This is a genomic window from Streptomyces sp. NPDC048462 (assembly GCF_043200175.1).
Taxonomy (GTDB): Bacteria; Actinomycetota; Actinomycetes; order Streptomycetales; family Streptomycetaceae; genus Streptomyces.
Window position 1 is genome coordinate 57,202 of sequence record NZ_JBICXG010000001.1, and the last position, 57,238, is coordinate 114,439.

The window sequence follows — 57,238 nt, forward strand, 5'->3', positions numbered from 1 at the left end:
GCGCACCACGGAGGTGGGCCGGCCGGTGCGGCGGGTCAGGTCCTCCTCGAACATCTTGACGTCACCGAGGGTGGCGGACATCAGGACGAACTGGGCCTGCGGCAGCTCCAGGATCGGGATCTGCCAGGCCCAGCCGCGGTCCTGCTCCGCGTAGAAGTGGAACTCGTCCATCACGACCTGGCCGATGTCCGCGTACTTCCCGTCACGCAGCGCGATGGAGGCCAGTACCTCCGCCGTGCAGCAGATCACCGGGGCGTCGGCGTTGACCGAGGCGTCGCCGGTGAGCATGCCGACGTTCTCCGTGCCGAACAGCTTGCACAGGTCGAAGAACTTCTCCGAGACCAGCGCCTTGATCGGCGCGGTGTAGAACGTGACCTTGTCCTGGGCCAGGGCCGTGAAGTGCGCACCGGCCGCGACGAGGCTCTTGCCGGAGCCGGTGGGGGTGGAGAGGATCACATTGGCCCCGGAGACCACCTCGATCAGCGCCTCCTCCTGAGCCGGATAGAGGGTGATGCCCTGCCTCTCGGTCCATGACGAGAATGCCTCGAAGAGGGCGTCGGGGTCGTCGGTCGGGGGCAGCTGATCGATTAGGGTCACGCCCCCATCTTGCCTGCCTTCCGCCCGGATGAGGGAACCGGACGACAGCACGAAGATCACGGACGATAGGCTTCCCCCTCAACTCGACGACAGCGCAACGACGGTGGCCCGAGCACTGACCGGGTGACATCTGCCGGGGCGTTTGCCGATCACCGGGCGATACCCGGATCAGTACCTGGATCAATACCTACGGGGGCGGAAACAGCCATGATGGGACCGGCACACTCTCTGTCAGGGGCGGCGGCCTGGCTGGGGGTGGGCGCGGCTGCGGCAGCCGCGGGACACACCATGCCGTGGCCCGTCCTGGTCGTCGGAGCGCTGATCACCGCCGGCGCCGCACTGGCACCGGATCTCGACCACAAGTCCGCGACCATCTCGCGCGCCTTCGGGCCGGTCTCCAAAGGCCTGTGCGAAATAGTCGACACGCTCTCGCACGCCGTCTACAAGGCGACCAAGATGCGGGGCGACTCCAACCGCAACGGCGGCCACCGGACCCTGACCCACACCTGGCTCTGGGCGGTCCTGATCGGCGCCGGAGCCTCCGCCGCGGCGATCACCGGCGGCCGGTGGGCGGTACTGGCGATCCTCTTCGTCCACCTGGTGCTCGCCGTCGAGGGGCTGCTCTGGCGGGCTGCCCGGGTGTCCAGCGACGTGCTCGTCTGGCTGCTCGGCGCGACCAGCGCGTGGATCCTCGCCGGCGTCCTGGACAAGCCGGGCAACGGCTCGGACTGGCTCTTCAACGCCCCCGGCCAGGAGTACCTCTGGCTCGGCCTGCCGATCGTGCTGGGCGCTCTGGTCCACGACATCGGGGACGCGCTGACCGTCTCCGGCTGCCCGATCCTCTGGCCGATCCCGGTGGGCCGCAAGCGCTGGTACCCGATAGGCCCGCCGAAGGCCATGCGGTTCCGGGCCGGCAGCTGGGTGGAACTGAAGATCCTGATGCCGGTGTTCATGGTGCTCGGGGGAGTGGGCGCAGCGGCCGCGATGAACATCATCTGACGCCCGGCCACGGCCGGGCTTTTGGCCCTACCCGGGTACGGGACGCACCAGGCGGCCGTGTGCGATCAGGGACGCGGCCTGCTTGAGGCGGCGGACCCGGATGCTGACCCCGTAGGCGTCGACCCCCGGCACGGTCGCGAGGCGCGTGGTCAGGTAGCGGTAGAAGTCCTCCGCGTCCCGGCAGGTGACGATGGCCATCACGTTGTGGTCGCCGCTGGTGGCCCCGGCGAACGCGACCTCCTCGTGCCGGGCGATCTCGTGGCCGGTGCGTTCCAGGAAGGCGGGCGCGACGCGCAGCCAGAGAGTCGCGTTGAGGTGGTAGCCGAGGCGCTCGGGCAGCAGATCGATGTCGTAGGAGAGCGCGCCGGACGACTCCAGTGACTCCAGGCGGCGCGCGACGCGCCCCTTGGACCAGCCGGTGACCTCGGCCAGTCGCGTGTGCGAGGTCCGGCCGTCCTCCGCGAGCGCGTCGAGGAGCGGGGCGTCCTTGTCGTCCGGGGGTACGTGCGGGCCGGCCGGGGCGGGGGAGGGGCCGCCGGCCAGCCGCCGCTCCTGCTCGGGCGTGAGATGTCCGCCGTAGCCGGTCCACCCGGACGTGCCCCGGTCCTCGAAGGGGTGGATGAGCAGATCGATGCTCATGTCGAGCACGGCGGCCGACCTGGGCAGCTGCTGGAGCAGCATGTCCTCGCGCCGGGCGTCCAGCGGCGAATGGATGACGCAGATGATCTCCGAGCCGCCCGAGGCGATGCTCGCGTAGGCGATGTCGGGGCGCCGGGTGAGGGAGTCGGCGAGCGGACCGACCCGGTCGGGGCGGCAACGGATGCGCGCGACCCACCGCGCCTCCCCGTACACCGCGGGATCGATCAGGCCCACCACGCGCATCACCCCGCTGCGGCGCAGGGCGTGATAGCGGCGGGCCGCGGTCTGCTCCGACACCCCGTTCACCTCACCGATGAGCCGGAACGGAGCGCGCGGCGCGAACTGGAGCGAACGGAGGATCTGCATGTCCACGGCGTCGATCACGGTGGAAGTGTGCCACGTGCCGCAAAGAAGGTGGAGGTTTCTGCCCGGTTCGGGCAGCTGCTTCGTTGATTCCGGCTGACGTCACCGATGCTGGCGACCGGGGCCGACGGGCCCTCGCTGGACATCGACCGCGGCGCCCCGCGCCGCAAAGGAGTGCATCCGTGAACGTCACACCCTCGGCGAGCGGGCCGGCCGAACGGCGGGCGGCCACGCTCGCCATGGCCTGCCTGGGCGTATTCGTCGCCTACTTGCCGGTGACCACCGTCTCCGTGAGCCTGCCCGCCATCCAGGCGGCCCTGGGGGCGTCGACGGCCCAGCTGGCCTGGGTCCAGGACGCCTTCGTCCTGCCCATGGCGGCGTTCATCCTCACCGCCGGAGTGTTCGGAGAGGTCCACGGGCGCAAGAAGGTGTTCCAGGCAGGCCTGCTGTTCTCCGCTGCCGGTGCCGCCATCGCCCTGACCGCCCAGTCGATCCAGGTGCTGTGGGCCGGCCAGGCACTCGCCGGACTCGGTGCGGCCGCGCTGCTGCCCACGACGCTGGCCCTGATCAGCCACGTGGTGCCCGACCACCGGGAGCGCGGCAAGTTCATCGGCCTCTGGGCCACCTCACTGCTGCTGGCGCTGGCCGTCGGCCCGCTGATCGCCGGAGTCGTCCTGGAACACGCCGCCTGGCGGTGGATCTACCTCCTTGTCATACCCGTCTCGCTCATCGCGATGGCGGTCGCCGCGCGGCTGCTGACCGATTCACGTGCCCCGCACGGCCGGCGCCTGGACTGGCCGGGCCAGCTCACCGCCGCGACCGCGATCACCGCCCTGGTGTATGGCGTGATCGAGGGCGGCGCCGGATCGTTCACCGACACCCGGGTCCTGGTGGCGCTGCTCGTCGCGGTGGCCGGTGCCGTCGCCTTCGTCCTGGCCGAGCGGCGCAGCGACAGCCCGATGCTGGACCTGGCGCTGTTCCGCAGCCCCGCGTTCACCGCCACCACACTCGTCGCGATGATCACCTTCCTGGCGCTGATCGGCTTCTTCTTCCTCCTGAGCCTCTACTTCGGCCTGGTGCAGCAGCTCGACACCCTCCAGGCGGGCTGGCGGCTCCTCATGGTGACCGGTGCCGCCATCGTCGCCGGCGCTCCCGTCGGACGTCTGATGCACCGGGTGCCGGCCCGCGTCCTGATCACCGCCGGACTGCTCGTCGTCACCGGATCGCTGCTCTCGCTGACCACCGTCGGCGCGGACACCTCGTTCGCCTCCATCGCGTGGCGGCTGGCGCTGCTGGGCCTGGGCATGGGCGGTGTCCTGACCCCGATGACGGCCACCGCGGTCGCCTCCGTGCCCGGCCACCTGGCGGGCATGGCCGCAGCAGGCAACAACGCCTTCCGGCAGGTCGGCGGAGCACTCGGGCCGGCGGTCCTGGGCGCCCTGCTCACCGCCCGCGCCCTCGACACCTTCCCCGCCCACCTCGCCGACGCCGGGATCACCGGAGCGGCCGGGCAGAGCATCGCCGGAACCGCCCGCGCGGGCGGCCTCGGCGCGGTCGCCGCGATGCACCTGGGCGCCCGCACAGGACCGGCCCTGAACGCCGTGGGGGAGGCGTTCCTCGACGGCATGCGCCTCTGCCTGATCGTCGCCGCCGCCCTCACCCTGCTCGCCGCCCTGGTCTCCGCGATCCTGCTGCGCCGCCCCCGCACGGCGTCCACCGTCGCGGCCTCCGCCAGCGGCGCGCCCGCCCCCGAGCGGGCCCACACGGGCTGAGGACGGGACCCCGAGGCTGCCGCGGCAGCTCCCTCGCACCGCCCGACGGCCGGTGCGAGGGAGCTGCCGCGTCGTGTGCCCGCCGCTACCGGCAGACTGTGGCCAAGGGAGAACCGCACCCACAAGGAGCACGATGGATTCCCTCTCCACCGCCGCCGCCCCGGCCCTCGCCACGCTGCTCGACGACTTCTCCCTGGAGATGACGGGCAAGGACGTGCCCGCGCTCGAAGAGGCCCGCGACCGGATACCCGCCGGCACCCGGATCAACATCACCTTCCTCGGCAGCGAGGACCCGGACACCCGACTTGCCGCGGCCCGCACCGTCCGGCGGCTCGGCTGCACCCCGGTCCCGCACATATCGGCCCGCCGGCTGCGCTCCCGGCCGGAACTGGAGGAGTTCCTCGCGGCCCTGCGCTCCGACGGCACGGCCGGCAACGTCCTGGTCGTCGGCGGCGACCCGGCCACACCCCACGGCCCCTACGACGACTCCCTCGCGGTCATCAGGTCCGGACTGCTCCAGTCCTACGGCGTACGGCACGTCGGTATCAGCGGATACCCCGAGGGGCACCCGGACATCACCGTCCCGGCGCTCTGGTCCGCGATCGAGGACAAGACCACCGCCCTCGCCCGGCACGGCCTGTCCGGTGACGTCATCACCCAGTTCGGCTTCGACGCCGAACCGGTCCTCGCCTGGGTCGAGGCCGTACGGAGACGCGGCATCGACGCACCCGTGCGCGTCGGAGTCCCCGGGCCCGCCGGAATCAAGCGGCTGATGACGTACGCCACGCGCTTCGGCGTCGGTACGAGCACGTCCATCGCGAAGAAGTACGGATTCTCGCTCACCAACCTGATGGGCACGGCCGGCCCGGACCGCTTCATCCACGCCTTGGCCGAGGGCTACGACCCCCACCGCCACGGCGTACTCAAGCTGCACTTCTACACCTTCGGCGGGATCGGGGCCACGTCGCGGTGGGTCACCGAATTCCGGGCCGGCGCGGACGGCTGACCTCAGGCTCTGTCCGGATTCTCAGCGTGGGAGAAGGAGCGGGGCGGCGGCTCGCCGTGCCACGAGCGCCAGAGCACGGCGTACGTGCCACCGGCCGCCACGAGCTCGTCGTGGGTGCCGAGTTCGGTGATCCGGCCGTCCTCCATCACGGCCACCCGGTCGGCGTCGTGCGCCGACTGCAGCCGGTGCGCGATCGCCACGACCGTCCGGCCCTCCAGGACGGCGGCGAGCGCGCGCTCGGTGTGCCGGGCCGTCCTCGGGTCGAGGAGCGCGGTGGCCTCGTCGAGTATCAGCGTGTGCGGGTCGGCCAGCACCACCCGGGCCAGGGCGAGCTGCTGGGCGCGGGCCCCGTCCGGCCGGTGCCCGCCATGACCCAGATCGGTGTCCAGGCCGTCCGGCAGCTCGTCGGCCCACCCGGCGCCGACGGCGGCCAGCGCCGCGCGCAGTTCCGCGTCGGTGGCGCCTGCCGCGGCGATCCCCAGGTTCTCCCGGACCGTGCCCAGGAACACGTGATGCTCCTGGGTGACCAGCACGACGTGCCTGCGCAGCCGGTCGGGGTCCAGGCCGGCCACCGGCACCCCGCCCACCGTCACCGAGCCGGTGCGCGGTGTGTCCATGCCCGCCAGGAGCCGGCCCAGGGTGGTCTTGCCCGCGCCCGAGGTACCGACGATCACCAGCCGCTCCCCGGGCCGGACCGTCAGGTCGACGCCGTGCAGGACGTCGCCCCCGCCGTCGTAGGCGTAGCGCACCCTGGCCACCTCGATCCGGTCGTCGGCCGGTGCGGGAGAGGCGGCAGGCGCCGGCCGTGCCGCCGTGCCGATTCCCTCCACCCTCGCGAACGAGGCACGGCTGCTCTGGAGCTGTTCCATCTGCTGGAGGATGACGTCCAGGGGCTGGGACAGCTGCCGCAGGTACAGCGCGGAGGCGACGACGGCGCCGAGGCTCATCGCACCGTGGTCGTGCAGCACCCCGCCGATCAGCAGGACACCGGCCACCGGGATGACGTAGGAGACGTCCACGGCCGGGAAGAGCACACTGCGCAGGAACAGCGTCCGGGTCCGGGTGCGCCGGCACGTGTCGATGCTCTCCCGGCACGCCGCGAGGCGGCGCCGCTGCAGCCCCAGTGCCTCGACGGTACGGGCGCCCGCGGCGGTGGCGGCGAGCTGCTCCGCGAGCTCCGAGTTGGCGGCTCCCTCGGCGAGGTACGCGTCCAGGGCCCGGCGCAGGTACCAGCGGGCGGCCAACCAGATGCCGAGCAGACCCAGCACTCCGCAGGCACCGAGCAGCGGGTCGAGCACGAAGACCGCTCCGAGGATGAACAGCGCCTGGACCCCCGCGACGAGGACCTCGGGCCCGGAATCCCGCAGCGTCGCGCCGACCGAGGCGACATCGGCGGTCCCGCGCGTCATCAGGTCGCCCGTGCCGGCCCGCTCGACGGTCGCGGCGGGCAGCGCGAGCGCCCGGTCGGCGAACTGCTCCCGGACCCGGGCCAGGGTCCGCTCACCGAAGCGGTGCGCGACGAGGCCTGCGTAGCGGACCAGCAGCAGCTGCACCACGGCGAAGACGAGGATGGTGAGCGCGAGGCGGTCCACCTCGGCCACCCCGCCGCCCGCCCGCACCGCGTCGACGATGCGGCCGAGCAGCCAGGGCCCGGCCAGCCCGGCAGCGGCGGCGAGCGCGTTGAGCCCGGTCATCGCGGCGAAGGCGCGGCCGTCCAGCCGGATCAGCCGGAGCGCGGCCCGGCGGACCAGGAACGGTTCGGCGACGGGCAGGGCCCGGTCCACCGCCTCGGAGCCGGCGGTCATCGCACGGCCCTCCGGGACGCCGGGACGGATTTGCCGACGGCGTCGTCCTCCGTGCCCCGGGACACCAGCGCGCGGTATCCGGTCTGCCCGTCCAGGAGTTCGCGGTGGCTGCCGACGGCCGCGACGGAGCCGTCGACCAGGTAGTAGACGGTGTCCGCCCGGTCCAGCAGGAGCGGCGACGTGCTGGTGACGACCGTGGTGCGGCCGGTCCGTGCCGCGTGCAGCCGGGCCGCGACGGCCGCCTCGGTGTGCGCGTCCAGCGCCGAGGTGGGCTCGACCGCCAGGAGCACCTCGGGATCGGCCAGCAGCGCCCGGACCAGCCGGACGCGCTGGCGCTGTCCGCCGGAGAGGTTGCGGCCCTGCGCGTCGACCGGCGAGTCGAGCCCGTCCGGCAGACCGCGCACGATGTCCTGCGCCACGGCCGCGCGGACGCCCAGGCCGATGGCCTCCTCGTCCCGGTCCCGCGCCCCCGAGATCACCTCGCGCAGCGGTCCGGCGAACAGGTCGGCCTCGTTGTCCGCGACCAGGATGCTGCGGCGGACCCGCGTCAGGTCGATCTCGTCGAGGCGTATCCCGCCCCAGGTCGCGGCCGACTCCGCGAACCGGCCGAGGCGGTCGACCACCGCCGCGGAGTCCGACGGCCGGGCGCCGACGAGAGCGGTCAGCTCGCCGGGCGCCACCTCGACGCCGGACTCCGGATCACGGAGCGCGCAGGGCGCCCCGGGCCCGTCCGAAGTCGCCGCACCGGCCGCCGAAGCGGGCTCCAGGGCCAGGAACCGGATGACTCTGCGGGCGGCGACCAGCCCTCGGCCCAGGTCGTAGCCGCCCTCGATGAAGAACGAGACCGGCACCACCAGCACCGCCGTGTACCCGTACACCGCGACCAGCTCGCCCACCGTGATGGTCCCCTGGGCGGCCATCCGGGCCGCCAGCCAGGTCACGACGCCGAGGAACAGGGTGGGCAGCCCGACACCGAGTGCCTGGATCCAGCTGGTCACCGTACCGACCCGGTACCCCTGCGCCCGCAGCTCCCGCGAACCCTGCCGGTAGCGCTCGCCGTACACGTCCTTGCCGCCGATGCCGTTGAGGACGCGCAGGCCCCCGACGATGTCCTCGAAACGGGCGGCGAGCCCGCCCTCCCGCTCCCGGTACGCCGCCTCGACCCCCTGCAAGCGCCACAGCAGCGGGCCGACCAGCACCGCGAGCAGCGGCACCCCGAGCAGCACCACCGCGGCGAGCAGCGGCGAGACGGTCAGCAGCAGCACGGCCACGACGACATAGGCGAGGACCGCGCCGACCCCGGGGCCGGTGATGGTCAGGGTGCCGGCGATCACGGCGACATCGCGGAACCCGATCGTGACGACCTCCCCGCCCGTGACCCGGCGCGGCAGCTCCGCGCCCAGCACCGTCGCCTGCCTGACCACGACCGCCACGGACCGGAACGCGGCGTCCATCCGCACCCTGGTCATCGTGCGGTGCCGCATGATCGCCAGCCACGCGTTGAGCACCCCGACACCCAGCAACGCCGCGACCCAGCCCGCCGGCGCGGGCCACCGACCCGGTTCGAGTCCGTCGTCGATGGCCCGCGACAGCAGGTACGGCGGCAGCGTGAGACAGACCATCCAGGCACTGCCGAGCACTGCGCCTGCGGCGATCCGGCGGCGCTGGCTGGTGATGAGCCACCACAGGTACCGCAGCGGGCCGCGACAGTCGGGCGTCCCCGGATCCACGAAGGAAACTGTCATGCGCAGACCCTAACGATCCCCGGCGCGGCCGGTGGAGCAGGGGACCGCCCAGCTCAGCCGTGCCAGGACCGCCACAGCGCCGCGTACGCCCCGTCCGCCGCCACCAGCTCGTCATGGCTGCCCAGTTCGCTGATCCGCCCCTCCTCGACGACCGCGATCACGTCCGCGTCGTGCGCCGTGTGCAGCCGGTGCGCGATGGCCACGACCGTACGGCCGTCCAGCACCCGGGCCAGCGAGCGCTCCAGATGGCGGGCGGCGCGCGGGTCCAGCAGCGACGTCGCCTCGTCCAGCACCAGCGTGTGCGGATCGGCCAGCACCAGCCGGGCCAGCGCAATCTGCTGCGCCTGCGCCGGGGTGAGGACCAGACCGCCCGAGCCGACCTCGCGGTCCAGCCCCTCGTCCAGTGCCCTGGCCCAGCCGTCCGCGTCGACCGCGGCCAGCGAAGCCCACAGCTCCGCGTCCTCGGCACCGGCACGGGCCAGCAGCAGGTTGTCCCGCAGCGTCCCCACGAACACATGGTGCTCCTGGTTGACCAGCGCCACATGCGTACGCACGTGCTCGGCCGTCATCCGCGACAACTGCGCACCGCCCAGGGAGACCTCACCGGTGCGCGGCGCGTAGATGCCCGCCAGCAGCCTGCCCAGCGTCGACTTGCCCGCACCGGACGGGCCGACGAGCGCGAGCCGGGTGCCCGGAGCGACGTCCAGCGACACCTGGTGCAGGACGTCGAGCCCGTCCCGGTAGCCGAAGCGCACCTCGTCGGCGCGCACGTCCCGGCCGTCCGGGGCCACCGCCGCGTCGCCCGCGTCCGGCTCGATCTCACGGACCCCCACCAGACGCGCCAGCGACACCTGGGCGACCTGCAGCTCGTCGTACCAGCGCAGGATCAGGCCGATCGGGTCGACCATCATCTGAGCCAGCAGCGCGCCCGTGGTCAGCTGCCCGACGGTGAGCCAGCCCTCGATCACGAACCAGCCCCCGAGCATCAGGACCGTGCCCAGGATCGTCACGTACGTGGCGTTGATGACGGGGAAGAGCACGGACCGCAGGAACAGCGTGTACCGCTCCCAGGCCGTCCACTCCTTGACCCGTTGGTCCGACAGCGCGACCCGGCGCGCACCCAGCCGGTGCGCCTCCACGGTCCGCCCGGCGTCCACCGTCTCCGCGAGCACGGCCGCGACCGCCGCGTAACCGGCGGCCTCCGAGCGGTACGCGGAGGGCGCCCGGCGGAAGTACCAGCGGCAGCCGATGATCAGTACCGGCAGCGCGACGAGCACCGAGAGCGCCAGCGGCGGAGCGGTGACCGCGAGCGCCGCCAGCAGCAGACCCGCCCACACCACGCCGATGGCCAGCTGCGGCACCGCCTCGCGCATGGCGTTGGCGAGCCGGTCGATGTCCGTGGTGATCCGGGACAGCAGATCACCCGTTCCGGCCCGTTCCAGCACACCCGGCGGCAGCCGGACCGAACGCACGAGGAAGTCCTCGCGCAGATCGGCCAGCATCTCCTCACCGAGCATCGCGCTGCGCAGCCGCATCATCCGGGTGACCACGGTCTGGATGACCAGCGCGACGGCGAACACCGCGGCGGTGCGCTCCAGATGGAGGTCGGTGACCCCGTCGGACAGGTCCTCGACCAGCCCGCCCAGCAGGTAGGGCCCGGCGATCGAGGAGACCACCGCGACCGTGTTGAGCAGGGTGACCACGATGAACGGCCGCCGGTGGCGCCGCATCAGCTCCCCGACGTAACTCCGTACGGTCGTGGGGGTGCCGACCGGCAGGGTGGTGGCCGACTCGGGCGCTGCCGGGTCGTAGGCCGGTGGTGCGACGCCGGTCATGCCCGCTCCTCGATTTCCTCGTGGGTGTCGATCGGGTGGATCGCTTCGTCCTCGCCCGGCCGGGCCGGGACCTCGTCGTCGGTCTCGCGGGTGACGACCGCCCGGTAGCGCGGTTCGCCCGACAGCAGTTCACGGTGGGTGCCGACGGCCACCACCGTGCCCCGGTGGACCAGCGCCACCCGGTCCGCCAGGTCGAGCAGCAGCGGCGACGAGGCGAAGGCCACCGTCGTGCGGTCCCTGCGCAGCGCCTTGATGCCCGCGGCGACCCGGGCCTCCGTGTGCGAGTCGACCGCGGAGGTCGGCTCGTCGAGCACCAGCGCCTCCGGGTCCGTCACCAGTGACCGGGCCAGGGCGAGCCGTTGGCGCTGGCCACCGGAGAGCGACCGCCCGCGTTCGGTGATCCGGGTGTTCATCGGATCGCCGCCGGAGTCGGCCGACGCGTGCGCCAGAGCGCTCAGGACGTCGTCGCACTGGGCGGCCGACAGTGCCGCGTCCGCGCTCACCCGGCCGGACGACGGCACGTCCAGCAGCTCGCGCAGGGTGCCCGAGAGCAGCACCGGGTCCTTGTCCTGGACCAGAACGGCGGTCCGGGCCGCGTCCAGTTCCAGTTCGTCCAGGGGGACACCGCCCAGCAGTACGGACGGCACCTCGTCGTCGGCCGTCGCGTCCTCGACGGTGCCGTCCCTCGCCACCTCGGGCTGGGCGTGGCCGCCGAGCCGGTCCGCGAGCCGCCCCGCCTCGTCCGGATCGCCGCAGACCACCGCGGTGAACAGGCCCTCGGGCGCCATCAGTCCGGTGACGGGGTCGTACAGGTCCCCGGCCGGTGCGGTGCCGAGCGTCGAGGGCCGGGCGACCCGGCTCAGCGACAGCACGCGTACCGCGCGCTGCGCGGACGGCCGGGAGAAGGAGTACGCCATGGCGATCTCCTCGAAGTGGCGCAGCGGGAAGAGCAGCAGCGTCGCCGCGCTGTACACGGTCACCAGCTGACCGACCTCGATCTTCCCGTCGCGGGCCAGCGCGGTCCCGTAGGTGACCAGCGAGATCAGCAGGACGCCCGGCAGCAGCACCTGGATCGCGGAGATCAGCGACCACATCCGCGCGCTGCGCACGGCGGCCTTGCGGACCTCCTGCGAGGCTCGCCGGTAGCGGCCGAGGAACAGCTCCTCGCCGCCGATGCCGCGCAGCACCCGCAGCCCGGCCACGGTGTCCGAGGCCAGTTCGGTGGCCTTTCCGGCCTTCTCGCGCTGGACGTCGGCGCGGCGGGTGGCGCGGGGGAGGAGCGGCAGGACGGCCAGGGCGAGCACCGGCATCGCGAGCGCCACGAGCACGCCCAGCGAGGGCAGGTACAGGACGAGCCCGACGCAGATGATGACCAGGGCGGCAGCGGCGGCCACGAAGCGGGAGAGCGCCTCCACGAACCAGCCGATCTTCTCCACATCACCTGTCGACACCGCCACGACCTCGCCCGCGGCGACCCGGCGGGTCAGCGCCGAGCCGAGCTCCGCGGTCTTGCGGGCCAGCAGTTGCTGGATCCGGGCGGCCGCGGTGATCCAGTTGGTGACGGCGGTCCGGTGCAGCATGGTGTCGCCCACCGAGATCAGCACGCCGAGCACCGCGATCAGCCCGCCGGCCAGCGCGAGCCGCCCGCCCGACCGGTCGACGACCGCCTGGACGGCGAACCCGACGCCGAGCGGCAGCCCGGCGATGGAGCACTGGTGCAGCAGGCCCCAGGACATGGACTTGAGCTGTCCGCGGATCTGGTTGCGGCCGATCCAGATCAGAAAGCGAGGACCCGACCGGACATCGGGATCGCCGGGATCCGGGTACGGAAGATCGCGAATTTGCATGACGTCCCAAAGATCGGAAGGAACTTGAGGCCCGCGAGGACCTCCAGAGACACGTGGGCAGAAGCGTGTGGGGGGACCAAACCGTCCAATCCTCCCGTCCCACCGGGGACGCGGCAAACCCTTTTACGTGCGCGGACCGCGCGCACCGACACGGCGCGGGAGTAAAGATTCGGCACGCATTCGCCGCGGCCCGCACGGGTGGGGCGGGGCCGGACGCCGGCGGGTGCGACCATGGACGGATGCATATAGCCGGTTCGGTACGAGTGGTGGTCTCGGCGGCCGCCTGCGCAGCCCTGCTCACGACCCTGACGTCATGCGGCGGGGACCAGGACGCGAAGAAGGCGGACGCGCGGTCCTCCGACGCCCCGAAGTCGAAGGACAAGGCGCCGGTCACCGACCTGAAGCGCATCCCGGACGTGGGCGACCGGTTGCAGTCGCAGATCCCGGACGACTCCCGTCAGGTCGTCACCGTCTACGGCGACGGAAAGAACTCCGCGGACTCCACGGTCGTGCTTTACACCAAGTCCGGCTCCACCTGGGACAAGGCCGCCGACTGGAAGGCCCACAACGGGAAGAAGGGCTGGGCCGACAACCACCACGAGGACGACAAGCGCAGCCCCGTCGGAGTCTTCACCCTCACCGACGCGGGCGGGGCACTGCCCGACCCGGGTGCGCTGCTCCCGTACACGGAGTCGGCGTCCATCCAGGCCCCGCGCTACTGGGCCAAGTCCCACTGGCACGACTTCGACTACGTCATCGCCATCGACTACAACCGGGTCAAGGGCACGCCTCCCAACGACCCGACGCGACCCCAGGGCCAGACCAAGGGCGGCAGCATCTGGCTGCACATGGACCACGGAAGCGGCACCTCGGCCTGCGTGAGCCTGCCGAAGGCGGGCATGGAGAAACTCCTGCGCACCCTGGACCCGAAGCAGCACCCGGTCGTCGTCATGGGCGACCGCGCGGCCCTTCAGGCCTGACCGGGTCCCGGCCTGGTCGCCCGCTCCAGTTCGATCAACGCCGAGTAGTACGAGCGGCCCGTCGCCCGGTCCATGCCGATCTCGCACATCCGGTTGGCCGAGAGATAGGTGTCGTACTCCCGGGTGTTGACCTCGGCGGCCTCCTTCGCGGTCGCCGAGGCCGTCAGCTCCTCGTGCAGCATGCCGCGGTCGCCCGCGAATCCGCAGCACGCGGCGTCGTCCGGGACCACGACCTCCCGTGCGCAGGCCTGTGCGACCGCGCGCAGGTGCTCCACATCGCCCAGGTGCTCCATCGAGCACGTCGGGTGCAGGACGGCTGAGCCGGTCCGGCGCAGCACGGTCAGCTCCGGGAGGAGTTCGTCGGCGGCCCAGACCAGGGAGTCGACGATGTTCAGCTCGCGGTGCAACGCCCGGTTGTCCTCGGTCAGGTACGGCACCACCTCGTGGGCGATGCCCAGCGTGCAGGAGGAGGCGTCGACGACGAGCGGCAGTTTTCCGCCCGCGGTCCAGCCCCAGGCGGCTTCCACGATCCGGTTGGCCATCACGGCGTTCGCGGTGTCGTAGCCCTTGGAGTGCCAGATCGTCGCGCAACAGGTCCCGGCGATGTCCTCGGGGATCCAGACCGGCTTCCCGGCCCGCGCCGACACGGCGACCACGGCCTGCGGCAGGGATGGGAGGTGCTGCCCCTCCGGGCCGCCGAAGATGCGGTTGACGCAGGCCGGATAGTAGACGGCGCTCGCCCCCGTCCTTGAGGTGCGCGGCAGTTTGCGGGCGGCGGCCCCGGGGATCTCCGGCAGCCACGCGGGCATCAGGTCGGGGTGCACGGCCCGGCGGGCGAGGCCGGTGACGCCTTCGAGGAGCCGGTCGTCGATCCGGCCCGCCGCGGCGACGGCGAGCCGGGCCGCAGCCTCCACGGCGCGGAAGTGCTTCGCCGTGAGCGCGGCGATCCGCTCCTCGCGCGGGGAGTGCCGCTGGTGGCGGAAGCCCTTCATCATGGCGCCGGTGTCGATCCCGACCGGGCAGGCGAGCTTGCAGGTGGAGTCGCCCGCGCAGGTGTCGACCGCGTCGTAGCCGTACGCGTCGAGCAGCCCGGTCTCCACCGGCGAGCCGTCCGGCTGGCGCATCATCTCCCGGCGCAGCACGATGCGTTGGCGCGGTGACGTGGTCAGGTCGTGGCTGGGGCAGGTCGGTTCGCAGAACCCGCACTCGATGCAGGGGTCGGCGACCGGCTCGACGCGCGGGATTGTCTTGAGGCCGCGCAGGTGGGCCCTGGGGTCGCGGTCCAGGACGATCCGGGGTGCCAATACCCCGTCGGGGTCGATGAGCTGCTTGGTCCGCCACATCAGTTCGGTCGCCCTCGGTCCCCACTCCAGCTCCAGGAAGGGCGCGATGTTGCGGCCGGTGGCGTGCTCCGCCTTGAGCGATCCGTCGAACCGCTCCACGGTCAGCCGGCAGAAGTCCGCCATGAAGGCGGCGTACCGGTCGACGTCGGCGGGCTTCGCCGCGTCGAAGGCGAGCAGGAAGTGCAGGTTGCCGTGGGCCGCGTGGCCCGCGACGGCGGCGTCGAAACCGTGCTCGGCCTGGAGCGCGAGGAGCGCCTCGCACGCGTCGGCCAGCCGGGAGGGCGGTACGGCGAAGTCCTCCGTGATCAGTGTCGTACCGGAGGGCCGGGAGCCGCCGACCGCGGTGACGAAGGCCTTGCGGGCCTTCCAGTAGCCGGAGATGGTCCCGACGTCCCGGGTGAACTCGTTGGTGACCGAGGTGACGGGCCGGACCAGCTCCAGCCGGCGCACCACACCGGCCGCCGCCCGTTCGTGCGCCTCCTGGCCCGGCTCGTCCGGCGCGCGGAACTCCACCAGCAGCGCCGCCGTCTCCTTCGGCAGCCCGGCCCAGTCGGCGGGCACACCCTGGACGCTGACGGAGGCCCGCAGGGTGTTTCCGTCCATCAGCTCGACGGCGATGGCGCCCGCTTCGTTGAAAAGCGGTACGGCGGCGGCCGCCGCGGTCAGGGACGGGAAGAAGAGCAGCGCGGTGGAGACGCGGCGGTCGAGGGGCAGGGTCTCGAAGACGACCTCGGAGATGAAGCCGAAGGTGCCTTCCGAGCCGACCATGAGCCCGCGCAGGATCTCCACGGGTGTCGTGCCGTCGAGGAAGGCGTCGAGCCGGTAGCCGTTGGTGTTCTTGATCTCGTACTTGGCCCGGATCCGGGCGGTGAGCGCTGCGTCGGCCTCGATCTCGGCCTTCAGCGCGAGGAGCCCCGCGCACAGCTGCGGCTCGGCGTGCGCCAGCTCCTCGTCCGCCGAGGGATCGCCGGTGTCCACCACGGTGCCGCCGGGCAGTACGAAGGTCAGCGAGGACACGGTCCGGTAGGAGTTGCGGCTGGTGCCCGCCGTCATCCCGGAGGCGTTGTTGGCGACGACCCCGCCGATCGTGCACGCGATCGCGCTGGCCGGGTCGGGGCCGAGCAGCCGGCCGTGCCGGGCGAGGGTGGCGTTGGCCCGCATGACCGTCGTCCCCGGCCGGATACGGGCCCGCGCCCCGCCGTCCAGTACCTCGATGCCCGCCCAGTGGTGCCGTACGTCGACGAGGATGTCCTCGCCCTGCGCCTGGCCGTTCAGGCTGGTGCCCGCCGCCCGGAAGACGACGTTGCGGCCCTTGCCGTGCGCGTACGACAGGATCGCCGAGACGTCGTCGATGTCCTCGGGGACGACGACGACCTGGGGCACGAAGCGGTAGGGGCTGGCGTCGGAGGCGTACCGCACCAGGTCGGAGATCTTCCACAGCACCTTGTGGGCGCCCAGCAGGGCGGTCAGCTCGCTCCGCATCGGCTCGGGCGTGCCGGGTGCCTGCTCGTCGGGCACCCGGTCGTGGGCGGGGCTGCGCATCGCCCCGGGGCTCAGGGCTTCCGGCTTCGGCTCCAGCAGCGGCATCGGGGGTCCCCTCGGGCGGCTCGGTGGGGTGCTTCGCCCCCGGTCAGCAGCGGCGCTCCGGCATTCCGTCGACCAGAGCGGTCAGCAGGCCGCCGAGCACCTCGCGCTGTTCGGCGGTCAATGGAGCCAGGATCTCCTCTGCGGCCGCCCGGCGCCCGTCGCGCAGCGACCGCAGGGTGGCGACGCCCTCGTCGGTGATCTCGATCCGGACCACCCGGCGGCTGTCCGGATCGGGGACCCGGCGCACCCGGCCGCCGGCCTCCAGGCCGTCCACCAGCGTGGTCACGGCGCGCGGGACCACGTCGAGGCGCTGCGCGAGATCCGCCATCCGTGGCGCGCCGTCGTAGTGGGCGACGGTGCGCAGCAGCCGGAACTGCGCGGGGGTGATGCCGGCAGGCTCCAGCTGACGGCTCTGAATGCGCTGGAGCCTGCGGGTCAGCCGCAGCAGCTGTTCGGCGAGCACGCCGTCGGGGTCGGGGGAATCCATGGCAGGAACAATATCAGGACCACGTTCATTGTGAGTAGAGGTAACAATGAGCTATGCTCCTGTCCGCCGGACTGTGAGGGCGGTGATGCCGGCGGGCCGCAGATCGTGACAGGCCGCCGCCCCGAACCGCCCGGACCGCTGACGCGCATGGCGCCGCAGGCGGTCGCAGCCCTCCCTCTCCGTCCCTGTTGTCCTGTTGTCGCACGCCTGACGAAGGAGCCCATGAAACCCGACGAACCCACGTGGACACCCCAGCCACCGGATGACGGGCAGCCGCCCGCGGAGCTGCGCCGCATCCTCCGCCTCTTCCATCCCTACCGGGGCCGCCTCGCGGTGGTCGGCCTGCTCGTCGGCGCCTCGTCGCTGGTGTCGGTGGCCTCACCGTTCCTGCTGCGCGAGATCCTCGACACGGCCATCCCGCAGGGGCGGACCGGACTCCTGTCGCTGCTCGCGCTCGGCATGATCCTCACCGCCGTGATGAACAGCGTCTTCGGCGTGCTGCAGACCCTCATCTCCACCACCGTCGGCCAGCGCGTGATGCACGACCTGCGCACCGCGGTCTACACGCAGCTCCAGCGGATGCCGCTCGCCTTCTTCACCAAGACCCGCACGGGTGAGGTCCAGTCCCGGATCGCCAACGACATCGGAGGCATGCAGGCCACCGTCACCTCGACGGCGACCTCACTGGTCTCCAACCTCACCGCGGTCATCGCCACCGTCGTCGCCATGATCGCGCTCGACTGGCGGCTCACCGTCGTCTCGCTGCTCCTGCTGCCCGTCTTCGTCTGGATCAGCCGCCGGGTCGGCCGGGAGCGCAAGAAGATCACCACCCAGCGGCAGAAGCAGATGGCGGCGATGGCGGCGACTGTCACCGAATCGCTCTCCGTCAGCGGCATCCTGCTCGGCCGCACCATGGGCCGCTCGGAGTCGCTCACCAAGAGCTTCACCGAGGAGTCCGAACGGCTGGTCGACCTCGAAGTGCGCTCCAGCATGGCCGGACGCTGGCGGATGTCGACGATCGGCATCGTCATGGCCGCCATGCCGGCCGTTATCTACTGGGCGGCGGGCATCACTCTGCAGTCCAGTGGACCCGCCGTCTCCATCGGTACGCTCGTCGCCTTCGTCTCGCTCCAGCAGGGCCTGTTCCGGCCCGCGGTGAGCCTGCTCTCCACCGGCGTGCAGATGCAGACGTCCCTCGCGCTCTTCCAGCGGATCTTCGAATACCTCGACCTCACGGTGGACATCACCGAGCCGGAGAACCCGGTCCGGCTGGAGCAGATCCGCGGCGAGATCCGCTTCGAGAACGTCGACTTCAGCTACGACGAGAAGGGCGCGCCCACGCTCAGCGGCGTCGACGTGGCCGTGCCCGCCGGCAGCAGCCTGGCCGTCGTGGGCCCCACCGGCTCCGGCAAGTCCACCCTCAGCTACCTGGTGCCCCGGCTGTACGACGTATCCGGCGGACGGGTCACGCTCGACGGCGTCGACGTACGGGATCTGGACTTCGACACCCTCGCCAGGGCCATCGGGGTGGTCTCCCAGGAGACGTACCTCTTCCACGCCTCGGTGGCCGAGAACCTGCGCTTCGCCAAGCCGGACGCCACCGACGAGGAGATCGAGGCCGCCGCCCGCGCGGCGCAGATCCACGACCACATCGCCTCGCTGCCCGACGGCTACGACACCCTGGTCGGTGAACGCGGCTACCGGTTCTCCGGCGGCGAGAAGCAGCGCCTGGCGATCGCCCGCACCATCCTGCGCGACCCGCCGGTGCTGATCCTCGACGAGGCGACGAGCGCTCTCGACACCCGTACCGAATTCGCCGTGCAGGAAGCGATCGACGCGCTCTCCGCCGGGCGCACCACCCTCACCATCGCTCACCGGCTTTCCACCGTGCGCGACGCGGATCAGATCGTCGTCCTGGACGGCGGACGGACCGCGGAGCGCGGCAGCCACGGGGAACTGCTCGACCGGGACGGGCGTTACGCGGCCCTGGTCCGCAGGGACACGCAGCTCGCCCCGGCGGCGGGCTGAGCGAGCACGGGACACGCCCGGCCCACAGAGCGAACTTGTTCGTAACGAACGTGTTCGTTATTGTGGATGCGTGCCCCTCGCCGCCCTGTCGCCGCCGAGGGCGCCGGACCGCACGGAACCTGCGGCCGGCATTCCCGACGAGCCGGAGGTGCCACCATGAGCAGCGCACACCACCCCATCGCGATCATCGGCGCCGGTCTCGGAGGCCTCACGCTCGCCCGCGTACTGCACGTGAACGGGATCGAGGCGGCGGTCTTCGACCTGGAGGCCGACCGGAACGCCCGCACCCAGGGCGGCATGCTCGACATCCACGAGGATTCCGGCCAGGCAGCCCTGCGCGCCGCCGGGCTGCACGAGAGGTTCCGGGAGAAGGTCCACCCCGGCGGCGAGGCCATGCGTGTCCTGGACAAGCACGCCCGGGTACTGCTCGAACAGGCGGACGACGGTTCGGGTGGCCGTCCCGAGATCGACCGAGGAGACCTGCGCGACCTGCTGCTCGACTCGCTGCCCGAGGGGACCGTGCGCTGGGGCAGCAGGATCACCGGCGCCGGGCCCACCGCCGACGGGCAGCACCGGGTGACCCTCGCGGACGGCACCTCCTTCACCGCCGGACTGCTCGTCGGGGCGGACGGCGCCTGGTCCCGCATCCGCCCGCTGCTCTCCGACGCGGCCCCCGCCTACACCGGCATCTCCTTCGTGGAGATGGACCTCTTCGAGGCCGACGCCCGCCACCCCGAGTGCGCGAAGCTCATCGGCGGCGGGATGTTCTTCGCCCTCGGCGACAACCGGGGCTTCCTCGCACACCGCGAATCCGACGGCAGCCTCCACGTCTACGCCGGGCTGCGGGTCGCCGAGGGACTGCTGTCGACGATCGACTTCACCGACGCCGAAGCCTCCAGGACCGCCATGGTCCAGCTCTTCGCGGACTGGGCGCCCGCACTCCGGCGTCTGATCACCGACGCCGACGGCGCGCTGGTGCCGCGCCTCATCCACGCGCTTCCCGCCGGCCACCGCTGGAGTCGCACCCCGGGCGTCACCCTCCTCGGCGACGCCGCGCACCTGATGTCCCCCTTCGCGGGCGAGGGCGCCAACCTCGCCATGATCGACGGCGCCGATCTGGGCCGGGCGCTCGCCGCTCACCCGGGTGATGCCGAAGCGGCGCTGGCCGCCTACGAGGCAGACCTTTTCGCGCGCAGTGCGAAGAGCGCGCAGGAGTCCGCCGAGGGCCTGGAGGCGATCTTCAACGAGCGGGCACCGCAGCCCCTCGTCGACATGTTCGCCTCGTTCGGCGAGGCGTGAACCCCTGTTCGTGCGTTCGCCTTGCGGTCGGTGGCGGTGCCGGTGCCGGTGCGGGGCGCGTGTCGTAGGCGTCGGGGTGCCGGACGAGCGGATCCCTGCGGGATAGCGTTCCCGCATGGTGAACGAGTCCCCGGACACCCCGCCCCGTCGCAGGCTCCGCCCGACCCGCCGCGGCCGGCTGGCGCTGCTGGTCGCCGCCGTGCTCGTCCTCGTGGTGGCCGCGGCCGTCCTCGTGCCGCTGCTGACGAGGGAGCAGTCCACCGAGCGGACCCGTTCCCTCGTGATCCCCGAGGGGTGGCGGGCCTCCCAGGTGTACGCGGCCGTGGACAAGATGCTCGACGAGTCCTCCGGCACCACGGAGAAGGCCGTCGCCACGGCGGGTCTGCCTCTCCCGGCCGCGGCGAAGGGCAACCCCGAGGGCTACCTCTTCCCGGCGACGTACCCCGTCACCTCCGACACCACCCCGCAGAGCCTGCTGCGCTACATGGTGGACACGGCGGTCAAGCGGTTCGGCGCGGACCACATCACGGCCGGGGCGCAGCGCAACGGCGTCACGGTCTACCAGACGGTGGCGATCGCCGGCATCGTGCAGGCCGAGGCGGACACCGAGCCGGACATGGGCAAGGTGGCGCGGGTCGTCCACAACCGGCTCGCGCGCGACATGCCGCTCCAGATGGACTCCACGCTCAACTACGCGCTGAACCGCAGCACCCTGGACACCACCACGGGCGACACGAAGATCGACAGCCCGTACAACAGCTACGAGCACAAGGGGCTGCCGCCCACGCCCATCGGCAACCCGGGGGAGCAGGCGATGGCGGCGGCGATCAGCCCCGCCGCCGGCCCCTGGCTCTACTTCGTCACCGTCGCGCCGGGCGACACCCGTTTCACCGCCGACTACGCGGAGCAGCAGCGCAACGTCGCGGAGTTCAACCGCAACCGGCGCGGCGCCGGCAACGGCTGAGCCACCCGTCCTGCCGCCCCTGCTCCCTCTGCCCCTCCTGCCCCGCCGTTGACCGCCTCGCCCCGCTCAGGCCGCCGAAGCAGCCCGTTCCGCAGCGGGATCGGCCCGGTCCAGCAGCTGTCCGACCGCCCGCGCGGCGGCCCGCCCCGCCCGGTTGGCGCCGATCGTGCTGGCGGACGGGCCGTAGCCGACGAGCTGGACGCGCTCGTCGCGCACCGCCCGGGTCCCCTCGACCCGGATGCCGCCGCCCGGCTCGCGCAGCCTCAGCGGGGCGAGGTGGTCGACGGCGGGCCGGAAGCCGGTCGCCCAGAGGATGACATCGGCCTCGACGGTGCGGCCGTCGTCCCAGGCGACCCCGGCCGGTGTGATCCGGTCGAACATCAGCAGGCGGTCGAGCACCCCCGACTCGCGGGCGCGACGGACGGCGTCGGTGACCGGCAGCCCGGTCACGCTCACCACGCTCTGCGGCGGCAGCCCGCGCCGCACCCGGTCCGCCACCATGGCGACGGCCGCCCGCCCCCGGTCCGCGTCGAACGGGCCCTCGCGGAAGACCGGCGGCCGGCGCGTCACCCAGTGGGTGCCGGCGGCCACCTCGGCGATCTCCATCAGGTGCTGGGTGCCGGAGGCCCCGCCGCCCACCACGACGACCCGCAGTCCCGCGAACTCGGCGGGCCCCGGATAGTTCGCCGTGTGCAGCTGGCGGCCCCGGAAGGTGTCCTGGCCCGGGTAGCGCGGCCAGAACGGCCGGTCCCAGGTCCCCGTCGCGCTGATCAGGGCCCGCGTCGCGTACGTACCCTCCGAGCTCTCCACGAGCAGCCGCCCGCCGTCGCCCTCGCGCACCGCGCTCACCTCCACCGGCCGGTGCACCCGAAGGCCGAAGGTGTTCTCGTACGAGTCGAAGTACTCGCCGATCACCTCGGAGGAGGGCCTGCTGTCATCGGCGCCGGTCAGCTCCATGCCGGGCAGTGCGTGCATGCCGTGCACCTTGCCGTACGTCAGTGACGGCCAGCGGAACTGCCAGGCGCCACCGGGGCGCGGGGCATGGTCGAGCACCACGAAGTCGCGGTCCGGCTCCAGGCCCGTACGGCGCAGGTGGTAGGCGGCGGACAGACCTGCCTGCCCGGCGCCCACCACTACGGCATCCACTGAGTGCACCCCGGCGTTGTTCACGCTTCTACCAACTATGGCGGGGGTGCGGATCTTCCCGACGGCTCCCGGAGAGCTCAGCGCCCCCCGGCGAACAGCAGCGGCGCGCCGCCCGGAGCGGAGGCCGGACGGCCGTTCGCCGCGGGCACCGCGAGCAGCGGGGAGGCCGGGACCGTCGACAGCAGCCCCCGGGCCGCCAGCTCCGGGGTGACGCCCTCACCGAACCAGTACGCCTCCTCCAGATGCGGGTATCCGGAGAGCACGAAGTGCTCCACGCCCAGGGCGTGGTACTCTTCGATCCGGTCCGCGACCTCGGCGTGGCTGCCGACCAGCGCGGTACCCGCGCCGCCCCGCACCAGACCGACCCCGGCCCACAGATTGGGCGCGATCTCCAGCTTGTCGCGGGAACCCCCGTGCAGTGCCAGCATTCGCTGCTGCCCCACGGACTCGCTCCGTCCCAGCGCCTGCTGGGCCGCGGCGACCGTATCGGCGTCGAGATCGCCCAGCAGCCGGTCGGCGGTCGCCCACGCCTCGCGCGAGGAGTCGCGTGAGATGGTGTGCAGCCGGATCCCGAACCGGACCGTGCGGCCCTGCTCCTCGGCCAGCCCCCGGATCCAGTCGATCTTCTTCTTCACATCGGCGGGCGGCTCGCCCCAGGTCAGGTAGACATCGGCGTGCTTAGCGGCGACCGGCCCGGCCGCGGCCGACGAGCCGCCGAAGAAGACCTCGGGCAGCGGATCCGGCGGCAGCGCCGTCAGCCCGCCCTCCACCTGGTAATGCTCACCGTCGAAGTCGAACGGCCGGCCGCTCCACGCACCCCGTACCACCGACAGGAACTCCGCGGTCCTCGCGTAGCGCCGGTCGTGGTCCAGGTGGTCACCGAACCTCCGCTGCTCCGTGGAGTCACCGCCGGTCACGACGTTGAGCAGCAGCCGCCCCCGGGTGATCCGCTGATACGTCGCGGCCATCTGCGCGGCGAGCACCGGCGAGATCACGCCCGGCCGGAACGCCACCAGGAACTTCAGCCGCTCGGTGTGCTGGGCCAGCGCCACCGTCGTGAGCCAGGCGTCCTCGCACCAGGTCCCGGTCGGCGTCAGCACGGCCTCGAACCCCAGCTGTTCGGCGGCCTTGGCGATCTGTGCCAGGTACTCGATGTCGGGCGCGCGCACCCCGCTGACCGGGGTGATCCGGTCCCGCTTGATCCCGCCGTCGGTGTACGCGTGCCGGTCGACGAGCGTGCGCCCGTCGCCGCCCGTGGGCAGGAACCAGTGCAGGTGGACGTTCATGAGGAGGCCTTTCCGTACGAGCGCGGGGCTGCCGAGGACGGGGGAAGATCACGGTTGAAGCGGGTGTCGACGAAGTCCTTGAAGGTGAAGCGGTGCGGGATGAGCTTCAGGTCCGCGAAGGTGTCCGCGATCTCCTGCTCGGAGGCGATCGCGGTCGGATCGACGGCGACGGGAACCCGGGTGCCGGCCGTCAGCTTCACCGCGTCCAGCGCCACCTCGTACGGCAGCCCGGTCTCCTTCGCCCAGACCTTCGCCCATGCGTCGGGGTGCTTGAACACCCAGTTCTGCGCCCGGTTCAGCCGGACGAGCAGATCACCGATGGCCCTGGACTTCCCGGGCTCCTTGAGCGCGGCGGGCGAGGCGACCTGGAACCCGAGGCCGTTGACGACCCCCTCGCCCGTGGTCAGCACCCGCGCCCTGCCGCCCCGCAGCACCTGCGAGGTGTACGGGTCCCAGACGGCCCAGGCGTCGACCTTTCCCCGGGTGAACGCGGCGAGCGCGTCGGCCGGCTGAAGGTACTTCAGCTTCACGTCCGAGATGCCGAGCCCGGCCTTCTTCAGCGAGCTGACCAGCTGGAAGTGGGCGGAGCTGCCCTGGGCGACGGCTATCGACCTGCCCTTCAGCTGCGCCGGACTCCGCAGCTGCGAGTCCTTGGGGACCACGATCGCCTCACCGGCCGGCGAGCCGTGCGTGGCGCCCACCACCACGACCTTGGAACCGGCACCGGCGGCGAACACCGGCGGGGTGTTGCCGACCCCGCCGATGTCCACGGCCCCGGCGTTGACCGCCTCCAGAAGTGGTGGCCCGGAGGTGAAGGTGGACCATTTGATGCGGAAGTCGAGGTCGTCCAGCTCACCGGAGGCGCGCAGGATGGCTTCGTAACCACCCTTCTGGTCACCGATGTTGAGTGTGACGCTGCCCTTGCCGTCGGTGCTGCTCGCCGTGGAGGCGGAGCTCGCGCCGCCGCAGGCGGTGAGGAGCAGGGCGAAGGGGAGCAGGAATGCGGGCAGGGTGCGGCGATTCATGTCGTCTCTCTCCGGTCTGGACAGGCGGAGTTCACAGGGCGGAGTGGGCCCGGGTCTCAGGCGGGCACGGGGGCCGTCTCCACGCCGAGCTCGGTGAGCAGCCGGGTGCGCAGCGCGGCGAACTCCGGGGTGCCGGGGTTGCGCGGACGGTCCAGGCCTACGGACGTCTCGTACGCGATGGCGCCGTCGCGCATCACCAGCGCGCGGTCCGCGAGGAGCAGTGCCTCGTCCACGTCGTGCGTGACGAGCAGTACGGCGCAGCCCCGGCGCTGCCAGAGCTCGGCCACCAGCTGTTGGGCCTTGATCCTGGTCAGTGCGTCGAGGGCGCCGAACGGCTCGTCGAGCAGCAGCAGATCTGGCTCGCGGACCAGCGCTCGGGCCAGTGAGGCGCGTTGTGCCTCGCCGCCCGAGAGCGTCCTGGGCCAGGCCCCCGAACGCTCGGTGAGCCCGACCTCCGCCAACGCCTTCGCCGCCACGGCGCGTTCGGGCTTCCCGGGCAGTCCGAGCAGTACGTTGCGCCAGACCCGTTTCCAGGGCATCAGGCGAGGCGCCTGGAACGCGACCGCCCGGCGCCGGGGCACCAGCACCGTCCCCCGGATCTCCCGGTCCAGGCCGGCGAGCACCCGCAGCAGGGTGGACTTCCCGCACCCGCTGCGCCCGAGCAGTACGGTGAACTCGCCGGCGCGCAGGGTCAGGTCGAGCCCGTCGACGACGTCCCGGCCGTCGAAGGAGCGGGACAGCCCCTCGACACGTACGGCGGTCTCCGGAAGCGGGCCGGCCGGGGCGGGGGAGTGGGTGGTCACTGGCCCGTGAAGGTCGGTCGCCATTGCAGCAGCAGCCTTTCGAGAATGCGGACGATGACATCGGCGGCGAGGCCGAGGAAGGCGTAGACCACCAGGCAGACGACGATGACGTCGGTGCGGAAGAACTCCCGGGCCTGGTTCATCAGGAAGCCGATTCCGGCGTCGGCGTTGACCGACTCACCGAACACCAGCGCCAGCCAGGCGGTCGCCAGCGAGTAGCGCAGCCCCGTCATGGCCCCGGGCAACGCCCCCGGCAGCACTACATGCCGCACCAGCCCCCAACGCCCGAGCCCCAACGACTGACCTGCTTCGATGAGTTGGGGATCGACGCCGCGAATGCCCGCGTAGACGTTGAGATACAGATGGAAGGCCACCCCGAGCGCGATGAGCGCCACCTTGGGGGCCTCACCGATTCCCAGCCAGATGATGAACAGCGGGATCAGCCCGACCCACGGCACGGTGCGCAGCATCTGGACGCTCGCGTCGACCAGGTCCTCGCCCAGCCGGGAGAGCCCCGAGACCAGTGCGAGCGCGGTCCCGACGGCACCCCCCCAGCAGCAGTCCCACGGCCACCCGCTGGAGCGAGACGGCCATCGCGGAGGTCAGCGTCCCGTCCGCGACCAGGTCCGACCCCGCGCGGGCGATGGTGCCCGGCGAGGCCAGTACGTCCGGATGCAGCACACCGGTGGCGCTGAACACCTGCCACAGGATCAGCAGCAACAGCGGCCCGGCGGTGCGCCGAAGCCACCGGGGTACGTTCCGCAGCCGCGCACCGCGAGCGGTGGCGGGAACGACGGGCTCCAGGTGGAGCGGACGCCGCCGGGCCGGATCGTCCGGCCGGCCATATTTCCCCTTTTCAGGGGCTATATCGGGTGGGGCGAGAGCATGGTCGAGAGTCATGTGGGCTCCGCGAACGCGTCATGGGAATGGAGGTGCCCCGGCACCCGGGCACGCGACAGCCACGCCGTACCGGCGGGAGGTCACGGAGGAACCACACGGTGTCCGGCCTCGGCCGGGCGACACGTGCGAGGTGGGGGCAGGGCGGGTACTACGTCAGGAGCGGTCGGGCGCCTCGCGCCCGGTCACTGACGGGAAAAGTGCTGAGAGAACGTCAGCAGCCGCGACAACACGCGGCGGAAGCCACCCGCAGCAGGTCGATGTGACCGCGCGAAGTGAGCAGAGCTGATCGGGACATGGCGCTGAACGTAGCGATCCCTCAAGGAAACGGTCAATGCCGTCTCGGCACGTGGACGCGCGATCGTCCACCGCGGGCGGGAGAATGAAGCCATGTCGACCGCCTTCACCACCAGCGTCCTGCACATCACCACGGGAACCACGGAGACCGTCACCGACCTGACGTCCGACTGCGAACAGTTCCTCACCCGGACGGCCGCCGGCCGGGACGGACTGCTCAACATCTTCGTACCGCACGCGACGGCGGGGATCGCCGTCCTCGAAACCGGCGCGGGCAGCGACGACGACCTCCTCTCCGCCCTGCACGCGCTGCTCCCCGCCGACGACCGCTGGCAGCACCGCCACGGCAGCCCCGGCCACGGCCGCGACCACGTGCTCCCGGCCCTCGTACCGCCGCACGCGACCCTGCCGGTGATCGCGGGGCGGCTGGAGCTCGGGACGTGGCAGTCGGTGTGCCTGGTCGACACGAATGTCGACAACGCCAACCGGCAGGTGCGGCTGAGCTTCCTCGGCTAGGCGTGGTCTCGTGAGTCGCTTCGGTGGGACTGCAGGGGCAAAGTACGGCCGCACCGACTGGGCGGCGCGCGTAGCTGCCGCATGGGCGGCGAAGGCTGTCGGCAGGTTGTTCGTCGGCTTGTGGTAGGCGCCAACCATTGCTTCTGGCCTGCGGCAAAGAGTGGAATGGGCCATTGCCGGGCCGAGTCGGTCCGCACCTGGTGGGTCGGTTGTGGGCGGTGTGGCATCAGCCTCGTCCCGCCCAACACGGCGAAGGTCGTGGCTCGCTTCGGCTGCGTTCACGTGTACGGCGATTCCGCGAGAACGGGCGTGCGGCACACGATGCGATCACCGTGTGCCGCACTTTCACGTCAGAAGGTCAGTTTCCAGCTGTCGATGTAGCCGGTGTCCTGTGCTGCCACATCCTGGACTCGCAGCTTCCACGTCCCGTTGGCGGCCTCGCTGGACGCGTTGACCGTGTAGGTGGCGATCACGTTGTCCGCGGAGTCGCTGGAGCTGGAGCTCTTGAGCCGGTACGCGGAGCCGTCGGGCGCGAGGAGGTCGACAACCAGGTCGCCGCGGTAGGTGTGCTTGATGTCGACGCTCGCCTTGAGCGTGGCGGGCGCGTTGCCGGTGAGGCCGGTGACGGAGACGGACGACGTCACGGCCGCGCCGTTGTCAGGTACGGCCACGTTTGCGGTGTTCTCGAAGACGGTGCCGGCGGGCGGCTGAGTGGTCGCGGCGGACAGGCCCCAGACCGCGTAGGCGATCGCGTCGCTGTTCCGGTCGAGCGCCGTGTCGTTGATGTTGGCAGAGGTGTCGCAGGACGCGTGGTAGCACCGGTCGAAGGCCAGGCCGGAGGTGCCGCCCCACTTCTGCGCCTGGGCTGTGGTCTTGGTGTAGTCGGCTCCGGAGAAGAGACCGCCGACGGGTATGCCGGCGTTCTTGAACGGCGCGTGATCGGAGCGGCCGTCGCCCTCCGCCTCGATCTCGGTCGGTATCGAGAGGCCGGCGTAGTAGTCCTTGAACGTCTTCTCGATCGTGGGGTCGTCGTCGTACACGAAGTAGCCGGGATTGGGCGAGCCGATCATGTCGAAGTTCAGATATCCGGTGATCTTCGCGCGGTCGGCCGTCGCGAGGTGGTTGACGTAGTACGTCGATCCGACCATGCCGAGCTCCTCCGCTCCCCACCAGGCGAAGCGCAGGTGTTTCGACGGTTGGTATCCGGCCCGCGAGACGGCGAGGGCGGTTTCCAGGACCGCGGCCGACCCTGAACCGTTGTCGTTGATCCCCGGACCGGCCGTGACGGAGTCGAGGTGCGCGCCGGTCATGAGGACCTGGCTCGCGTTGCCGCCGGGCCAGTCGGCGATCAGGTTGTACCCGGTGGACCCGCTGGAGGTGAACGTCTGGAGCGTGGTGGTGAATCCGGCGGCGTCGAGTTTGGCCTTCACGTAGTCGACGGAGGCCTTGTAACCGGCCCTGCCGTGTGCGCGGTTGCCGCCGTTGGCGGTGGCGATGGACTGCAGCTGGGCGAGGTGCGCCTTGACGTTGGCGACCGGGATGTCCGGGGCCGCGAGGACGGCGGCGGACGGCGGGGCCGCAGATGCGGGGACAGCGGGAGCGAGGAGGGCGGCGAGTCCGAGGGAGGCCGCTGCCGCTACGGCCGTGCGTCTGAGGAAGGAGAGAGTCATGTGGGGGCTCCGGGTTCCGTACGCGCGAAGGGATCGGGTGTGGAACTGGCCGTGCGCTCCTCCCCGCGGGAGCGGGCAGGGGCGCGGTGCGTGCCCGATCGTGGACTCTTGACGGCACACCGTCAAGACGGCATCCGGGCAGCCGTGTCCGCTCAGCGGACGCGGCCGGTATCGGCCCACATGGCGTGGGACGCCCCGGCAGGATCAGACCGGTCACGCGGAAGCCGATTGCTGCCGTCACCCAGGCGGACCGGGAGTCGACGCCGTCGAAGAGCCGTTGAGCTCTCTCGGCTGAGGGAGAGCCTTGGCGATGCCCTTCGGCGGGGCTGCGCCGTTGTCGTCGTCAGTGGCCCGATTCGGGCCATTCGTACACGGTTGATTCCACTCGCTCGTCCCGCACGCCCTTGAGGCGGACGTCCGTCGGCGGTTCGACCTCGAAGCGGTGCACGGGGTCGTTCACCAGGCGGAGGGTCGGCTTGCCGGTGCCCCTTTCCAGGTGTGAGGCGATCACCAGGGTGTAGTTCTCGCCCTCGGTCCAGGCGCGTACGAACTCCGTGCGCGTCAGAGTTAGTTCGCCGGGAACGGCCCGTCCGTGGGCCTTGATCTCGTAGTAGCGGCCGGTCGAGTCGTAGGCGTCGGCGCCCAGGCCCGACGCGCCCCGCTGGTCATCCAGCCCGGCTCCTCGCTTCCGCAGGATCCGGCGCAGGGCCTGGATGACGAGCTCCTCCTTGTGGTGGTCCGCGTAGCCGGGAGCTGAGGACGGGCTGCGGGGCGGGGCTCCTCCCGGCCTGGGCCGGGGGAGCGGGGCACGTCGTGCGGGCGCGGCTGTCCCGGACGTAGAGGCAGGGGCAGGGGCGCTTCCCGGTGTGGACGGCGTTCCCGTGCGGGTGACCCTGGCAGGCAGTGAGTCGAAGGCGGCCGCGTCCACCAGAGGGCGGGCGGCCGGCGTGTGCCGGGGCCGGGGTCCGCGGGCGCGGGGGTGAGAGCCGAACCGGCGCGGGGCGGGGACGGTGAGGGCCGGGCCACTGGCGGCAGCGGCGGCGGTGCCGGGACCCCGCTGAGCGGGCGGCCGCCCGCCGGGCATCGGCCGGGCGGATGTCAGTTGTGCGCGCCGGCGCAGTTCCTCGGCGAGGCGCTGCCGTTCCTCGCGGTCCCGCTGGCCCGCCGATGTGAGTGTGGTTCCGGCACCCGCTTCCACCAGGTGTTCCTCCCAGACGTCCCGCCAGCTGTGGCCCACGCGCGACCGTTCTTCGGCGAAGTGGGCGGCGATGGCCCTGCCCGCACCGGGCCTGGTGGTCAGAGCCGTGCTCGCACGCAGGAACAGCGTGTTGCGGGCGAGGTCGATCTGAGCTTCGACGGGAAGCTCGATGGGCGCGTAGGCGCCTCCCGGACCGAGGCGGATCCGCAGGCCGGGGAGCACCCGGACCTCCAGGCCGGCCAGCCAGGTCCAGCCGGTGAAGGCCTCGGCCGTCTCGGGCTCGTCGCGTACCAGAAGGTTCTGGAGGGCGGCGGCTCCCTGCCGGAACGCTGCCGTGAGGTCCGCGTCCGCCGGCTGGTCCAGGACTGCGTCCCCGGCACCGTCCACGCCTCCGGCCCCGCCTGTGACCTGGGCGCCGGTGATGTCCAACGGGGTGACGTGCAGCGGCCCGAACAGCGCGGTGAACTGCCCCACGTTGCCTCCCGGTCTCCACAGCGGCAGACGGTTCGTCAGGGCCCGCTCGATCCCGGAGTCCGCCAGGGCGAACACCGCTCGCCCCTTCCCCTTGATCCAGCCGTCCGTGGTCCACAGCGGCAGATTCCGCAGCTTGCTCTGCAGTCCTGGCGACAGGGGCTTATCGGCGGCGGCGATCACGTCCCGCAGACGGCGCAGGGTTTCGAGCATGACCCTCTCGTGCTCGGCGTCGGGGGTCGCGCCCGTCCCGGAGATCTCCTTCAGTACGTCGATGAGGTCATCGAGTCCGGGTTCGGGGATGCCCAACACCTGCCAGAGGGGATCGATGTCGGCCCCGGTCAGGGCGAAGGGACGGAAACCACGCAGGATCGCGGGTCCCTGGAAGCACCTTTTCGACCCCGTCCATCCCCGGTCGGTCAGGACGAGCTTCTCGTAGCGGAACTCGTCGCGGATCTGCTTCTCCACTGCCGAGTGGGCCGCATCCGCCGGACGGTGCGTCAGGCGCCGCGCGAGGCACTGGTAGACCAGCAGCGCCTCCGCTCTCATACTGTCCGGCACGTCGGCATCGGCCGTGTCGTCGTGACGGTCCCGGAGGTCACGCAGCCGGTCCATCAGACGCGGGACGTCGGGGTCGCCGGAGACACCGAGAGCGGTGAGCACCTCCGTGCGGGTGGCCAGAGCCCGGTGGATGTCCGGGTGCAGGTATCCGGGGTCCTCCGGCCCGTACAGCGCCACCGTGTCCGGTGTGCGCAGCGTGAGCTCGGCCGGAGGCCTGAGCCGGCCGTGGCTGTCCTCCAGCCAGGCGGTCTCCCGTAGCTGCCACACCCAGATGGCCGCTGTCTCGCCCTTGAGGTTCCACTTGTAGTGACCCCGGGCCATGGCGACGACGGCCCGGTCCGAGGTCAGCGGCGCCGTGAGGGTGCGGAGCAGGGCTGCGGTACGGCGTCGCCGCTCGTCCGCGTTCTTCTCGTCCGCGATGTTCCGGACCACGACGGCGAGGTCGCTACTGGTCAGGTCGTCCAGGCTGTGGTCGGCTCCTTCGAGGAACATCTGCTGCCACCGGTCCGTGTGGAACCACCTGCAGTGCCGTGCGAGGCCGAGTCGAGGATCTCCCGGGTACGTCTTGGTGTCCGCCGGGTGACAGACCTCGCGCACCGGGGCGAGCCTGGGCGTGTCCGACACGCCCAGCAGCCGCAGGAAGACTGTTTTGCTCAGACCACTTGCCTGGGCGGCGGAGAGCAGTGATCGCGCGTAGGAGCGGCGCACCCAGACGAGACCGGGGGTCGTGCGCGCGGCCACCTCGAACCGGTCTCCGTCAGCACTCTCCAAGACCTGGGGGAGGTAGGCGGCGCCGGGCTTCACGCGGCGTGGCTGTTCGGTCCCTTCCTTGTCGTAGGTGAATCCGTTCAGGAGGACGGCCCGCCCGATGCCCGGACCGAGCGGGTCGCGCACCTTCTTGGGCAGCTCGCCGAGTGCCTGTTGCAGGGCGACGAGCCGGGCGGTCTCCGTCGCCTCGTCGCCGTCGGGAAGCCGTCCGCCGGCCCTTCCGATCCGGGCGAGGATCTTCAGTACGGCTGCCGTGTCGTCGCGGCGCACCAGGCAGTCCCGTCGCCGGAGCCACGCGGTGACCGTCTTCGTCCAGGCGTTGTCCTCCGCGTAGGCCGGATGCAGGTCCAGAATGACGCCCAGCGGATCCAGGGGGCCGCTGGTCCCCCCGGAGGCGTCGGCGAACGCGTGCTCCGCGGGCTGCGGCCGAAGCCGGCGCCCGTCCGCGGTGGCCAGGCACGTCCGGGCGGCCAGCGCATCGTGGAGATCCCCTTCGATGGCGACCGCGGCGAGCCGTACGAACCGCGCGACGTCCCTCCACCCGGCGTCGGAGAACAGGCTGAGCGCGTCCACGACCCGCACCTCCGCGCGCAGATCCGCGGCACCCTGCGCCCGCCAGTCCGCGAGGACCTCCCGCCAGCGACCGGAGCTGTCACGGACTGCGGCCGGCAAGGTGTACGGGGCCGCGCCCAGCCGGGCGATATCGGTGGCGTCCAGGACCTCCGACAGTGCCGCCTCCTCGACCGCGAACTCGGCCAAAGGGGCGTCGGGGTGGTCTTCCGCGGCCGGCAGGGCCAGTTCGGCGGCGAGTGACTGCCGGGCCCGGGCGAGCAGCGCGGTGCGGATCCGGTCCTGGAGCAGATTCCCCGACGGGGAGCCCGGCGGGCGCGGAAGCGGAACGAGGTGCCATGCCGTGTGATCCACCCTCTCCAGCACATCGCGCACGGCAGCTGCCCACAGATCGGCGATCACGGGGACCAGCTGAGTGTTGAGGAGGCTGCCGGCGAAACCCTCCCGGCTGGCGACGGGGTCGAACTGGCTGTGGACGCGGACCGCCACGTCCAGCGGGGCGACGGGCAGGCCGGCGTGGACGCTGCCGTCCGCTTCACGCCCGAGGGGCAGCGCGATGCCCACGGGCACGGTGGGGTCCAGTGCCTTGTGGATCCGTTCCCAGTCGGGGTGCGCTTCCACCTGGGCCGCATACACACGCCACAGGGCTCCGTCGGTGGTCCGGGCGTGCCGCACGCTCACCTCGTGCCCGACGCCCTCGATCAGGAGTCGACGCTCTGTCACGTCTTCCCAGGCCAGGGAGAGTACGGCGCTGTGCCCGCCCGCAGTCACCTCGACGCTGCGGAGGTGACGCAGGAAGAGCAGGGAAGCGTCGTTCCAGTCGTCGAACCAGTCGAGGAGCTGGGCCGGGGTCAGCGTGCCGGGAGCCAGTGGGATGCGGAAGACGGTCCACTCGGGTCCGGAGATCTCGGCGGGCAGTTCCGGCGGCGCCGCAGGTTCGAGGCTGGTGCCGGAGAAGCGCACGTGGAAGGGGTGGCAGTGCACCTCCCACTCCGTGGTGAGCGCCCTGAGTGTGGACAGTCCGATGCCGAACCGGCCGGTGGCTTCGGAGTCGGCCGTCTTGCCGCTGAGCCAGGGCATGCCGAGGGGGAGGACATCGGCCAGGCGCAGGCCGGCTCCGTCGTGGGCGAGCAGAAGGTCGTCGGGCCGCAGCAGGATGCGCAACTGTCCGGCTCCCGCGTCGTCGGAGTTCTGCACGAACTCGGACAGGACCTGGAGCCGGTCCGGCCTGAACCAAACGGAAGGCCCTGGTCGGGGAGGGTGCCGAACGCGGCGGAAACTGACCCCGTTCGCCCTTCGATTGTCAGACCTGCCTGGTAGGGCGTCGGGGCGGATTCAGTGCCGTTGTCGGCTGTCCGGCGCCAATCCTTCCGCTTTATTTGAATTGTCGAGAACTTCCGGCCCGGATGTGCACCCGCGCGATTTGAATACGCCCCATGTACCACCCGCCGTACGAGTGGGAGGAATTAATGTTTTCCCAGTTCAGTGCCGTGTTTGGGGTTAGTGAATTCATCATTCAATTGAATCGTTAATTCACTCTCCGAGCTGCCCGATTTGCGGCTTTACATTTCATGTATTTCACTCGGTACGTACGGCAACCCCACTTCCCACAGGACGGGGCAACACCCATGTACACCACGGAAACCACTGCCACTGACATCGAGCTCGACCTCGACGCGGCGCTCAACCCGGGCGAGGCCGAAGGCTTCTACCGCGACTCCCGCGAGTGCGCGTACCTCGCGCTCCTCGGCGGCGGCTCCGCGCTGCTGCTCTCGCCGCCGACCCCGCGCCCGAAGAAGGGCTAGTCGGCAGCAAATGGACCAGACACATGCCTCGTCCCCCCTTGAGGGTGCCGTGCATGACCTGGCAACAGAGGTGGTCCTCGCTCTTCGGAGCGGGGACCACCTCGCCACGGTTTGCGGCGCGGCCGGAATCGACGAGGACAACAGGACAGGAATTGCCGCGGTACGCGTCATCGGAGCCGATCTGCTTCTGCCCAGCGTTCTGTACGGGCACAATCCGCATCCCGGGGACGTCGCCGTGTTCCACCGTGCCGTGCGGGAGTTCCCGCCCCGGCCCGACGCCTCCGACGCCACGGCCTGGAGCCACTGGGGCATGATCTCCGCCCTGCACCGGACGGCCCCCGCCGCCGCCCCCGGACAGCCCGCAGTCACCGTTCCCGGCAGTGGTGAGCCGGATGCGGCGTGGCTCGAAGGAGCCCCCTGGCAGGCCTTCACCCATCAGCTCTCCGTGCTGGCACCGCTCGCCGTGCCGGCCGCGTCGTCGGCCGTGCACCGGGCCGCCGCCCACCGGGTCGTCGACCTGTCCCGGGGGTTCGTGCGCGCGGTGCGGCGGCGCAACTGGCTTCAGGCCGCGGGCGCCGGGCGCTGGCTCGCCGTACTGGACGGCAGGCCCGACAGCCTGGGGCTGGACCGCGGACTCGACTTCGTCGAGCTGATGGGCGGCACGGACCCCCGCGTCGCGCTGCATGTGAGGGTCGCCCGGCTGATGGCCGAGGAGCGGGCGCGGTGACGGCTCCGGCGGCCACCGCGCCGGCCAGTACCGCGGGCGCGGCGCTGGCCGTCCTGCCCCGCGTCCTGCGGCAGGCGCTCGGCTGGGCCGACGCCCACCGAGCAGGCTTCGTGCTCCCGCCGGACGTACTGGAGCCGCACACCCAGGTCAACAGCACACTCAAACCCCTCGGCGAACTGGCCCAGCTCTGCACCACGATCCGCCGCAGCACGGAGCCCGGCACCCAGGAACACGGGACGGCCGGGGACCTCATCGCGTTCGCGTGGGAGCAGGTGCGCGCCGGAGACCTGCTGCTGGAGCTGCTGCGCGGCGAACCCTTCGCCGCGTACCCGTACGAGATCTACGCGGCCTTCGCCGGACACGGCCTGCGCAACGAGGGCTTCGAGCGCCTGGCCGGCACGCTCTCCTCGACCAGGGGCTGGGCCCACACCGAGCAGCACGCCAACCGGGAGCTCGGCCTGATCAACTCGGAGCGGCGGGTCGGCGCCGCCCCGCACGCCGACGCCGGCGCGGTCCTCGCGCGCACCTGGCTGGGCGGGCTGTCCGAACCATGGATGTTCGAGGGGCCCTCCGGCTACGCGCTGACCCACACCGTCTTCCACATCACCGACTGGTGCTGCGTCCCCGAGGGGATGCCCGCCGACATCGACGCCTACCTGCGGGCCTGGCTGCCGCCCTGGATCGACGGCTGTCTGGAGAGCCGGCAGTGGGACCTGACCGGCGAGCTGCTCGCGGTCGCCGCGGCCCTGCCGGGACCGCCCCCCGTCGCACTGCTGGACGCGGCATGGCCCGCCCTCGCCACCGCGCAGGCCCCGAGCGGCGCGGTGCCGGAGACGGGCCCGGTGATCCCGGTGCCGGAAACGCCGGAGAGGCCGCAGCCGGCCGGACCCGCCGGCCCGGAGCCGGACCCGTATCCGTTCCTCGCCTGCTACCACTCCACCCTGGTGACCGCCTTCGCCGCCGCACTGTCCCTCAAGCGCCTCACCGCGCACCGGGCGGACGGGCCGGCAGCGGACACCGGGGCCGCCGTATGAGCCGCACCGGCCGCACGAAGGGAGCTGCCGCATGAGCGGCATCCAGCAGATCCATGACGTGGGCGCGCGGGCCCTGGGATGGCTGTACGACCACCGGGCGGGCTTCCGGCTGGACGACGACCCACCGCCCGAGGTGGGCGTCCTGGACCGGTTCAAGCCGCTCGGTGAACTGGCCCTCATCAGCAAGGTCATCTTCCGCGAGGGGGTCGCCGGGTCCAAGCAGGCCGCCCTGGCGCGCAAGCTCCTGGACCATGCCTGGCACGAGCTGCTGGGTTCGGGGAGCCGGCTGGTCGACGGCCAGCGGCGCGAACCGCTGTGCCCCGTTCCGATGGAGGTCTACGTACCGTTCCGGGAGCTGGGGTTCCAGGAGCCGACCCTGGAGACCGCCGTCCGGCTGAACCACCGGCTGAGCAGCTGGGGCGCACTGGAGGTCGTCCCGGTGCGCCGCCTCGGACTCAGCGCCATGGAGCGCCGCTTCGGGCTGGAACCGAGCGTGCCGGTCGAAGACGCGTACAGGCGTACCTGGCTGTCGCGGCGGCCCGAGCCGTGGACCGTCGAGGGCAACATCGGCTACGACATCACCCACACGGTCTTCCACCTGACGGACTGGGGCGCCAACCCGGCCGGGCTGCCCGCAGACGTCGCGGACTACCTGGCGCTCTGGCTGCCGGTGTGGCTGGACGACTGGCTCGATCTGGGCCGCTGGGACCTGCTGGGCGAACTGCTCGTCGTCGACGCCTGTCTGCCGGAGCCGACCCTGGACCCGGCCGCCTGGGCGGGATTCGCCGGAGCCCAGCAGCCGGACGGCGCGATGCCGGTGATGGGGGCCATGCCGGAGGGCGACGAGGAGTCCGTCTTCGACCTCGTCTACCACCCCACGCTGGTGGCGGCGTTCGCCTCGGCCCTGGCCCTGTCCCGCGCCCTGTCGGACCTCACCGAGCCGGCCCCCGCGTGACGGCCCCGCAGGACGTCCGCCGGGCCCCCGCCGACCGTCCTCCCCAGGACGAGGGCGAGGGCGAGCGGGCCCGGCTCCTGACCGAGGCCGCCCGCACCATCGACGCACCCGATCTCGTGATCGCGCTCAGTCACGAGGGCCGCCGCACCTTCCAGCTCGCCGAGGGCCTGCCGCAGGCCGAAGCGCCGCGCGACCTGCTCCGCTACGAGCTCGGCTCCGCGTCCAAGCCCTTCACCGGGCTGCTGCTCGCCTCGCTCGTCGCCCAGGGCCGCCTGAGCTACGAGGACCGGGCGGCCGCACTGCTGGCCCCGGGCCATCCCGTGCACCCCGCCGTGGGCGCCATCACCCTGCGCCACCTGATCACCCACACCTCGGGCCTGCGCGCGCTGCCGGCCGACTTTTACCCGCAGGCGCTGCCCCGTTGGTCCACCGCGCCCTACAGCGGCTACCCGGCCGACCGGGTCGTCCGCGCCTTCCTCCGCGCCCGCCCGCGCCACCGGCCCGGCACCCGCTGGCACTACTCGAACTTCGCGGTCTCCGTACTGGGGCACACCCTGGCCGCCGCCACCGGCATGTCCTGGGAGGCGCTGCTCCAGCAGGAGGTCCTGGGCCCGCTCGGACTGGACGGTACGCGGCTGCGCCCCGGGGCGCCGGCCGGCGGTGACGCCGTGGGACACGGAAAGGACGGCGGGCCGCTGCCCGCGCTGGACACCGGCGGCTTCAGCGCCGCCGGAGCGGTCCGGGCGACGCCTCCGGACCTCCTCGCGTTCCTGGAGGCGCATCTCCCGGCAACCGCCGCGCCCACGCCCCTGCCGGCCGCCGCACTCGCCGACGTACAACACCCGCTGCTGCGGCGCGGGCTCGGGCACGCCCACACGCACACGCTGACCTGGTTCCGCCATCCGTCGCCGCGCGGGCCGGTCCTCTTCCACGCGGGGGCCACGCTCGGGCAGCAGATGTTCCTCGGCTTCCGACCGGACACCGCCACCGCGGTGGCGGCCATGTGCACCCGGCGGGTGCACAGGAGCGACCCGTTCATCGCGACGGTCCACGAGCTGCTGACGGAGAGACTCTGACCGCGTGAACCCGGCCTGCGCGGAAGGCCGGACCAGCGCGCCGATCCGGTAGCCGGTCGAGGCCATTTCGCCTCAACCGGTCGCCATGCGGTACGAAGACCGGTGTGAACGAACAGACTCAGCCCGCGACCGTTCGCGTGTTCATCGCCCTGGCCCCGCCCGACCACGCGAAGGACGAACTCGCCCGGGAACTCCGCCCCGCCTACGGCACCCACCCCCACCTGCGGTGGAACCGCATCGAGGACTGGCACATCACCCTGGCGTTCCTCGGCGAGCTCCCCGTCTCCACCGTTGCGCTCCTGCGCCCGCCGCTGGCCGGCCTCGCGGCGGCCCGCCGGCCCCTCTCGCTGGCCCTGCGCGGTAGCGGCACGTTCGAGGACCGTGTGCTGTGGAGCGGTATCGGCGGGGACCTGGACGGGCTCCAGACGCTCGCCGCCGACGTACGTACCGTGGTCAGGAACTGCGGCATCGCGTTCGAGGACCGGCCGCTGCGCCCCCATCTGACGCTGGCCCGCGCGCGACGGGACGACCGGTCCTCGACAGCCGATCTCGCCGCCCGGCTCACCGGATTCGCCGGCAGCCCGTGGCTGGCCGAACGTCTGCACCTGGTCGGCAGCAACGCGCTGCGCGGCACCGTACCGATCCGCTACCGCGACATCGAGGCCTGGCCCCTGGGAGGCGGGGTCCCGAATCTCTTCCACCAAGACGCTTGACCTGGAGCGCGCTCCAGGTCCGAGAGTGGAGGGCATGAACACCACAGCCCCTCAGATCATTCTCGGCACCATGGAATTCGGCACCCGAGTCGGAACCGACCAGGCGTTCGCGATCCTCGACGCCTTCGTCGCTGGCGGCGGCGTCTGGCTCGACACCGCCAACTGCTACTCCTTCTGGGCCGACCCCAGCGGCGTCGGCGGCGCCAGCGAGCGGGTCATCGGCGCATGGCTCAGGGCCCGTCCCGGTGCGCGCGACGCGGTACGCATCGCGACGAAGGTCCGGCAGAACCCGCTCGTCGCGCACTCCTGGCCGCAGAGCGCCGAGGGGCTCTCCGCCGACGCCGTCCGCACCGGGTTCGAGGGGAGCCTGGAGCGGCTGGGGGTCGACCACGTCGACATGCTCTGGGCCCACGCGGAGGACCGCGAAGTGCCGTTGGAGGAGACGGTCGGCGTCTTCGGTGAACTCGTCGCCAAGGGAACGGCGTTGCGCGTCGGTGCGGCGAACCACGCGGCATGGCGGGTCGAGTGCGCCCGGTCACTCGCACGTGAACAGGGCGTGGAGCCGTGGACGGCCCTCCAGTTGCGCCACTCCCTCGTCCAGCCCCGCCCCCTCACTCCTCTCGCGGAGGGCGGCCACCGTCTGCTCACCGCCGACGACCTGGACCTCGCGCAGGCGCGGGGGCTCACCGTGTGGTCGTACAGCTCGCTGATGTGGGGTTCCTACGTGCGTGCGGACAAACCGCTGCCGCAGACCTACGAGCACCCGGGGAACACCCGGGTGCTCTCGGTCCTGGGCGATGTGGCCGACGAGGTCTCGGCCTCGCGCAACCAGGTCGTCCTCGCCTGGCTGATGCGGCAGGGCATCGATCCCATCGTCGGCGTGAGCCGGGTGGAGCAGATCGAGCAGGCACTCGCCGCACGCCTGGTACGGCTCGGTGACGAGCACCTGGAGCGCTTCGCGCAGGCGCGATAGCGATCGGCCGGAAAGGGAGTTCCGTGACCACCGCCCTCACCCCGGCGACAGTTGCCGGCCGCACCGGTGTCTCCATCGACACCCTGCGCTACTGCGAACGCGAAGGGCTCATCGGTCCGATCCGGCGCTCCGCCGGCGGACGCCGGGAGTCGGGAGTACAGCGAGGACGACATCTTCTGGATCGGCCTGGTCACCTGCTTCCTCGAGGCCACCACCAGCAACCACTCGACTACGGGCCCCTGGCCCTCCACCCTGCCGGGGCAGATGCACGGGCCCACGGCCTCGAACCCGCCCGGCTCCACCCCGCAGGAGGCGGAGGCGCTGCTGGAGCCGTCCCGCCGCACCGTGACCGTGGAGATCTCCCCGGCTCCCGATCCGGTGATCACGGTGGCGCTCGATTTCCATGACGGCAACGGCAGCCGGCAGGTGCTGGCGGCTCCGGCGTCCCAGCCCGTGCCGGACACGTACAAGTTCGGGTTCGCCACGTCGACCGGCCTCTTCACCGACGTCCACCTGATCCGCAACCTCACCGTTCACCCGGCCGCCGCGCTGCCCCGGCTCAACCTGGTCAAGCAGGTGTCCCAGGAGCCGCCGCTACCCCTCCCGCTGACCCCGGGCGCACGGGTCCCGCACGAGTACGTGGCCTCCAACAGCGGGAACGTCCCGCTGAGCGGCGTGAACGTGACCGACGACCGGGTCACGGACATCAGCTGCCCCCGGACCACGCTCGGCGTCGGCGAGACGATGACCTGTACCGGTACGTACGCCGACGCCGACGGCACCGCAGGTTGCGTCACGAACACCGCCACCGCACAGGGCAAGGACGGTGAGACCCCGGTCATGTCACCGCCCGACGACGCACCCTCCCGGTCAAGGGCGTGGAACCGTGTCACGGCAAGGGCTGTCACAAGCCGCACCCCTGCCACGACGGCAAGGGCTGCCACCGGCCCACCCCTGCCCCGACGCACTCCCCAAGCCCCGCGCCGCACCCCGGGCCGGGTCACGGCGGCCCCCACCACGGCGGCGGTCACCTCGACGACACCGGTGCGGGGACGACGCTGCTGGCCGGAGGTGCCGGGCTGGCCGGTGCCGGTCTGCTGCTGAAGGCCGGGCTGGTGGTGCGCTCCCGTCGCACCAGGAACCGGGTGTGAAGCGGCTCTGAGCTCCCCTTTCGTCCCCCGCTTTGCTCCGACGGGCCGCCATGCGACTAGTTTGTAGCAGCACAGGTACGCGGGCCCGTGGTGGCAGAGGTGCACGGGGGACGGGAGGTCGGGAAGAGTGTCGCTTCGCGGAGGAGATCCAGCCGAGATCGGTGGTTATCCGCTGGAGGCGCGGCTCGGCTCGGGTGGCATGGGCACGGTCTTTCTCGGCCGTACCAGTTCGGGGCGACCTGTCGCGATCAAGCTGATCCACCAGCAGTACGCCGGGGACGAGGAGTTCCGGATCCGGTTCCGGCAGGAGGTCGCGGCGGCCAGACGGGTGAGCGGCGCGTTCACCGCCGCCGTGGTCGACGCCGCCCCCGAGGCCGAGCAGCCGTGGATGGCGACGACCTATATCGAGGGGGACACGCTCGCCCAGCACATCGCGAAGAAGGGCCCGCTGGACGGCGCGGAGCTGAGGCGGCTCGCCATCGGGCTGGCCGAGGCGCTGCGCGACATCCACCGGGTGGGCGTCGTGCACCGTGACCTGAAGCCCTCGAACGTCGTGCTCTCGCCCGAGGGGCCGCGCGTCATCGACTTCGGCATCTCGCGCGCCGCGGACCAGCAGACGCTGACGATGACGGGGCGGGTCATCGGGACACCGCCCTTCATGTCGCCGGAACAGCTGCAGGCGCCGCGCGGGGTCGGGCCGCGCTCCGACGTCTTCTCGCTGGGGACGCTGCTGGTGTACTCGGCGACGGGCCACGGGCCCTTCGACGCGGACAGCCCCTACATGACGGCGTATCAGGTGGTGCACGAGGAGCCCTCGCTGGGCGCAGTGCCCACGGCTCTGCGCGCGGTCGTCGAATCGTGCCTGGGCAAGGAGCCCGAAGGGCGTCCCTCGGCCGACGAACTCCTGGTGCTGCTGCGGGACCTGCCGGCCGACCTCGGCGGGACCGAGGCGGCCGGGGCAGTGGCGGGCCGCACCCGCGACATGCTCACCCAGCACCACCTCGCGACGCGTGACACCCCTGCGCCGTCCGGCCCGAACGCCGGTCCGGCCGGTCCCGACACGGGGAGCACGGGCGGCCCCGTCGGCCGCCGGCTGCGCCGTCGCCGGCGCCCCGTGCTCGCCGCCGCTGTCGCGGTCGCGGCGATCGGCGGGGGAGCCGCCGCACTGAACGCGGGCGGCCTCGGCATGGACGGCGACGACGACCGGGGCAACACCGTCGCGGCGCCCGGTGCCGCGCTTCCGGCCGGCTTCCGGCCGTGGCACGAGACCGTGCCCGGCGGCCAGGAGGACATCCCCGACGAGCTGCGTTGCGTGGCGCACGGCGACGCGCTGTTCTGCGGGGGCGGCGGCGTCGTCGCGACCCGTATCAGGGCCCTGGACGGTTCGCGGGTGTGGACGGCGAAGAGTCCGGGCGTCCCCGTCCAGGGCATGCACCTGGTGGGCGCCACCGACGACACGGTGCTCGGTTACCGGTTCGCCGCCCAGGACGCCCCGCAGGGCCCGCCCAGCGAGGTGGTCGCCCTCGACGCGGACAGCGGGCGCGAGCTGTGGTCCGTCCCCTCGGGCGCCCAGTCCACTGCCGTCACGGGCCGCACCGAGGACGCCGTCGTGGCCGGTTCCGCCGTCGTGACGGTCGACGCGTCCAACTCCCGCTTCGAGGCCCGGGACGCGCACAGCGGTGAGGTCACCTGGACGACGCCGTTCCCCGCGGACAAGCAGTGCGCTCCGGTCTCGGTGGGCCCGCAGCTCATGGCGATGTGTGCGGGCAACGCGGAGGTGGACGACGTGGACGTGCGCCACCCCACCCTCTACACCGTCGACGATGCCTCGGGGACGCTGGGCAGGCCCATCGCGGTCAACGGCCCCGTCGTCGCGGCGGGCGTCGCCCACGGCCGGCTCGTACTGCTCCGGGAGCACAAGGAGGGGACGGAGCTGACCGGCTACGACGGGGTGGCAGTGGTCGACCCGGTCTCCCGCAAGGCCACGTACTCCTCGCTGGCCAGGACGTACGACGGCACGCTCGGCATGGCCGGCGGCACCGTCTACGTGAGCGGGCAGACCGGTCTCGTCACCGCGCTCGACCCCGCCACCGGGCGGAAGAAGTGGGCACGGCAGACGAACGTGGAGGGCGCGTCGGGCCCCGTCGCGGGAGAGGGCGCGCTGTATTTCAGCTCGGCCACCGGCCGGGTGGTCGCGCTGTCGCCGTCCGACGGCAGGACCCTGTGGTCGACGGACCCGCAGGCCGACGGGCTGACGGGCGAGCAGGGCGCCAGTCCGAGGGTGACCGTCGCGGGGCGGGCCCTGATCGTGGCCGCGGACAAGAACACCCTCTTCGCCTTCGACGCCCGCAATCCGCCGAAGCCGGGCTGACCCCGGCGGCTCACGTGCTCCTCCGCTCGCGCGGGGCCCCGTCCGCCCGCATAGTGGGCAATGGCTCAGCCGCTCCCGGGAGGACACATGGACGACTGGACCCACGACACCTGGGGCACGCCCGCCGATTCCCCCCGGTCCCGGAACGTCCGACGGCTGATCCGGGCGCTTCCGCTGCTGCTCGTCGTGATGGGGGTCGCGTTCGAGGCCAGCACACCGCACGCGCTCAAGGGGATTCCCTTCTTCGCCGCCGCCCCGCTGATCGCGGCACCACTCTTCACCTGGGCGGTCATCGTCCTCTACGGCAGCCTCGGGCTGGTCGCCGTGGCCATGCTCTACGCGATCAAGGGGAGCGCGGGCGGGACCACCGGGGTCTGGGCGCTGGTCACCGAAGTGGCCACCCTGGTCTTCGTCACCCTGACAGCCGTCCTGCTGAACGGGGTTGTCCGCCGGGACCGGGAGCGCCTCGCCTCCGCCCGGGGCGTGGCCGAGGCGGCGCAGCGCGCTGTGCTCCCGGCCCCCGGGCAACGGGTGGGCGGGCTGAGACTGGGCGCCCGCTACGAGGCCGCCCAGGAGGACGCACTCATCGGCGGGGACCTGTACGCCGCCCTCACCACGCCTTACGGCGTACGGCTCCTCATCGGCGACGTCCGGGGCAAGGGGCTGGGCGCCATCGAGACCGTCTCGGTGATCCTCGGAGCGTTCTGGGAGGCGGCGGACCGCGAGTCGTCCCTCTCCGGGGTGATGGACAGCCTGGAGCGCTGACTGGCACGTGAGGCGGCGCGCCGCGCCGGCATCGACGACGCGGAGGGCTTCACCACCTGCCTGCTCGTGGAGGTTCCGGCCGGCAACGAGGAGCTGCGGGTGGTGAACCGGGGTCACCCCGAGCCGCTTCTCCTGCGCGCGGACGGCGAGTCCATCAGGCTGGTTCCCCGCGCCTTCGCGCTTCCCCTGGGCCTGGGCGACCTCGCCCCGGACCTGCCGGAGGCGGACGTCTACGCGTTCCCGCCGGGGGCCACGCTCCTGCTCTACACGGACGGGCTGTCGGAGGCCCGAGGCCCCGACTACGTGTTCTACGATCCGGCCGCCCGCCTCGGCGGCCGTACCTTCGCGTCCCCGGACCACCTGCTCAACGCGGTCGTCGACGACGTACGTCGGTACGCGGCCGGCATCCGCTCCGACGACATGGCCCTGCTCGCGGTGGGCCGGCCCGCACGACGCTCCTCGCAGGGGTGAAGCAGCCGGGCGACCGTGATCGCGCGCGTCCGGGGGTGGCGCGGGCCACCCCCGGTGCACATGGGCGCTCAGGTCTGCGGACGGCTGCCGTGGTTCGCGTTGTTCTTGCGGCGGGCCTTCTTCTTGCGACGTCGCTTCGAGGACATGGAAATCTCCTTGATCTGCCGTTCTGCCCAGTATCCAACGGAATGTTGCCTACTGCGATCGCTGTGCCCCTACCCACAGAAGCGGCGTCAAACATCCGTCGTCGGAGCTCTGCGTAAGCCCTCGGGGCCCGCCCGCCGGGCCAGGAAATCAGGGGAGGGGCGGCTGCCACTCGAACATGAGGATCGTCGCGTCGTCCCGCAGTCCCGTGCTGCCGGAGTCCAGGATCGCGTGGATGAGCCGGCGCAGCGTCTCCGGCGCCAGCTCGCCGGCGGCCATGGCCCGCACGACGTAGTCGACGAAGCGCTCCAGCCCGAATTCGGTGCCGTTGCGCATGCGGGACTCCGTGGCCCCGTCGGTGTACAGCAGCACGCGGTCCCCGGGCTCCAGGGAGATGCGGTGCACCTCGCGGGTGGAGGGGCTCGACGTGGACAGCAGGCCCATCGGCGGTTCCGCTTCGCGTTCCATCGCGCCCTCGACCAGGGTCTGCCCCCGGATCAGCAGTGGAGCGGGGTGCCCGCAGTTGATCCACCGCAGCAATCCGCCGGCCAGATCCAGCTGGAGCAGGACGCCGGTACAGAACTGGTCCGGCAGCCACGTCGCCAGTGCCGTGTCGACGCTCTTGACGAGCTGAGGCAGGTCGGCACCGGTGCGGCGCGCGTTGCGGCAGGTGGCGAGGGAGACGGCCGTGGTGAGGCCGGACGCGAGATTGTGGCCCATGGAATCGAGGATCGCGGCGTGCAGCGTCGTCTCGGTCAGCGCGTGGTCGAACGCGTCGCCGCCGATCTCGTAGGCGGGCTCCAGCACCGCGGTCGAGACGACCGACGCCGTGCCGATGGTCCGAGGCGGCAGGAACGCACGCAGCATCTCGGCCGGCAGCTGCATGGGTTCGGTACGGGTGCGTCGCACGAAGCTGTCCTTGTACGACCGCTTCGACGTGATCATCATGGCGAGCAGCGAGGCCAGCGTGCGGGCGCGGCGCAGGGTGACCGTATCCAGGGCCGGGGAGTGCACGGCGACGACCCCGAGCCGTTCGGCCCCGTCTAGGAGGGGCAGCCAGGCGATCAGCTCTCCGGCGCCGGAGTCCTCGACCCGCAGGGACTGCGTCCGGTAGGCCCAGCCCGCCAGGGAGCCGTCGATGGGGAGCTGCGAGGTGTTGAGCATCAGCGGGACCAGCAGACGCTGCTGGATGTCGGAGAGATAGACCACGGACCGCCGCAGCCCCAGTGCCTCCGAGCAGCGCACCGCGGCCGTGGGCAGGTCGAGTGTCGAGTTGGCCGGATCGGCGAGGAATTCGCCCAGCAGGCCGTCAGCGGCCTCGGAGGACCACACGTCAGCTCCCTTCGCCGCGATCCGGACCGGCCTCGGGCACGCACACCCGGCGGCGCGGGGTGATCCGCCGCGTGCACGAGTCTGGTGGGACATCCGGCGGGCCGCACATTCGGCGCCGCTGTTCGGAGCAGCGGGGAGACCGGCACCGGCGCGCCGCGACACCGCCGACGATGACGCCCGCTCGCCCTCCGGCCGCGCCAGCAGCTCTCAGGCCACCTGCCCCAGTGCCGTCACCTCCTGAACGCCCAGACCGGGCAGTCCGGTTGTGCGCACGATGCCGTCCTCGCCGCCGATGCCGGTCCACGGGTCCCGAGCGAGCAGCAGGTGCCCGTCGAGGTCGGTCCAGCGGGTCCGGCCGGCCAGGTGCACGGCCGGTGCGAGGCCGAGGCTGCTGGCGGTGAGGCAGCCCAGCATCAGCTCCGTGCCGCTGCCCGCGATCGCCTCCGCGATGCGCAGGGCGGCCAGCGCCCCGCCGCATTTGGCGAGCTTGACGTTGACGCCCTGGACGCGACCGGCCAGGCGGCGTACGTCCTCCAGGCCGACGGCGTCCTCGTCCGCGATGACCGGCAGCGGTGAGCGTTCGGCCAGCGCGCCCAGCGCCCGGGGGTCACCGGGCGCGACGGGCTGTTCGACGGCCTCGACGCCGAGGTCCGCGTACCGGGGCAGCAGCGCCTCGGCCTGCGCCGTCGTCCAGGCCCCGTTGGGGTCCAGCAGGATCCGGGCCCGGGGAGCGGTGTCGCGGATGATGCGGACGCGCTCCACGTCGTCCTCCGGGTCGGTGCTGCCCGCCTTGACCTTGATGATCTCGAAGCCGCTCGCCGCGAGCCGGCGGGCCTGCGCCGCGGCGTCCGTGAGGGAGGTGATGCCGATGGTGCGGGCGGTGGCGGCGACCGGGTGGCCGCCGGCGCCGAGCAGGCGGTGGACGGGCTGCTCCGCCCGTTTGCCGACGAGGTCGAGCAGTGCGGCTTCGGCGGCGGCGGTGACGGCCGGGGGAGTGCAGGCCCCGGCCGCCTCACCCGCCCACAGCGCCTGCAGGGCGCTCTCGGGGTCGCCGAAGCGGACGAGGCTCCTGCCGACGGCGGCGATGAGGCGTTCCAGCGTCCTGGTGTCGAGCCGGTAGAAGGCGCTGGTGACGGCCTCGCCGTGGCCGGTGACGCCGTCGTGCTCGACGCTCAGCCACACGGCGTCACGGGCGGACATGGTGGCGCGGGAGATGCGCAGCGGCTCGGCCAGTTCGAGCCGTACGGTGCGCAGGCCGGTCTTCATGGGTTCCCTTCCGGGTGGGGCGGTGCCTTCAGCGGGTCACGAACGTGGTCACAGCGCATCCAGCCGGTGGTCTCGGCCGCGTGGGGGTGCGGGATCCGGACGGGGTGGGTGGCCGCCGTGGCGGGGTCCAGGCCGTGCGCTTCGGTGAAGTCGTCGTCGTAGACGGTGCCGAGGTAGCGGTGCGGGCCGTCGGGGAACACGGTGGCGACGACCGCGCCGGGGCTGACGCGGGCGGCCCAGGCTGCGACGCGGGCGGCGGCCCCCGTACTCCAGCCGCCGCTGACGAAACTGCCGAGGGCCAGCCGGCGGCAGCTGTCCACGGCCTCGGCCGGGCCGACCCAGTGCACCTCGTCGAAGGCGTCGTAGGCGACGTTGCGCGGGTGGATGCTGCTGCCCAGGCCGCGCATCACCCTCGGCCGGGCGGGCCGGCCGAAGATGGCGGAGCCGGTCGCGTCCACCCCGATCAGCCGCAGCGCGGGCCAGTGCCGGCGCAGCGGTCCGATGATGCCGGCACTGTGGCCCCCGGTGCCGACGCTGCACACCAGGACGTCCAGATGGTCGAGGCGGGCGATGAGCTCGGCGGCGAGGGAGGCGTAACCAGCCGTATTGTCGGGGTTGTTGTACTGGTCCGGCCAGTACGCGCCGGGCAGCAGGGCGGTGAGCTCCCGTACCCGGTCCAGTCGCGCCGCCTGCCAGCCGCCCAGGGGTGCCGGACGGTCCACGAGCTCCAGCCGCACCCCGTGAGCGTGTAGCAACTGTCTTGTCGAAGGCTCCAGTTCACTGTCGCCGACCAGTACCACTGGATGGCCGAGGGCCTGTCCCGCGAAGGCGAGCCCGATACCGAGCGTGCCGGAGGTGGACTCCACCACGGTCGCACCGGGCGGCAGTTCGCCGCGCGCCCGCGCTCCCAGCAGCATCGAGACGGCGGCCCGCGCCTTCATGCCGCCCGCCGCGAGCCCTTCGAGCTTGGCCCAGAAACCGGGATGCGGGCCGGGCAGATCGGTGGTGACGCGGGCCAGGGGCGTCCCGCCGAGCAGTGTGAGCAGTTCCGGGCGCGCCGTGGGGCGTACTGCCGTCAGGGTCATCGGCCGTCCCCCGGACGCGCACCGGCGTAGCGGTACAGGGTGCCGGGGCCGCCGTCGAGCCAGAAGAAGGGGTACGGCTCGGCGCACACCGCGCTCACCCCGTGACCCAGGAAACGGGGCAGGACGGCGCTGCCGCTCTGGGCGAACATCACCAACTGCTTCCCGTTCGCGGCCGCGTGCCGCCGCAGCGGTTCGAAGGTCCCGTTGCCCAGCGTCATTCCGGACACGAGCAGGGCGTCGCAGCGGCCGGCCTCGCCGAGCGCGTCGGTGACGACCGTCTCGCCCCATTCCGTCGACCCGCCCCCGAGGTCGCAGGGCACGTAGCGCAACCCGCGTGAACGCAGCGCTTCCAGGAGGGAGTTGACCACGCCCGCCACCAGTACGGTCGCTCCCGGCGGCAGCCCGAGCAGCTCGACGACGGCGTTCGCGCGGGCCCGGGACTTCTCCAGCGAGGTCCCGGCGGGCAGCGCTACGGGCCGCGCCCCGCTCGCCGGAGTGTGACCGTCGGTGTGCATCAGGTAGGCGTCCAGCGCGGCCACGCGCACCGGGAGCAGAGGATGCTCCAGCAGCCGGGCCACGTCGGCGCCCACGCAGTCCTCGACCGTGCGGTCGGGCAGCGCCCCGGGCTCGACGGCGCACGATCCGACGGCCCCGGCGAGCCGCAGGCTGAGCACCTCGTTGCGGTAGCCGGTCACCCGCCCGGTGTGCCGGGCGGCCTGCCGTGTGGTGAAGGCGACGGCGATCCGCTGCGAGGCGGGGTCCGGGCCCAGCTCCCCGGCGCGGACGCGCGCCACGAGCTCGTCGTACGACGCGCACGGCTCGTACGCCGCGGCCGTCGCGGTACCGCTCGCGGCGGTCATCGGATCACCAGCGCGGACCGCAGCTCACCGAGCAGGACCTCGGCACGGTCGCGGGCGCCGAACCCCTGCGCATCGCCCGTCATGACGTGTCCGAGGTACTCGTTGTTGCTGCCCGCCGCCGTCACCCGCGCACCGGGCTCCGCGAGCCGGAGGTCCAGCACACCCGGCGCGCCCCGCACCCCGCCGCCGTCCAGCGACGCCAGCGTGCCCGACGTCTCCGGTACGAGGAAGCCGATGGCCGCGCTGCGCAGCCCGGTGCGGCCGCCGCTCACATCGGGCTCGCGGCCGAGGGACACCGCCACGAAGGATGCCACCAGGTCGATGCCGGTCACCCGGTGGACCAGCTCGGTGATGCGGTTCCCGGCGGGCCTGGGGTTCACCTCGACCACCCGGGGACCGGCGGCGGTCAGCTTGATCTCGGTGTGCGCCACGACGCCGTCGGTGAGGCCGAGGGCTCTGATCGCGGCAACGGCGGTACGCCCGGCCGCCTCGGTGTCCGGGGCGGGCAGGGCCGCCGGGAACATGTGCCCGGTCTCGATGAACGCGGGCGATCCGCCGATGCTCTTGTCGGTCACCCCCACCACATGGACGGCGCCCCCGTGCGACACCGTCTCGACGCTCACCTCGGGGCCGTCCAGCAGTTCCTCCAGCAGGACGGCGGGATCCCTGCGCTGCCCGCGGGCGTTGACCGGGAACGCGGTGAGTGCCTCGACGGCGCGGGCCAGCTGCCCCTCGTCGTCCACGCGGCGCACGTACATTCCCGCGCACAGGTCGACGGGCTTGACGACCAGCGGATAGCCGATCTTCTGCGCGGAGCGCGCGAGGGCGCCCCACTCCTCGTGCACGGCGAAGCGCGGACCGGGCACCCCGGCGCCGGCGAGGACCCTGCGGGTGGCGTCCTTGCGGCAGGCGTCGCGGACCGACTCCGCGGCCGGGCCCGGCAGGCCCAGCCGCCCGGCGATCAGGGCCGCCGCCGGCAAGTAGTAGTCACAGGACGTCAGTACGCCGTCGAAGCCCAGCGCCTCGTGCAGCCGCTCGGCCAGCGGCAGCAGGGTGCCCGTGTCGTTGGTGTCGGCGGTGACGACGTTACGGGCGCCGAGCAGCGGGTGCGCCGTCCCCTCGGGCGCCGGGCCCAGGTAGTGGTGCAGGTCGCGGGTGAGGAAGGTGAACTCGTGCCCGCCCTGCTCGATGGCCCGTGGCAGCAGCCTGCTCATTGACCCGACCCAGCTCTCGACCATCAGCAGATGAGCCACAACTCCCCTTTTCACGCGTTCGGTTCAGACGGCACGGCGGCAGCCCGGACCGCCCTCGGACGGGACGGGCCGGAGACGCTGCGCCACCACATACGGTATCGATAATCATTTTCAGTTACCAGTCGCGTACTTTGGCGGTTGTTCTCAGGGAGGCCCGGGAGACTGCCGTGCCCGCGGCAACCGCGACACCCTGGGTCGAGATCGGAGCGCATGATGAAGGCAGTCCGTTTCAGCCGGTTCGGCGGCCCCGAGGTCCTGGAGATCGTGGATCTCCCCGATCCCCGTCCCGGCCCCGGGCAGGTCCGGATCGCTGTGCGAGCGGCCGGAATCAACGCCGGCGACTGGAAGAAGCGCCAGGGGCTGATGGATCAGGAGCTTCCGCAGACCATGGGCTACGAGGCGGCGGGCATCGTCGACGAGCTCGGCGAGGGTGTCACGGACGTGGCCGTGGGCGACCGGGTCTTCGGGTTCTCCGCCGGCGGAGCGGCCCAGGCCGAGCTGGCGGTGCTGGCGTACTGCGCGCCGGTCCCGCCGTCGCTCGGCTTCCCCGCTGCCGCCGCGCTGCCCGCCGCCGTCGAGACGGCCACGCGTGCGCTCGACCAGCTGGGCGTGGGGGCGGGAGCGGCGCCCAGCGGCATGCTGCTCGTCAACGGTGCGTCCGGGAGCGTCGGCAGCGCCGCGGTACAGCTGGCCGTGGTGCGCGGCGCGCGGGTGATCGGCACCGCAGGCCCCGCGAACCACGCGTACCTGCGCTCCCTGGGGGCCGAGCCCGTCGCCTACGGCGAGGGCCTCGTCGAGCGGGTCCGCGCGCTCGCGCCGGACGGCGTGGACCTCGCGCTCGACGTGGCCGGGAGCGGTGTCCTGCCCGAGCTCGTCGAGCTCGCGGGCGGCCCCGGGCATGTCGTCACCATCGCCGACTTCGCCGGCGCGCGGGAGCACGGGGTGCGGTTCAGCAGCGGCGACGCCGGACGCGCGCTCCACGCGCTCGGCGGGATCGGCGAGCTGATCGAGTCCGGGCGCTTCGCGCTCCCGGCCGTGCGGACCTTCCCGCTCACCGAGGTCGCCGAGGCGCACCGCGCCGGGGAGGCCGGTCTGGCACGGGAGAAGCTGGTGCTGGTGGTCGGCGCACCGGCGGACGGGGCCGAGTGACGCCCGCCCGCCAGGGTGACGCCCGTCCGGCCCGGCCCACGTCGCCGGCGCGCGGCCGCTCAGGAGCTGACCGAGGCCCCGGTCAGTTCCCCCCGAAGACGGCTCGGGTGCTGGTGACGACGGCGCATTTCCCGGCCGCCCAGCGCAGCGCCATCGCATGGTCCCGGGCGGAGAAGTCGGCCACCGCGTCGGCCACCACGAAGGCCTGGATGTCCTGCATCCAGGCATCGCACGCGGTCATCAGGATGCCGATGTGGGCGTAGACGCCGGTGATGACGATCTGGTCCCGGCCCTGTTCACGCAGCCGCTCCAGGAGATCGGTGCGCACGAAGCCGCTGTACTTCCACTTGGTGAGCACCACGTCGTCCTCGTCGGGCGCGATGTCATCCGCGATGGCGGCGGCGTGCGGGTCGTCGGGCAGGCCCGGACCCCAGAAGTCCTGCTGCAGGCCGCGCTGGTCGGGGCTCTGCCCGCCGGGCTGCGCGGTGTACAGCACCGGTATGCCGAGCCGCTTCGCCTCCTTCCTCAACTCGGCTATGTGCGACAGGAGTTCGGGTACCGGCGCGGACCGGCGGTCGTAGGCCGACAGGAAGTAGTTCTGCAGATCGTGGACGAGGAGTACGGCACGCGCGGGGTCGACGGTCCACCCGACCCGGTTGGCGGGCAGCTCGTCGGCGGTCGGCATGGGATAGGGGGCGATGGCGGGCAGGGCCATGGTGCTCGGGTTCCGTTCAGGATTGGGGGGAGGGCCGGGACGGCGGGTCCCGTAGGTGCGGGGGTGTCGGGTCCCGGCTGGGTCAGGCGGCCGGGGCGGCGGCCGCGGCGGTCCGCAGGTCCCGCTTGGAGATCTTCCCGACGCCGGTCTGCGGGAACGTCTCCACGAATTCGACCCGGTCCGGCACCTTGTACGCGGCCAGCCCCCGTTCCCGTACGAACCGTTTGATGTCCACCGGCTTCAGCGGGCCCTCGCCCGGCTGCAGGATCACGTAGGCACAGACGCGCTCGCCCAGGTACGGGTCCGGCTCGGCCACCACGTTGGCGTCGTGCACGCACGGGTGGGCGAGGATGTGGTTCTCGACCTCCTCGGCGGCGACCTTCTCGCCGCCCCGGTTGATCTGGTCCTTGGCGCGCCCCTCGACGACGATGTGCCCGCTCCCTGTGACGCGGACGACGTCGCCCGTGCGGTAGAAGCCGTCCTCGGTGAACGAGCGGGCGTTGTGCTCGGGCGCCCGCCAGTAGCCGCGGATCGTGTAGGGCCCCCGCGTCAGCAGGTGGCCCGTCTCGCCCCGCGCGACCTCGCGGTCCTCGTCGTCCACGACCAGGATCTCGTCGTCCGGTGAGATGGGCCGCCCCTGAGTGGTGACGATCGTCTCGACCGGGTCGTCGAGGCGGGTGTAGTTGACCAGGCCCTCGGCCATCCCGAAGACCTGTTGCAGGGTGCAGCCGAGAGCCGGCCGGACCCGCCGTGCCGCCTCCTCGCTGAACTTGGCGCCGCCCACCAGCAGGACGTCCAGACTGCTGAGGTCGTGCGCGGTGGTGGTGGCCGCCCGGGTCCACAGCAGGGCGAGCGGCGGGACCAGGCCGGTGATGGTGACCTTCTCCCGTTCGATCAGCGGGAAGGCGGCCTCGGGGGAGGGCCGGGGGCACAGCACCACGCGCCCGCCTGCGTAGAGGGTGCCGAGTGAACCGGGTGAGGAGAGCGGGAAGTTGTGAGCCGCCGGCAGTGCGCAGAGGTAGACGCTGCTCTCGTCGACCCCGCAGATCTCGTTGGAGCCGCGCAGCGAGTAGATGTAGTCGTCGTGGGTGCGCGGAATCAGCTTCGGTACGCCGGTGCTGCCGCCGGAGAGCTGGAGGAAGGCCAGGTCGTCCGGGCGCGGGGCGCCGTGGCCCACCGGGTTCTCCGCGACGTCGGACAGCGCCTCGAACTCGCCGGGGTCCCCGGCCGCGACGAACACGTGCCGCAGCGTGTCCGCTCCGGCGCGGGCCTTCGCCGCCAGCTCCCGGTAGTCGTAGCCGTCGTGTTCGGCCGCGATGACGTACGCGACCGCCTCGGTGAACTCGCAGAAGTACGAGATCTCCGTCTCGCGGTGGGCCGGCAGCGCGAAGACGGGCAGCGCGCCGATCCGGAACAGCGCGAAGACCACCTCGAAGAACTCCGCGATGTTGGGCAGTTGCACCACCACCCGGTCGCCCTTGGTGATGTCGCGGGCGAGGAGGCCCGCGGCCAGCCGGTCGGCGCGCCGGTCCAGGTCCGCGTAGCTCAGGCGCGTCCCCGCGACCGGGTCGACCACCGCGATCCGGTCCGGGTGCGCCTCGGCGCGCTCCCGGAGCATGGAGCCGAAGGTCTCTCCGCGCCACCAGCCGGCCCGCCGGTAGCGTTCGGCGAAATCGGCCGGCCAGGTGGGTGCGTCGTGCGGGCTCACAGCTGGGCCCCCACGGCGCTGAGGAAGGTACGGAACTTGGCCGCCGTCTCGGCGGTCTCGGCCTCCGGCTCGGACGCCGCCACGATGCCGGCTCCCGCGTAGAGACGCAGCGTGCGCCCATCGGCCTCGGCGCAGCGGATCGTGACGACCCACTCGCCGTCGCCGTTGGCATCCCCCCAGCCGACCACTCCGGTGAAGAACCCCCGGTCGAACGGCTCCGTCTCCGCGATGACCCGACGGGCCGTCGCGGTGGGAGTGCCGCACACCGCGGGTGTCGGGTGCAGGGCGCAGGCGAGCGCCAGGGCGGAGGTGTCGGGGGAGGCGAGCGTGCCGGTCACCGTGGTCGACAGGTGCCACATGGTGGCGGTGCGGATCAGGGTCGGCCGGGCGGGGACGGTCAGTTCGGTGCAGTGCGGGGCCAGGGCCTGGTGCACGGCGTCCACCACGACCGCGTGCTCGTGCAGGTCCTTCACGGATTCCAGCAGTGTGGCGGCGCGGCGGACGTCCTCGGCGAGGTCGCTGCTGCGCGGCGTCGACCCGGCGAGCGGATTGGCGACCACCTGCTGCCCGTGCCGGGAGACCAGCAGTTCGGGACTGGCGCCGATGAGGGTGCGGTCCGGCCCGGTGGGCAGCGCGAAGGTGTAGCCGACGGGGTCGCGGCGGGCGAGGCGCTGGAGCATCGCGGGCAGGTCCAGCGGTGCGGGAGAGGTGAGTTCGAGGGTGCGGGCGAGCACCACCTTGCTGAACTCCCCGCGCCACATGCGCTCCACCGCGGCCGCGACCCCCGCTGCGTAGACCTCGGGTCCGGGCACCGGGCGTATCCGCCATTCCGCGGCGCCCGGCACGCCGACGGGCAGGGCGATCAGCGGGTCGGAGGCGAGCGGCGGCGCGATCCGCAGCGCCGCCGGCACGCTCAGGGCGGCCGGTGCCTCGTGGTCGAACGGGATGGCGCCGATGACCACGGGTGCTTCCTGCCCGGCCGCACGGGCCTCGGCCAGGGTGGCGTTCACCCGCTCGTCGAGCGGCCGTCTGTCGTGCGGTACGGGGCGGGCCGCGCCGGATGCCAGCAGGGTGCGGCCAGGGGTGGCGAGGAAGCGGTCGCCGGGCCGGTAGCCGTCCAGCAGCGAGGTGGCCGCGCCTACGGCCGGGTGGGCCGGATCGGCCGGGGGTTCGTGCGTGGCGACCTGGGATGCCGTCGGCACAGGGACTCCATTCTCGATGTTCCGTCAGTGGGGTACCAAGGAGCTGGGCGCGGTTCAGCGCAGGGTCGCGCCGCCGTCGACGTACAGCTCCTGCAAGGTGATGTGGCGGGCGCGGTCCGAGGCGAGGAACGCGACGGCGTCGGCGATGTCCCCGGGGGAGGCGATCCGGCCCAGCGGTATGCCGGTCCGGTAGGTGGCGGGGTCCCCGTCGATGACCCGCTGCTCCGCGCCGGCATCGGTCCACAGGGCGCGTTGCATCGCCGTGTCGGTGGATCCGGGCGCGACGACGTTGCAGCGGACGCCGCTGCGGGCGAGTTCGAGGCCGAGGCACTTGGTGAACGCGGTGGCCGCCGCCTTCGACGCGGCGTAGGCGGCCATGCCGGTGCGAGGGATCCCGGCGGCGTTGGAACCGACGGTGATGACACAGCCGTTGCCCCGGCCGGCCATCAGCGGTGCCAGGGTCTGGGACACGTGGAAGACGCCGTTTGTGTTCACCGCGAAGGTCTGCGACCAGTCCTCGGAGGAGAGTTCGGTGGCGGGACCGGTGCGCAGGATGCCGGCGACGTTCACGAGCACCTCCACGGGGCCGAGTTCGCGCTCCACACGGGCCACTGTGCTTTCCACCGAAGGCCGTTCGGTGACATCCATGACGTACGGCTCCAGTCGGCCCGCCGAACGTTCGCTCCCCGGGATCTTCGCCTGGAGCCGGTGCCACCGAGCGGCCAGGGCATCGATGCCGTCCTGTGCACGGTCGGTAGCGGCGACCCGGGCGCCGAGGGTGGCGAGCAGCTCGGCGACGGCCGCTCCGATGCCTTGTGCGGCACCGGTCACCAGGACAGTACGGCCATCGAACTCGCCGTTTCTGCCCGGTATGCGCTCATACATGAGCAACCTCCTACGGGGTAGTTAGGTAAGGGTAACCTAACTTATTTGATTGATTGACGCGAGGAGGTCGATGCGCTTGAGGGCGTGCAGATGTGACGGTCGGTCACAGAATTGCCGTGCGCCCGAGGGGCGGATGGCGTCGGGATCGTGTTCGGGTGTGCGGCGTTCGTGGGTTAGGTTAGCCTTGCCTGACCTTGAATGGGAGAGGGGGAATCCATGTGCGAGGAACCGTCGAGCGGCAACGTGCGGGTTTTCTCCGCCGCTGTCGGCGTGAGCGGTTCCAGCTGCCGCGCATTGCGATGGGCTCGCCCGCGAACCCGGTCAAGAGGCCTGTGCAGCAGCTGACTTGTCCCGTGACAGCCATGACCAGGGGTGTGTACAGGCCGCCCCGTGGCGTGGTCCGTAACCGTTGCCGCCGACGTGCCGACCGCGCCGTCGGCGCCCGTCCAGCAGGAGCCGTCCGATGAACCAGACCCTGTCGCCCGAACGCGTCCGTGCCGATGTCGCGGAACTGCTCGACTGCGACCCCGCCGCCATCGCACCCGAGGAGAACCTGGTCGACCTGGGCCTCGACTCGATGCGGATCATGGCCCTGGTGGAGCGCTGGCGTGTCGCGGGGGCGCCCGAGCTGGAGTTCCCCGATCTCGCCGAGCAGCCCGAACTGGCTCACTGGACAGCTCTGCTGACGGGTCGTCCGGCATGAGCGCGGTCGATCACCGGCACCGGCACCTGGACCGGATCGCGGAGGTTCGAAGAGGCCCGCACGCCGAGAAGGTGGGCTACCCGATCGGCATCCGGGCGACCGAGGTGGTGCGCACCGTCATGGTCGGCACCGGCCTGCTGCGGGTGACCCTGGGCGGAGCGGGCACCGAGGGGTTCGAGGCCCACGCGCCGGACGAGCACGTGAAGCTGATCTTCCCGGACCCGGACGGCACGCTGCGACTGCCCGAGCGCAACGGGGCGATGCTGCGCTGGCCCCGGCCGGCGCTGGTCTCGCGCGAGTACACCGTGCGCCGCCACGACCCGGACGCCGGCGAGATCGACATCGACATCGCCCCGCACGCGGGCGGCCTCGCCTCGGACTGGGCGCACGC

At 72.3% G+C, this 57,238-nt stretch carries 46 protein-coding genes and 2 pseudogenes (2 of these 48 running past the window's edge); 23 read left to right on the top strand and 25 right to left on the bottom strand.

Annotated features, from left to right (window positions below):
• Positions 1-597, bottom strand: the 5' end (the start) of a protein-coding gene (locus tag ACGFU6_RS00240; protein ID WP_393607086.1) for a DEAD/DEAH box helicase. The gene continues 1,917 nt to the left of window position 1, outside the view; the window shows 597 of its 2,514 coding nt (coding positions 1-597); it begins with the start codon at positions 595-597; its stop codon lies beyond the left edge, outside the window.
• A gap of 207 nt (positions 598-804) precedes the next feature.
• Between ACGFU6_RS00240 and ACGFU6_RS00245 the strand changes: the two genes are divergently transcribed.
• The gene (locus ACGFU6_RS00245; protein ID WP_393607088.1) at positions 805-1,596 is read left to right on the top strand and encodes a metal-dependent hydrolase; all 792 of its coding nucleotides are present in this window, start codon (positions 805-807) and stop codon (positions 1,594-1,596) included.
• Positions 1,597-1,623: 27 nt separating this feature from the next.
• On the opposite strand, the gene ACGFU6_RS00250 is transcribed toward ACGFU6_RS00245, so the two are convergent.
• Positions 1,624-2,619: an Lrp/AsnC family transcriptional regulator gene (locus ACGFU6_RS00250; RefSeq protein WP_393607090.1), complete on the bottom strand. Its 996-nt coding sequence runs from the start codon at positions 2,617-2,619 to the stop codon at positions 1,624-1,626.
• 161 nt (positions 2,620-2,780) lie between these two features.
• Between ACGFU6_RS00250 and ACGFU6_RS00255 the strand changes: the two genes are divergently transcribed.
• Positions 2,781-4,370, top strand: coding sequence for an MFS transporter (locus ACGFU6_RS00255; protein ID WP_393607092.1), 1,590 nt, complete (start codon positions 2,781-2,783; stop codon positions 4,368-4,370).
• Between the two features lie 133 nt (positions 4,371-4,503).
• Positions 4,504-5,376: a methylenetetrahydrofolate reductase gene (locus ACGFU6_RS00260; RefSeq protein ID WP_393607094.1), complete on the top strand. Its 873-nt coding sequence runs from the start codon at positions 4,504-4,506 to the stop codon at positions 5,374-5,376.
• A 2-nt stretch (positions 5,377-5,378) separates the two neighbouring features.
• Here the strand turns inward: ACGFU6_RS00260 and ACGFU6_RS00265 are convergent, their stop codons facing one another.
• The 4 genes from ACGFU6_RS00265 to ACGFU6_RS00280 are packed head-to-tail and all read right to left on the bottom strand — an operon-like array spanning position 5,379 to position 12,608.
• Positions 5,379-7,181 carry an ABC transporter ATP-binding protein gene (locus ACGFU6_RS00265; protein ID WP_393607096.1) on the bottom strand — a complete coding sequence of 601 codons (1,803 nt, stop codon included), beginning with the start codon at positions 7,179-7,181 and terminating at the stop codon, positions 5,379-5,381.
• Positions 7,178-8,926, bottom strand: coding sequence for an ABC transporter transmembrane domain-containing protein (locus ACGFU6_RS00270; protein ID WP_393607098.1), 1,749 nt, complete (start codon positions 8,924-8,926; stop codon positions 7,178-7,180). Before ACGFU6_RS00270 ends, ACGFU6_RS00265 begins: the two co-directional genes overlap by 4 nt.
• A gap of 53 nt (positions 8,927-8,979) precedes the next feature.
• Positions 8,980-10,761 carry an ABC transporter ATP-binding protein gene (locus ACGFU6_RS00275; RefSeq protein ID WP_393607100.1) on the bottom strand — a complete coding sequence of 594 codons (1,782 nt, stop codon included), beginning with the start codon at positions 10,759-10,761 and terminating at the stop codon, positions 8,980-8,982.
• Entirely contained in the window at positions 10,758-12,608 is a 1,851-nt protein-coding gene (locus tag ACGFU6_RS00280) for an ABC transporter transmembrane domain-containing protein (protein ID WP_393607102.1), read from the bottom strand. Before ACGFU6_RS00280 ends, ACGFU6_RS00275 begins: the two co-directional genes overlap by 4 nt.
• Positions 12,609-12,847: 239 nt before the next feature.
• Here ACGFU6_RS00280 and ACGFU6_RS00285 point away from each other — a divergent pair, with 239 nt between their 5' ends.
• Positions 12,848-13,588: a hypothetical protein gene (locus tag ACGFU6_RS00285; RefSeq protein ID WP_393607104.1), complete on the top strand. Its 741-nt coding sequence runs from the start codon at positions 12,848-12,850 to the stop codon at positions 13,586-13,588.
• Here the strand turns inward: ACGFU6_RS00285 and ACGFU6_RS00290 are convergent.
• On the bottom strand, positions 13,579-16,518 hold the full coding sequence (locus ACGFU6_RS00290) for an FAD-binding and (Fe-S)-binding domain-containing protein (protein ID WP_393607106.1): 2,940 nt from the start codon (positions 16,516-16,518) through the stop codon (positions 13,579-13,581). The two genes, ACGFU6_RS00285 and ACGFU6_RS00290, sit on opposite strands and share 10 nt — an antisense overlap.
• Before the next feature lie 43 nt (positions 16,519-16,561).
• A complete protein-coding gene (locus ACGFU6_RS00295) occupies positions 16,562-17,005 on the bottom strand; it encodes a MarR family winged helix-turn-helix transcriptional regulator (RefSeq protein WP_393607108.1) in 444 nt (147 codons plus the stop codon).
• A gap of 222 nt (positions 17,006-17,227) precedes the next feature.
• On the opposite strand from ACGFU6_RS00295, the gene ACGFU6_RS00300 reads away from it, so the two are divergent.
• From ACGFU6_RS00300 to mltG, 3 genes are all read left to right on the top strand, one after another.
• Positions 17,228-19,033 carry an ABC transporter ATP-binding protein gene (locus tag ACGFU6_RS00300; RefSeq protein WP_393607110.1) on the top strand — a complete coding sequence of 602 codons (1,806 nt, stop codon included), beginning with the start codon at positions 17,228-17,230 and terminating at the stop codon, positions 19,031-19,033.
• A gap of 156 nt (positions 19,034-19,189) precedes the next feature.
• Positions 19,190-20,332: an FAD-dependent oxidoreductase gene (locus ACGFU6_RS00305; RefSeq protein WP_393607112.1), complete on the top strand. Its 1,143-nt coding sequence runs from the start codon at positions 19,190-19,192 to the stop codon at positions 20,330-20,332.
• A gap of 115 nt (positions 20,333-20,447) precedes the next feature.
• Positions 20,448-21,296 carry an endolytic transglycosylase MltG gene (gene mltG, locus ACGFU6_RS00310; protein ID WP_393607114.1) on the top strand — a complete coding sequence of 283 codons (849 nt, stop codon included), beginning with the start codon at positions 20,448-20,450 and terminating at the stop codon, positions 21,294-21,296.
• A gap of 66 nt (positions 21,297-21,362) precedes the next feature.
• Here mltG and ACGFU6_RS00315 read toward each other — a convergent pair whose 3' ends face one another.
• The 6 genes and pseudogenes from ACGFU6_RS00315 to ACGFU6_RS00340 form a co-directional block, all read right to left on the bottom strand.
• Complete coding sequence (locus ACGFU6_RS00315) at positions 21,363-22,451, bottom strand: NAD(P)-binding domain-containing protein (RefSeq protein ID WP_393607116.1); 1,089 nt, start codon at positions 22,449-22,451, stop codon at positions 21,363-21,365.
• 68 nt (positions 22,452-22,519) lie between these two features.
• Positions 22,520-23,728 (bottom strand): LLM class flavin-dependent oxidoreductase, encoded by a 1,209-nt coding sequence (locus ACGFU6_RS00320; RefSeq protein WP_393607118.1) that lies wholly within the window; start codon positions 23,726-23,728, stop codon positions 22,520-22,522.
• Positions 23,725-24,753 (bottom strand): ABC transporter substrate-binding protein, encoded by a 1,029-nt coding sequence (locus ACGFU6_RS00325; protein ID WP_393607120.1) that lies wholly within the window; start codon positions 24,751-24,753, stop codon positions 23,725-23,727. The genes ACGFU6_RS00320 and ACGFU6_RS00325 overlap by 4 nt, the downstream gene beginning before the upstream one ends.
• Positions 24,754-24,809: 56 nt before the next feature.
• On the bottom strand, positions 24,810-25,580 hold the full coding sequence (locus ACGFU6_RS00330) for an ABC transporter ATP-binding protein (protein ID WP_393607122.1): 771 nt from the start codon (positions 25,578-25,580) through the stop codon (positions 24,810-24,812).
• A pseudogene (locus tag ACGFU6_RS00335) lies at positions 25,553-26,456 on the bottom strand (ABC transporter permease). The gene ACGFU6_RS00330 and the pseudogene ACGFU6_RS00335 overlap by 28 nt, the downstream one beginning before the upstream one ends.
• 211 nt (positions 26,457-26,667) lie before the next feature.
• Positions 26,668-26,751 carry a putative leader peptide gene (locus ACGFU6_RS00340; RefSeq protein ID WP_317992269.1) on the bottom strand — a complete coding sequence of 28 codons (84 nt, stop codon included), beginning with the start codon at positions 26,749-26,751 and terminating at the stop codon, positions 26,668-26,670.
• Positions 26,752-26,843: 92 nt separating this feature from the next.
• Between ACGFU6_RS00340 and ACGFU6_RS00345 the strand changes: the two genes are divergently transcribed.
• Positions 26,844-27,266, top strand: a complete 423-nt coding sequence (locus ACGFU6_RS00345; protein WP_123528617.1) for a secondary thiamine-phosphate synthase enzyme YjbQ — start codon at positions 26,844-26,846, stop codon at positions 27,264-27,266.
• Between the two features lie 350 nt (positions 27,267-27,616).
• Here ACGFU6_RS00345 and ACGFU6_RS00350 read toward each other — a convergent pair whose 3' ends face one another.
• Together ACGFU6_RS00350 and ACGFU6_RS00355 are read right to left on the bottom strand one after the other, a co-directional pair.
• Positions 27,617-28,936: a M28 family metallopeptidase gene (locus ACGFU6_RS00350; RefSeq protein WP_393607124.1), complete on the bottom strand. Its 1,320-nt coding sequence runs from the start codon at positions 28,934-28,936 to the stop codon at positions 27,617-27,619.
• A gap of 343 nt (positions 28,937-29,279) precedes the next feature.
• A complete protein-coding gene (locus tag ACGFU6_RS00355) occupies positions 29,280-33,839 on the bottom strand; it encodes a sacsin N-terminal ATP-binding-like domain-containing protein (RefSeq protein ID WP_393607784.1) in 4,560 nt (1,519 codons plus the stop codon).
• A gap of 293 nt (positions 33,840-34,132) precedes the next feature.
• Between ACGFU6_RS00355 and ACGFU6_RS00360 the strand changes: the two genes are divergently transcribed.
• From ACGFU6_RS00360 to ACGFU6_RS00415, 12 genes and pseudogenes are all read left to right on the top strand, one after another.
• Entirely contained in the window at positions 34,133-34,309 is a 177-nt protein-coding gene (locus ACGFU6_RS00360) for a hypothetical protein (RefSeq protein ID WP_185092565.1), read from the top strand.
• 10 nt (positions 34,310-34,319) lie between these two features.
• Complete coding sequence (locus ACGFU6_RS00365) at positions 34,320-35,036, top strand: hypothetical protein (RefSeq protein WP_393607126.1); 717 nt, start codon at positions 34,320-34,322, stop codon at positions 35,034-35,036.
• Positions 35,033-36,070, top strand: a complete 1,038-nt coding sequence (locus tag ACGFU6_RS00370) for a DUF6895 family protein (protein ID WP_393607128.1) — start codon at positions 35,033-35,035, stop codon at positions 36,068-36,070. Before ACGFU6_RS00365 ends, ACGFU6_RS00370 begins: the two co-directional genes overlap by 4 nt.
• Positions 36,071-36,101: 31 nt before the next feature.
• Positions 36,102-37,025 (top strand): DUF6895 family protein, encoded by a 924-nt coding sequence (locus ACGFU6_RS00375; RefSeq protein ID WP_393607130.1) that lies wholly within the window; start codon positions 36,102-36,104, stop codon positions 37,023-37,025.
• A gap of 77 nt (positions 37,026-37,102) precedes the next feature.
• Entirely contained in the window at positions 37,103-38,101 is a 999-nt protein-coding gene (locus ACGFU6_RS00380) for a serine hydrolase domain-containing protein (protein ID WP_393607785.1), read from the top strand.
• Positions 38,102-38,205: 104 nt separating this feature from the next.
• Complete coding sequence (gene thpR / locus ACGFU6_RS00385) at positions 38,206-38,814, top strand: RNA 2',3'-cyclic phosphodiesterase (protein WP_393607132.1); 609 nt, start codon at positions 38,206-38,208, stop codon at positions 38,812-38,814.
• Between the two features lie 34 nt (positions 38,815-38,848).
• The gene (locus ACGFU6_RS00390; RefSeq protein WP_393607134.1) at positions 38,849-39,787 is read left to right on the top strand and encodes an aldo/keto reductase; all 939 of its coding nucleotides are present in this window, start codon (positions 38,849-38,851) and stop codon (positions 39,785-39,787) included.
• Between the two features lie 23 nt (positions 39,788-39,810).
• Positions 39,811-39,885 (top strand): annotated as a pseudogene (locus tag ACGFU6_RS00395) (MerR family transcriptional regulator); the annotation flags it as partial.
• A 166-nt stretch (positions 39,886-40,051) separates the two neighbouring features.
• Complete coding sequence (locus ACGFU6_RS00400; RefSeq protein WP_393607136.1) at positions 40,052-40,891, top strand: hypothetical protein; 840 nt, start codon at positions 40,052-40,054, stop codon at positions 40,889-40,891.
• 174 nt (positions 40,892-41,065) lie between these two features.
• Positions 41,066-43,309 carry a serine/threonine-protein kinase gene (locus ACGFU6_RS00405; RefSeq protein WP_393607138.1) on the top strand — a complete coding sequence of 748 codons (2,244 nt, stop codon included), beginning with the start codon at positions 41,066-41,068 and terminating at the stop codon, positions 43,307-43,309.
• An 87-nt stretch (positions 43,310-43,396) separates the two neighbouring features.
• A complete protein-coding gene (locus ACGFU6_RS00410) occupies positions 43,397-44,074 on the top strand; it encodes a hypothetical protein (RefSeq protein WP_393607140.1) in 678 nt (225 codons plus the stop codon).
• Positions 44,075-44,140: 66 nt separating this feature from the next.
• Positions 44,141-44,545 (top strand): PP2C family protein-serine/threonine phosphatase, encoded by a 405-nt coding sequence (locus ACGFU6_RS00415; protein ID WP_393607142.1) that lies wholly within the window; start codon positions 44,141-44,143, stop codon positions 44,543-44,545.
• 294 nt (positions 44,546-44,839) lie between these two features.
• Here the strand turns inward: ACGFU6_RS00415 and ACGFU6_RS00420 are convergent, their stop codons facing one another.
• The 5 genes from ACGFU6_RS00420 to ACGFU6_RS00440 form a co-directional block, all read right to left on the bottom strand.
• Positions 44,840-46,021, bottom strand: a complete 1,182-nt coding sequence (locus ACGFU6_RS00420; protein WP_393607144.1) for a PP2C family protein-serine/threonine phosphatase — start codon at positions 46,019-46,021, stop codon at positions 44,840-44,842.
• Between the two features lie 207 nt (positions 46,022-46,228).
• Positions 46,229-47,287 carry an enolase C-terminal domain-like protein gene (locus ACGFU6_RS00425; RefSeq protein WP_393607146.1) on the bottom strand — a complete coding sequence of 353 codons (1,059 nt, stop codon included), beginning with the start codon at positions 47,285-47,287 and terminating at the stop codon, positions 46,229-46,231.
• Positions 47,284-48,372 (bottom strand): PLP-dependent cysteine synthase family protein, encoded by a 1,089-nt coding sequence (locus ACGFU6_RS00430; protein ID WP_393607148.1) that lies wholly within the window; start codon positions 48,370-48,372, stop codon positions 47,284-47,286. The genes ACGFU6_RS00425 and ACGFU6_RS00430 overlap by 4 nt, the downstream gene beginning before the upstream one ends.
• Positions 48,369-49,232 (bottom strand): hypothetical protein, encoded by an 864-nt coding sequence (locus ACGFU6_RS00435; protein ID WP_393607150.1) that lies wholly within the window; start codon positions 49,230-49,232, stop codon positions 48,369-48,371. The genes ACGFU6_RS00430 and ACGFU6_RS00435 overlap by 4 nt, the downstream gene beginning before the upstream one ends.
• Positions 49,229-50,485, bottom strand: coding sequence for an ATP-grasp domain-containing protein (locus tag ACGFU6_RS00440; protein WP_393607152.1), 1,257 nt, complete (start codon positions 50,483-50,485; stop codon positions 49,229-49,231). The genes ACGFU6_RS00435 and ACGFU6_RS00440 overlap by 4 nt, the downstream gene beginning before the upstream one ends.
• 213 nt (positions 50,486-50,698) lie before the next feature.
• Between ACGFU6_RS00440 and ACGFU6_RS00445 the strand changes: the two genes are divergently transcribed.
• The gene (locus tag ACGFU6_RS00445) at positions 50,699-51,634 is read left to right on the top strand and encodes an NADP-dependent oxidoreductase (RefSeq protein WP_393607786.1); all 936 of its coding nucleotides are present in this window, start codon (positions 50,699-50,701) and stop codon (positions 51,632-51,634) included.
• An 82-nt stretch (positions 51,635-51,716) separates the two neighbouring features.
• On the opposite strand, the gene ACGFU6_RS00450 is transcribed toward ACGFU6_RS00445, so the two are convergent.
• From ACGFU6_RS00450 to ACGFU6_RS00465, 4 genes are all read right to left on the bottom strand, one after another.
• Complete coding sequence (locus ACGFU6_RS00450) at positions 51,717-52,349, bottom strand: isochorismatase family protein (protein WP_393607154.1); 633 nt, start codon at positions 52,347-52,349, stop codon at positions 51,717-51,719.
• 82 nt (positions 52,350-52,431) lie between these two features.
• The gene (locus ACGFU6_RS00455) at positions 52,432-54,057 is read right to left on the bottom strand and encodes a (2,3-dihydroxybenzoyl)adenylate synthase (protein ID WP_393607156.1); all 1,626 of its coding nucleotides are present in this window, start codon (positions 54,055-54,057) and stop codon (positions 52,432-52,434) included.
• Positions 54,054-55,259: an isochorismate synthase DhbC gene (gene dhbC, locus ACGFU6_RS00460; protein ID WP_393607158.1), complete on the bottom strand. Its 1,206-nt coding sequence runs from the start codon at positions 55,257-55,259 to the stop codon at positions 54,054-54,056. The genes ACGFU6_RS00455 and dhbC overlap by 4 nt, the downstream gene beginning before the upstream one ends.
• A 54-nt stretch (positions 55,260-55,313) precedes the next feature.
• Complete coding sequence (locus tag ACGFU6_RS00465) at positions 55,314-56,144, bottom strand: 2,3-dihydro-2,3-dihydroxybenzoate dehydrogenase (protein WP_393607160.1); 831 nt, start codon at positions 56,142-56,144, stop codon at positions 55,314-55,316.
• Positions 56,145-56,607: 463 nt separating this feature from the next.
• Between ACGFU6_RS00465 and ACGFU6_RS00470 the strand changes: the two genes are divergently transcribed.
• Together ACGFU6_RS00470 and ACGFU6_RS00475 are read left to right on the top strand one after the other, a co-directional pair.
• Positions 56,608-56,847 (top strand): phosphopantetheine-binding protein, encoded by a 240-nt coding sequence (locus ACGFU6_RS00470; protein ID WP_393607162.1) that lies wholly within the window; start codon positions 56,608-56,610, stop codon positions 56,845-56,847.
• Positions 56,844-57,238, top strand: the start of a protein-coding gene (locus ACGFU6_RS00475; protein ID WP_393607164.1) for a siderophore-interacting protein. It continues 457 nt past the right edge of the window; only the first 395 of its 852 coding nucleotides appear in the window; the start codon lies at positions 56,844-56,846; the stop codon falls past the right edge of the window. Before ACGFU6_RS00470 ends, ACGFU6_RS00475 begins: the two co-directional genes overlap by 4 nt.

What these genes read in the sequence shown, in the direction of transcription:
- ACGFU6_RS00245 (WP_393607088.1), top strand. Translation starts at nt 805, where the DNA reads ATGATGGGACCGGCACACTCTCTGTCAGGGGCGGCGGCCTGGCTGGGG.
- ACGFU6_RS00260 (WP_393607094.1), top strand. Translation starts at nt 4,504, where the DNA reads ATGGATTCCCTCTCCACCGCCGCCGCCCCGGCCCTCGCCACGCTGCTC.
- ACGFU6_RS00265 (WP_393607096.1), bottom strand. Translation starts at nt 7,181, where the DNA reads ATGACCGCCGGCTCCGAGGCGGTGGACCGGGCCCTGCCCGTCGCCGAA.
- ACGFU6_RS00270 (WP_393607098.1), bottom strand. Translation starts at nt 8,926, where the DNA reads ATGACAGTTTCCTTCGTGGATCCGGGGACGCCCGACTGTCGCGGCCCG.
- ACGFU6_RS00275 (WP_393607100.1), bottom strand. Translation starts at nt 10,761, where the DNA reads ATGACCGGCGTCGCACCACCGGCCTACGACCCGGCAGCGCCCGAGTCG.
- ACGFU6_RS00280 (WP_393607102.1), bottom strand. Translation starts at nt 12,608, where the DNA reads ATGCAAATTCGCGATCTTCCGTACCCGGATCCCGGCGATCCCGATGTC.
- ACGFU6_RS00285 (WP_393607104.1), top strand. Translation starts at nt 12,848, where the DNA reads ATGCATATAGCCGGTTCGGTACGAGTGGTGGTCTCGGCGGCCGCCTGC.
- ACGFU6_RS00290 (WP_393607106.1), bottom strand. Translation starts at nt 16,518, where the DNA reads ATGCCGCTGCTGGAGCCGAAGCCGGAAGCCCTGAGCCCCGGGGCGATG.
- ACGFU6_RS00295 (WP_393607108.1), bottom strand. Translation starts at nt 17,005, where the DNA reads ATGGATTCCCCCGACCCCGACGGCGTGCTCGCCGAACAGCTGCTGCGG.
- ACGFU6_RS00300 (WP_393607110.1), top strand. Translation starts at nt 17,228, where the DNA reads ATGAAACCCGACGAACCCACGTGGACACCCCAGCCACCGGATGACGGG.
- ACGFU6_RS00305 (WP_393607112.1), top strand. Translation starts at nt 19,190, where the DNA reads ATGAGCAGCGCACACCACCCCATCGCGATCATCGGCGCCGGTCTCGGA.
- mltG (WP_393607114.1), top strand. Translation starts at nt 20,448, where the DNA reads ATGGTGAACGAGTCCCCGGACACCCCGCCCCGTCGCAGGCTCCGCCCG.
- ACGFU6_RS00320 (WP_393607118.1), bottom strand. Translation starts at nt 23,728, where the DNA reads ATGAACGTCCACCTGCACTGGTTCCTGCCCACGGGCGGCGACGGGCGC.
- ACGFU6_RS00325 (WP_393607120.1), bottom strand. Translation starts at nt 24,753, where the DNA reads ATGAATCGCCGCACCCTGCCCGCATTCCTGCTCCCCTTCGCCCTGCTC.
- ACGFU6_RS00330 (WP_393607122.1), bottom strand. Translation starts at nt 25,580, where the DNA reads ATGGCGACCGACCTTCACGGGCCAGTGACCACCCACTCCCCCGCCCCG.
- ACGFU6_RS00340 (WP_317992269.1), bottom strand. Translation starts at nt 26,751, where the DNA reads ATGTCCCGATCAGCTCTGCTCACTTCGCGCGGTCACATCGACCTGCTG.
- ACGFU6_RS00345 (WP_123528617.1), top strand. Translation starts at nt 26,844, where the DNA reads ATGTCGACCGCCTTCACCACCAGCGTCCTGCACATCACCACGGGAACC.
- ACGFU6_RS00350 (WP_393607124.1), bottom strand. Translation starts at nt 28,936, where the DNA reads ATGACTCTCTCCTTCCTCAGACGCACGGCCGTAGCGGCAGCGGCCTCC.
- ACGFU6_RS00360 (WP_185092565.1), top strand. Translation starts at nt 34,133, where the DNA reads ATGTACACCACGGAAACCACTGCCACTGACATCGAGCTCGACCTCGAC.
- ACGFU6_RS00365 (WP_393607126.1), top strand. Translation starts at nt 34,320, where the DNA reads ATGGACCAGACACATGCCTCGTCCCCCCTTGAGGGTGCCGTGCATGAC.
- ACGFU6_RS00375 (WP_393607130.1), top strand. Translation starts at nt 36,102, where the DNA reads ATGAGCGGCATCCAGCAGATCCATGACGTGGGCGCGCGGGCCCTGGGA.
- ACGFU6_RS00390 (WP_393607134.1), top strand. Translation starts at nt 38,849, where the DNA reads ATGAACACCACAGCCCCTCAGATCATTCTCGGCACCATGGAATTCGGC.
- ACGFU6_RS00400 (WP_393607136.1), top strand. Translation starts at nt 40,052, where the DNA reads ATGCACGGGCCCACGGCCTCGAACCCGCCCGGCTCCACCCCGCAGGAG.
- ACGFU6_RS00410 (WP_393607140.1), top strand. Translation starts at nt 43,397, where the DNA reads ATGGACGACTGGACCCACGACACCTGGGGCACGCCCGCCGATTCCCCC.
- ACGFU6_RS00425 (WP_393607146.1), bottom strand. Translation starts at nt 47,287, where the DNA reads ATGAAGACCGGCCTGCGCACCGTACGGCTCGAACTGGCCGAGCCGCTG.
- ACGFU6_RS00430 (WP_393607148.1), bottom strand. Translation starts at nt 48,372, where the DNA reads ATGACCCTGACGGCAGTACGCCCCACGGCGCGCCCGGAACTGCTCACA.
- ACGFU6_RS00435 (WP_393607150.1), bottom strand. Translation starts at nt 49,232, where the DNA reads ATGACCGCCGCGAGCGGTACCGCGACGGCCGCGGCGTACGAGCCGTGC.
- ACGFU6_RS00445 (WP_393607786.1), top strand. Translation starts at nt 50,699, where the DNA reads ATGAAGGCAGTCCGTTTCAGCCGGTTCGGCGGCCCCGAGGTCCTGGAG.
- ACGFU6_RS00450 (WP_393607154.1), bottom strand. Translation starts at nt 52,349, where the DNA reads ATGGCCCTGCCCGCCATCGCCCCCTATCCCATGCCGACCGCCGACGAG.
- ACGFU6_RS00465 (WP_393607160.1), bottom strand. Translation starts at nt 56,144, where the DNA reads ATGTATGAGCGCATACCGGGCAGAAACGGCGAGTTCGATGGCCGTACT.
- ACGFU6_RS00470 (WP_393607162.1), top strand. Translation starts at nt 56,608, where the DNA reads ATGAACCAGACCCTGTCGCCCGAACGCGTCCGTGCCGATGTCGCGGAA.